The organism is Geodermatophilus chilensis, assembly GCF_002802985.1.
In the GTDB taxonomy this organism is placed as follows: domain Bacteria; phylum Actinomycetota; class Actinomycetes; order Mycobacteriales; family Geodermatophilaceae; genus Geodermatophilus; species Geodermatophilus chilensis.
The window spans coordinates 1-55169 of sequence record NZ_NVPT01000012.1; the positions used below are offsets into that span (position 1 = coordinate 1).

Sequence of the window (55169 nt, forward strand, 5' to 3'; positions counted from 1 at the left end):
GTCCCGCCCTGAGCTGGCGAAGGGTGGGGAGGACGGCGGCCCCCCTGCAGGGTCCCTCCGCGGGCCTGCGAGCGGTGGGGGCAGGGGGGTCCTCTTAGGGTCGGGGGCATGCGTGCGGTGACCATGAGCGGACCCGGTGAACCTGAGGTGCTCGGCTGGGGCGAGGTCCCCGACCCGGTGCTGCGACCCGGCGAGGTGCTCGTCGACGTCGTCGCCACCGCGGTGAACCGGGCCGACCTGCTGCAGCGGGCCGGCTTCTACCCGCCGCCGCCCGGGGCCAGCGAGATCCTCGGCCTGGAGTGCAGCGGCGTGGTCAGCGAGGTCGGCGAGGGCGTGACCGGCTGGTCGGTGGGCGACGAGGTGTGCGCGCTGCTGTCCGGTGGCGGCTACGCCGAGCGGGTCGCCGTCCCGGCCGGCCAGCTGCTGCCCCGCCCGGCCGGCGTGGAGCTGGCCACCGCGGCGGCGCTGCCCGAGGTCGTGTGCACGGTGTGGTCCAACGCGTTCATGCTCGCCGGGCTGCGCCGTGGGGACACGTTCCTGGTGCACGGCGGGTCGAGTGGCATCGGCACCATGGCCATCCAGCTGGCCGCCCGGGCGGGCGCCCGGGTGTTCACCACCGCGGGCACCCAGGCCAAGCTCGACGTCTGCCGCGAGCTCGGCGCCGAGGTGGGCATCAACTACCGCGACGAGGACTTCGTCGAGCGGGTGCTGGAGGAGACCGACGGCGCGGGCGCGGACGTCGTCCTCGACAACATGGGCGCCAAGTACCTGGCCCGCAACGTCGACGTCCTCGCCACCGGGGGGCGGCTGGTCTGCATCGGGATGCAGGGCGGCACCAAGGCCGAGCTCGACCTCGGGAAGCTGATGCGCAAGCGCGCCTCGGTGCACGCGACGACGCTGCGCGCCCGGCCGGCGACCGGGCCCGGCGGCAAGGCCGAGATCGTCGCGGCGGTGCGGCACGACGTGTGGCCCGACGTCGAGCGCGGCGTGGTCCGCCCGATCGTCGACCGGCGGCTGCCGATGTCGCGGGCCGCCGAGGCGCACCGCGTGGTCGACGCCAGCGAGCACGTGGGGAAGGTCCTGCTGGTCAACGGGTGAGCCGTCCCCGCGGCCCCGTCCCGAGGCTCGCCCCGAGCCTGCGAGGGGTGAGGAGGACGGGCGGCCCCCGTCCAGAGGCTCACGCCGAGCGTGCGAGGCGGGAGGGGGACGGGGGTCCTTCTTCAGCGCGGGCGCAGCGCGGCGACCGCGTCGATCAGGTACCCGACCTCCTCGGCCGTGTTGTAGTGCATCAGCCCCAGCTGGACGGCGCCGCCCTCCTCGTTGGCGCCGAGGGCGTCGAACAGCTCCCGGGCCGAGAGGTCGCCGTCCCACGCGCAGATGCCGCGCCGGGACAGCTCGTGGGCCACCTGCCGCGGGCGCATGCCGGCGACGGTGAACGACAGCGCCGGGGTGGTGTGCGGGGCCGAGCCGATCACGTGCACGTGGCGCATCGCCCGCAGCGCCTGGTCCAGCCAGTCGAACAGGCCGCCCTCGTAGGCCGCGACCGCCGTCATCGAGGTGCGCAGCCGGTCCCGCCGGGTGCCGATGGCGTCCTCGCACAGCGACGCGAGGTGCTCGACGGCCGCGGTGACGCCGGCGAGCAGCTCGAAGGCGTACCCGCCGCTCTCGAACCGGTCGGGCACCCGGTCGGGCACCGGCGCCAGCTTCTCCGGCTCCAGCTCCCCGAGCAGCTCGGGGTCGGCCACGACCGCGCCCACGTGGGGGCCGCACCACATGTCGGCGGCGACGGCGAGGAAGTCCGCGCCCAGGGCACGGACGTCGAGCAGGTCGTGGGCGGCGGCGTGCGTCCCGTCGACGAAGACCAGCGCGCCGACCGCGTGCGCCCGCCGGGCGATCGCCGCGACGTCCGGACGGGTGCCGATCGCGGAGCTGGCCGCCGTCACCGCCACCAGCCGGGTGCGGGGGCCGAGCAGCTCGTCGTACTGCCAGTCGGGCAGCTCGCCGGTCTCGATGTCGACCTCGGCCCAGCGCACGGTGACGCCGGTGCGGGCGGCCAGCTCGACCCAGGGCCGCACGTTGGCGTCGTGGTCGAGCCGGCTGAGCACCACCTCGTCGCCGGGCCGCCAGGTACGGGCCAGCGCGCGGGCCAGGGTCCAGGTCAGCCGGGAGGCGTCCGGCCCGAGGACGACGCCGGTGGACACCCCGCCGACCAGGTCGGCGACGGCGGTGCGGGCGCTGGCGAGCAGCCCCTCCGCGCGGGCGGACGCCGGGAAGACCCCGCCGCGGTCGGCCACCGGCACCCGCATCGCCTGCGACACCGCGAGCACGACGTTCTCGGGCACGAGGGCGCCGGCCGACCCGTCCGCGTGCACCAGACCGTCGGAGAGCCCCGGGAACAGGCCCCGGACGCGGGCGACGTCCAGCCGCGCCTCCCCCGGTCCCATGGCCCTCGACCCTAGACGTTGCCCCCGGAGGCCGGAGGCGACCCGGTGCCACCCCGGCAGGCCGCCGCAGCGCCGGGGAGGATGGAGGCATGACCGCACCTGACAACGGCAGTGGACGCCCTCAGCAGGTCGTCGTGGTCGGCCCCGACGGCCGGCCCGTCGGCACGATGCCCGTGCCCGACGCCGGGCCGCTGGGTGGGCGGGGTGACGACGCAGGCGGCGAGGGCGGCGGCAGCATCGGGGACATGGTCGAGCAGCCGGCGAAGGTCATGCGGATCGGCACGATGATCAAGCAGCTGCTCGAGGAGGTCCGGGCCGCGCCCCTGGACGACGCCAGCCGCAACCGGCTGCGCGACATCCACGCGTCCTCGATCCGCGAGCTCGAGCAGGGCCTGGCCCCGGAGCTGCGCGAGGAGCTGGAGCGGATCACGCTCCCGTTCAGCGAGGACGCGACGCCGTCGGACGCCGAGCTGCGCATCGCCCAGGCCCAGCTGGTCGGCTGGCTGGAGGGCGTCTTCCACGGCATCCAGACCGCGTTGTTCGCCCAGCAGATGGCCGCCCGGGCCCAGCTCGAGGAGATGCGCCGCCGCGCGCTGCCCGGCGGCTCGCAGCCGGCCCCGGGCCCGCACCCCGGCGGGGGCCAGTACCTGTGACACTGTCGGCCTACCGGCCGACACCGCGGCCAGGAGCCGTCCCCGGCCTGCGCTGAGCCCATCCGGCCGTTCGCCGGGGACCCTCCGGGCCCCGCTCCTCACGGCCAGTGGGCAGGAATCGTCAGACCAGCGGGAGGTGCTTGACCACCCGGGCCGCGACCCGGCCCACCCGTCGCCAGTCCGAGGGGAGCGCCTGGGCCGGCGTCGTGAGCACCGGCGCCTGCTCGGGCAGCGTGCCGTGGTGCACGGCGGCGGCCCCGGCCGCGTCCAGGCCGATGCCCACGCCCAGCCGGGACTCCCCGGCGGCGGCGTGGGCCAGCGCGGTGGCGTCGTCCGGGCCGGGGACGTCGGTGACGTCCGTGGGCACCCCCTCCTCCTCGACGCCGGCGCAGACCTGCCGCAGCACGGACGCCGGTGCGGCGGGGTGCCGGTACACCAGCACCGCCGGCCGCGGACCGGGCGCGGTCAGCTCGCCGGGCACCTGGCTCCCTCGGCGAGGACGGCGGCGTGCGCCCGCACCAGGCCGGACGCGACCGCGTTGCGCGGCCCCTCGGTGCCCAGCACGTTCCCCGTTCCGCACACCACGCCGTGCGGCGCCAGCGCGTCCGCGATCAGGTCGGGGATCTCGAAGTCCAGCGCCGACCCGCCCAGGAGCACCACGAAGTCGAGCGCGCGGAGGTTCGCCCCCGGCGCCACCTGGCGCAGCGCCCGCAGCGCGTTGACCACGAACACCCGGCGCTTGGCCTCGCGGCGGACCCGCCGGACGTGGTCGAGGCCGTGCCACGTGGGCACCGGGGCGGGGCCGTCCGGGGTCAGCACCACGACCCGGGCGAACACGTGCGGCGGCAGCGGCTGGTCGGAGAACTGCACGGTGCCGTCCTCGTGGCGCACGTGGAAGAAGCTCTCCACCTTGGCCAGCGGGAACCGCTTGACGCTCTCGGCGGTCTCGCGGTCGTCGAGGGCCAGCTCGGAGTCGATGAGCTTGGTGACCAGCTCACCGGCTCCGGCCACGTGCACGGCCGTGCACTCGCCCTCCCGGGTCAGCAGCGCCGCGTCGGTCGAGCCACCGCCCAGGTCGAGGACGGCGACCGGCCGGTCGACACCCGGGGTGGTGAGCGCGCCGCCCACGGCCATCTCGCCCTCGACGCCGCCGATCTCGGCGGCCGCGCCCAGCTGCTCGGACACCAGGTCGGCGACCAGCTGCATGCGGCTGCGGCTGGTCCGCACCATCGCCGCGAGCGCGACCGCGTTCTCCAGCGCCACCTCGCCGGCCAGCCCGCCGCGCACCTCGGCCGGGACGAACGTGTCGACCGCGAGCACGTCGCGGATGGCGATCTCGGACACCGGGACGTCGGGCTGCCCGGCGACGTCCATGACGTCGGCCATCGTGTCCCGGACCTGGGCGAGCATGCCCCCGACGTGGGTCCCCGGCTCACCGTGCGCGTCGTCCAGGGGCTGCACGCGGGCGACGGTGTCCATGATCGCCTCCGCGCCGGCGTCGACGTCCACCCGGAGCGTCTTGCCGGCGCCGCGGAGCACGAGCTCGCCCACGGGGATCCGGCGGTCGGTGACGTCGCCGGTCGGGGTGCGCACCACCACGGCCGAGCGGTTCCCGGTGAGCGCCCGCGCCACCGGGGAGACCTGCCGGGTCTGCGCGGGGTCCAGCTCGAAGACGGTGGCCAGCCCGTAGGAGTTCGACAGCGTCCGGATCGTCCGCCCGGGAGCGGCCACCTCCACGGCGGCCAGCATCCCCAGCGGGACGCGCTCCACCGCCGCGACCTCGTCCACCACGGGGATCGGCCGGTCGAGTCGGTTGGTGACCAGCACCGCGTCGTCCCCGGCCAGGACGGCGGCGACGACGTCCACACCCCGGCGGACGGCGGCGTTCACCGCGGCCGCGACGTCGTCGAAGTCCGCCCCGGCGGGGACGACGCACACCACCGGCTGCCCGGGCGCCTGCTCCGGCAGCGCGCCGACCGGCACGGTGGTGCCGACACCCAGCCCCTCCCCGCCCGGGGTCGCCGGGTTGTGCCCGATCATCGTGGACTCGGTGATGATCGTCTCGGTGATCGTCTCCATGGCCAGGCCGCTGATCACCGGTGTGGCCTCGTTGAGCAGGACGGTGTGCACCTCACCGACGCGCCGTCCGGCCCGCTCCAGGGCGCCCCGGACGGCGGTGAGCGCGCCGGCGGTGTTGTCCGGGGTGCCCTTGACGCCGGTCGTCCTGGTCAGGTCGGTGGCCAGGTACGTGATCGAGCCGTCCGGCCCGATCGAGGCCAGGCAGGCCTCGGTCGTCGAGTTGCCGATGTCCACGCCGACGACGAGCCGCGCCGGCGACCGGCCGGGGTCGACCGTCGTCACCCCAGCCGGCGTGACCCGACCCGCCCGAAGACGGGCTCGACCTCGACCGCCGGGCGGCCGGCCTGGATGCACTCGAACTCCTTGAGGTGCAGCAGCGCCGCCTTGGCCTGCCACCGGGGGCGGGCCATCTGGTCGTTGCGCGTCGGGACGGGCTGCGGCGACTCGCCCTTCGCGTACTGCGCGGCGTTCGAGCCGATCATCCGGAACACCGCCGGATCCAGCAGCGGGGACTGTGGGAACAGCTCCAGGTTGCTCAGCCGCGGCAGGTCCTTCTGGTGGATCATCGTCGTCCCGCGGGACAGGATCCCCACGGCGATGCCCGAGCCGGACAGCTTGGCGCCGCCGTGGGAGATCGCGGCCAGGTCCGCGGTGTCGAACACCTGGATGACGCGCGCGGTGACCCCCTGCTCCTCGATGCCCGCCAGCACCTGGCGCAGCACCTCGGCGTGCGGGACGTCGACGATCGTCTTCGTGAAGTGTCCGGCGAACGCCGGTGACACGGCGATCACGACCTCGTCGGGACGGGTCCCCCGGCCGGCCGGGCCGATCTCGCGGAGGGTGAGCGTGCGCTCCGGCGTCGTGGCAGTGGTCATCGCTCAGCCCACCTCGGTCTCGGGGTTCGTGGCGGAGGTGACGTGGCGCAGCTTCTTGAGCTCCTCCCACCGCTCCCCCGCCAGCCGGTAACCGGTGCCCGGGCCGGCGTAGTCGTTGACGTCGTTGATGGCCGACAGGGGGGTGAAGTCGGCGGTGAGCACCGCCGAGGTCTGCAGCAGGTCGCCCGAGACCCGCTGCCGCAGCACGCTGAGCAGGCTCTCGGCGACGTCGTGGAAGCCGGTCGTCTCCAGGCCCCTGACCAGGTCCAGCCCGGTGATGCCGCGCTCCATGACCGACTGCGCGCCCTTGAGGTCGGAGAGCACGTCGCGCAGCGGGTAGTCGTTCGAGGAGTCGGCGTAGGTGGCCGCCTCCACCTCGTCATCGGTGATCGGCGGCAGGTCCAGGTGGGCGAACAGCGCCTGCAGCGCACGCGCGGCCTTGTTGCGGACCTGCAGGACCTCGGCCTCCCGGACGTGCCGCAGCCCGCCGTCCACCTGCAGGTCGCGCTGGATGGTGTTCCAGTCGTCGTAGTCCTCGGTGTCGAAGTTCGACCCGGCGAACATGTTGTCGGCGTTGGGCACCGCGGAGTAGCCGGAGCAGACGAAGTCGGTGCCGGGCAGCAGCTGGGGCATCAGCCGCGCGGTCCGCCGCATCGACGAGTGCGAGAACGACTGGTCGTTCCCGGAGGCGCACTCCAGGTCGACCATGCTGGCCACCAGGTTCTCCGCGGCGACCGCGCGGATGCCCCCCGGCACGGCCCCCGGGACGCCGATGCAGCTGATCGAGCCGTTCTGCAGTCCCTGCACCCCGGCGCCCTTAGCCATGAGGATGCAGCGGATCTCCAGGTACAGCATGGACTTGCCCTCGGCGTTGCCCATCTGCACCTCCGACCCGGTGCCGGAGGTGAACCGCATCTTGATCCCGCGCGAGGCGTAGGCGGAGGCGAGGAACGCCTTGGACCACGGGGTGTCGTCACCGTCGACGAACACCGATTCGGTGCCGTAGATCGAGATGGTCTCGGCGTAGGCGGTGATGCCCCGCATGCCCAGCTCGAGCTCGGTGGCCTCCTCCAGCGCGCACTGGGTCAGCACACCGCCACGCCCGACCTGCCCACCGACCTGCAGCGCGATGGCCACCAGCGGGGCGTAGCGCACGACCCCCAGGGTGGTCTCGAGCTCGGCGAACCCCCGCAGCGCCCCCTCGGCGGCGTCGACGGCGACCTGCACGGGGTTGTCGCGGGCGCTCGTGGAGTGCCCCTGGTTCGCGGGCGTGCGCCGGGCCCGCATCTTCTGCATCGCCTGCATGATCTCGACGACGTTCATCAGCTTGACGACGTCGAGGATCTTGGCCGGCGTGAGACCACGGGTCACCGCCAGCACCTGCCCGCGGGAGACCCCCGGGTCGATGAGCATCCGCGCGATGTCGACCGACGGGATGGCGGTGCACTCCTCGGCCGACGCCACGTCGATCGCGTGGTTGGCGATGAAGGTGTCCATGAAGTCGAAGTCGGCGCGGGCCTTGCCGTCGAGCTCGACGATGCGGCCGTCCTCCACCCGGACGCTCGGCGCCGGGTCGAAGTCGCTCTCCATCGCGACGAGGCCCTTCTCGGGCCACTCCTCGACGAAGCCGTCGAGGTTGACCGGGCGGCTCTCGAGGACCTCGGTGCGCGTCGAGGTCCGGGGCTTCGTGCTGGTCATGGGCGGGACGTCCCCTCTCGGTCCTGCGGAACGGGTCAGCCGACGTCGGCGGTCGGGCGGGCGAGGAGGTCGCGGCGGGCGTAGACCTCGGCGGCCTCCCGGACCAGAGCGGCACAGACCGGCGCCCCGTACGTCCCCCCGAGGCGGTCGGCCAGCTCGCCGAGCTGCGCCGCCGTGGCGGCGCGCGGGCGCAGCGCGTTGTACATGGCCAGGACCTCGGTGTCGGGGATGGCCGTCATCTCGGCGGCCCGGCGGAAGTTGGCGGCCAGCTGGGGACGGCCACTGGCGTCGGCCAGCTGGGCCTGCAGCTGCAGGGTCTCCGGAGCGATCCGCAGGTCCTCGGCCGACAGCTCGCCGGAGACGACCGCGTCCATCGTGAGGGCCGTGATCGGCTTGCCGGTGGGCGTGCGCAGCAGCTCGGGGTGCTTGATCGACAGGGGGTAGTCCGCAGCGGTCAGCTCGGGAGGCGGCTGGGCGCTCATCGCAGGCTCACTCCTCGGTTGGTCCTCAGATCGTGGCGCCACTGTGGCACGCGCCACGTTGCACCGACGTTGCCTTCCGCGACCGCCGCCGGCGGCCTGGCCGTCCGGGCAGGTGACACCTGCCCGATCGGAGAGGTGTCCGGCCCGGCCGCGTGCGGTTTGCTCCCCGGGCATGGGTGCCTCGCTGACGTACGACTCCGCCCGCCGCGTCCTGGACGCCGGGATCGCCCGCGCCGAGGAGATCGGCCAGCCGATGAACATCGCCGTCGTCGACGACGGCGGACACCTGCTGGCGTTCGGGCGGATGGACGGCGCGATCAAGGCGAGCATCGACATCTCCACCCGCAAGGCGGTGACCTCGATCCTCATGGCCCTGCCCACGGAGGCCCTCACCCCGCTGGTGCAGCCGGGCGCCGAGCTCTACGGGCTCGAGCAGACCGCCGGCGGCCTCGTGACCTTCGGCGGCGGCGTGCCGCTGTACCGAGACGGCGAGATCGTGGGCGCCGTCGGCGTCAGCGCCGGGTCGGTGGAGCAGGACGTCACCGTCGCGACCGCGGCCGCCGCCGCGCTGGAGAGCTGAGGCCGGCCCCTCCGACCTGCCTTGCTGGCCGGACGGACATGCGTGAGGATCCGCAGCAGGCCGGCGCCACCCGCCCGGCGAGGATGCTCGGGGGTGTCATGACCCGCTCTGCCCGCCACCGGCTCCCCTGCACCGGCCCGGACGTCGTCGGCACCGATGCCGCCGCCCACGCCCGGCAGCTCGCCGAGACCTTCGACGCCGTGCTCGGCAGCAGTCCGGTCCGCCAGGCGCCCCGGCCGGTCGTCTCCGCGTCCTGGGAACGCAGCCTCGCGGCCCGCGTCGACCCCGACCGCAGGACGCCGCCGGTGGTGCACGCCCCCGACGAGCTGCGCGACATCCGCTCGGCCCACCCGCTCAACGCCGTCATGCCCCTGGTGCGGAACAGCCTCGTCGGCATCGCCGAGGAGGCGGTGCACCTGGTGCTCGTCACGGACGCCGCGGGCCACGTCCTCTGGCGGGAGGGCGCCGTCGAGCTGCTCGGCCCCGCCGATCGGGTGGGCCTGTTCCCGGGCACCAACTGGAGCGAGGCGGCCATCGGCACCAACGCGATGGGCACCACGCTCGCGGTCGACGCGCCGGTGCAGATCCACTCCGCCGAGCACCTGGTCCGCACCTACCACTCCTGGACCTGTGTGGCCGCGCCGGTGCACGACCCCGACACCGGGGCGGTCCTGGGTGCGGTCGACGTCAGCGGCCCGCTGCGGACCATGCACCCGTCGCTGGCGCAGCTGGTGGCGACCACCGCGCGGCTGGCCGAGACCGAGCTGCGGGTGCGGATGGCCGAGGCCGACCAGCGCTTCCTGCTGCGGAACACGCCGCACCTCACCCACCTGCGGGGCGTGGCCGGCGCGCTCGTCACCCCCACCGGCCGGGTGCTGGCCACCGAGCCCTCCCGCGGGTGGCCCGAACGCGTGGACCTCGACGGGGTGGGCGAGCAGGTCCTGCTGCCCGACGGCCGGGAGGCGCTGGTCGAACCCCTCGCCGAGGGCTACCTGCTCCGGGCCGCGCAGCGCCCCTCCCGGGCGGCCGGCCCCGCGCGCTCGTCGGCGCTGTCGCTCCGGGTCACAGGCAACGGCGCACCGAGTGCGGTGCTCGACGGTCGCGCCGTCCCCCTGCCGCTGCGGGCGGCGGAGATCCTCACCGCCCTCGCCCTGCACCCCGAGGGGCTCACCGGGGAACAGTTGGCCTACCTGCTCTACGGGGACGACGGCAACCAGACGACCGTGCGCGTGCAGGTGCGCCGGCTGCGCTCGCTCATCGGCGCCGACGTGCTGCGCACGCGGCCCTACCGGCTCGTGGGCGCGGTGGACAGCGACTTCGGCTCGGCCCGCCGTGCTCTCCGGGCCGGGGAGGTGGCCACCGCCCTGCGGGCGTGCGCCGGCCCCCTGCTGCCGCGATCGGACGCGACGGAGATCCGGCAGCTGCGCGAGGAGCTGACCGCCGGGCTGCGTGCCGCGGTGCTGGCCGCCCGTGACGTGGGCCTGCTGCACGCGTTCGTGCTGCACCCCCAGGGGCAGGACGACCTGGACGCCCACGACCGCCTGCTCGCCCTGCTGCCGGCCGGGGACCCGCGGGCGGCGGGTGTGGCCCTGCGCGCGGCCCGGCTGCGCGCCGAGTGAGGGGGTCGGCTCCACTCGTCGAGTGGTGAGGTGGCGTGGCTTCAGGGCGCGTGAGACCACGCCAACTCGCCACTCGGCGCCGGACGGGCCATCACAACGCGGAGAGGAAGGCCGCGACGCCGTCGTCCTCGTTGGTGGCGGTCACGTCGGTGGCCGCGGCGAGCAGGTCGGGGTGGGCGTGCGCCATGGCCACGGCCCGGCCGCCGCCCTCGCGCACCCAGTCGAAGGCGGCGATGTCGTTGGGCATGTCGCCGAAGACGACGACGTCCTCGGGACCGATGCCGTGCTCGGCGGCCACCTTCGCGATGCCGGTGGCCTTGGTGACGCCGCGCGCGGAGATCTCGGCCAGGGCGTCGGTGGAGGAGTTGGTGACCGTCGCGGCGTCTCCCACGACCTGCTCCACCAGCGCGACGAACTCGTCGCGGGGCAGCGTCTCGTGGCGGGCCAGCAGCTTGGCCACCGGCGCGGACACCATCTCCTCCAGCGTCGCCACCGCCACGCCGGGCGCGTCGACGTCCCACCGGGGCTGGTAGACCGGCTCGTGACGGAACTCCAGGCCGTACTCGACGGCGAACCAGGTGTCGGGCCGGTGCCGGCGCAGCCCGGCGGTGACCTGCTGCAGCACCGCCGGCTCCAGGGCGTCCTCCTCGAGCACCTCGAAGCCGGCCAGGTCCAGCAGGACGGCGCCGTTGCAGCACACGGCGGTGCCGTACCGCAGCACCTCGCGGATGCGCACCATCCAGCGCGGCGGGCGGCCGGTGGCCAGGACGACCGGCACGCCCTCGGCGCGCCAGCGCTCCAGCTCGGCGACCGTCGCGTCGCTGACGGTGTCGTCGCCGTGCAGCAGCGTGCCGTCCATGTCGCTGGCGATCAGCCGCGGTCTCCAGTCAGACATCGCGCACCCGGTCAGACACCCGGTCGCCTCCCGTCGAGCAGGGCCTCCAGGTAGCGCGCGACGCCGTCGGCGTCGTGCCCGCTGGTGACCAGTGGGGTGGCCGCCCGGACGGCGGGGTGCGCGTTGGCGACCGCGACCGCCCGCCCACCGGCGTCGCGCACCGCCTCGATCATGGGCAGGTCGTTGGGCATGTCGCCGAAGACCAGCACGTCGCCGAAGCCGACGCCGTAGCGCTCGAGCGCGATGGCCAGCCCGGTCGCCTTGGTGATCCCCGGCGGCAGCACCTCGATGAAGCCCAGCCCGGCGTGGGTGACCTCGGCCCGGGCCGGGTCGACCACCTCGCGGGCGCGGGCGAGCAGCTCGTCCTGGCCCAGGGTCGAGGAGCGCAGGAAGACCTTCAGCACCGCCCCGGTGGGCAGCACCTGGTGCCGCGGCAGCAGGTGCGCGGGCTCCGGGTAGGGCCAGTCGAAGCCGTGCTGCACCCGCAGTGGCGAGTGCACCTCGCCCTGCTCGGCGGCGTCCTCCACGGCGAGGATGAGCTCACCGGCGACCGACTCGATCCGCTCGATGACCGCGGTCGCCTGCTCGCGCGGCAGGCCCACCGTGCGCAGCACCTCGTCGCGCTCCAGGTCGACGACGAACCCGCCCTGGGCGAGGACGGCGATGCCCCGCCCGTCGAGCGCGGCACAGACGCTGTCGAACAGCCGCGGACCGCGGCCGGTCACCCCGACCACCGGGATGCCTGCGTCCCAGCAGGCGGTCAGCGCCGTCCGGGTGCGCGCGCTGACCTCGCCGTCGGAGCTGAGCAGCGTGCCGTCGAGGTCGCTGGCGACCAGCTTCGGTCGCCAGGCGCCGAGGTCGCCGAGCTCGACGACGTCGTCCGCCCGGGCGCCGGCGGTGCCGGTGCTGGGCAGCACGCCCGGCCGGTCAGCCGTCATGCGACCGGCGCCGGCGCCACGAGCGTCATGCCGAGGGTGAGGGCCTCGACGCCGCCCAGCCACGGGCGCAGCGCCTTCGGCACGTACACCGACCCGTCGGCGCGCTGGTGCACCTCGAGCAGACAGGCGATGGTGCGGGCGACCGCGCAGAGGGTGCCGTTGAGCGTGGCCGCGGTCCGGTTCTTGCCGTCGGCGTCCCGGTAGCGGGTGTTCAGCCGCCGGGCCTGGAAGGTGGTGCAGTCCGAGGTGCTGGTCAGCTCCCGGTAGGTGCCCTGGCTGGGGAACCACGCCTCGATGTCGTACTTGCGGGCCGCGCTGGTGCCCAGGTCGCCGGCGGCGATGTCGACCACCCGGTAGGGCAGCTCGAGGGCCTGCAGGAACTCCTCCTCCCAGGCCAGCAGCCGCCGGTGCTCCTCGGCGGCCTCCTCGGGCCGGCAGAAGCTGAACATCTCGACCTTGTCGAACCAGTGCACGCGGATGATGCCGCGGGTGTCCTTGCCGTAGGAGCCGGCCTCGCGGCGGAAGCAGGACGACCAGCCGGCGTAGCGCAGCGGCCCGGCGGACAGGTCGAGCACCTCGTTGCTGCGCATCCCCGCCAGGGCGACCTCGGAGGTGCCGACGAGGTAGAGGTCGTCGCGCTCGACCCGGTAGACCTCCTCGTCGTGCTCGCCGAGGAAGCCGGTGCCCTCCATCGCCTCGGGGCGCACCAGCGCCGGGGCGACGACGGGGGTGAACCCGGCCGTGACCGCCTGGCCGATCGCCAGCTGGGCGAGGGCGAACTCGAGCATCGCGCCCGGGCCGGTGAGGAAGTAGAAGCGGGCGCCGGAGACCTTGGCGCCGCGCTCCATGTCGATCGCGCCGAGCGCCTCGCCGATCTCCAGGTGGTCGCGCACCGGGAAGTCGTGGGTGGGCACCTCGCCGACGGTGCGCAGCGTCACCGCGTCGTCCTCACCGCCGGGCGGGACGCCGTCGTGCACCACGTTCGGGATGCGCAGGTGCGCCTCGCGCAGCGCCGCGTCGGCCGCCCGCAGCGCCTCCTCGGCCTCCTTGACCGCGGCGGCGAGGGCGCGGGCCCGCTCGAGGACGGCGGGCCGCTCCTCCGGTGACGCCTTCTTCACCGCCTGCGAGGCCGCCTTCTGCTCGGCACGCAGGTCGTCGGTGCGCTTCACGGCGTCGCGGCGGGAGGCGTCGGCGGCGAGCAGCTCGTCGACCCGGGACTCGTCGGCCCCGCGGGCTCGCTGGCTGGCCTTCACGAGGTCGGGGTGCTCACGCACCAGGCGCAGGTCGATCACTCTGCCCAGTCTGTCATCCTCCGGATGACACCGCGGCCAGGTGCCGTCCCCGACCGACGCCGAGCCCCAGACACCCGCCCCGCTCGGGGAAGCCTCCGGCCCCCCACTCCCAGGGACCGACACCGCGGCCAGGAGCCGTCCCCGACCGACGCCGAGCCCGTCCAGCACGCACGCCACGGGCGGCACTCAGGTGGCCGGTCCACCCGGCCCGACACCGGCGAGCAGCTCGGTGACCGCGGCCCGCACCCGGGAGCGCTCCCGGTCCAGGGTGGCCAGCGCGTCGCCCACGGCGAGGGCGACCGGGTCGACGGTCTCCAGGCTGTGGCAGACCTGCGCCAGCGCGGTCGCGCCCAGCGCCGCGCTGCTGCCCTTGAGCCCGTGCGCGAGCCGGGGCACCGAGCCCTCGTCGTCCACCGACCAGGAGGGCCGGTCGGCGGCGGCCACGATGGCGGTGACCGCGTCGTCGAGGGTGGCGAGGTAGCGGGTGTAGAGGTGCGCGAAGGCCTCGTCGCCGAGGTCGCGCAGGTCCTCGACGGTGTCGGGGTCGAGGACCGCCTCCGGCTCCGGTGCCGGGGCGGCCGGCGCGGGGGACGGCGGCAGGACGACCTCGTCCAGGGTGTCCCGCAGCGTGGCCATCCGGATCGGCTTGGTCAGGAACCCGTCGGCGCCGACCTCGAGGAAGGCCGTGCGGTCTGCGGCGAGCACGCTCGCGGTCACCGCGTAGACCCGCGCCTGTCGACGGCCGCCGTCGCGGTCGAGGAGTTCTCCTACGCCCGCTACACGCGCGGCCGGGAGGTCGGCGTGCTGCTGCTCGGCGGGCTGCTGGAGAACGTCGGCTACCGGCAGGTGCACGCCTGGTTCCAGCTGCGCGGGCTGGTCGCCGCCCTCACGCGCCGCACCCCGGTGTGGACGGCGATGCCGCGCACCGGCTTCACCGAGCCCGAGCCGATCACCGTGGAGCCTGCCGCGGCCACCTGATCCGGCGAGATCGCCGATCTCGCCCGGACGCGGGCCCGCGAGCGTGCGAGATCGCCGATCTCGCCCGGCTCCGCGTGCGGGACAATGGCTGTCATGCGTTTCCTGGGTGGCACCCGACCGGCGACCGACCTGACCTACGCCGACGTCTTCATGGTGCCCAACCACAGCACCGTGGGCTCCCGGCTCGAGGTCGACCTGACCACCCCGGACGGCGTGGGGACGACGATCCCGGTCGTCGTCGCCAACATGACCGCGATCTCCGGCCGGCGGATGGCCGAGACCGTGGCGCGCCGCGGCGGGCTGGCCGTGCTGCCGCAGGACATCCCGGTCGACGTGATCGGCGAGGTCGCCGGCTGGCTCAAGACGCGGCACCCGGTCTACGACACGGCGATCACGCTGTCGCCGACGTCCACCGTGGGCGAGGCGCTGTCCCTGCTCACCAAACGGGCGCACGGCATCGTCGTCGTGGTCTCCGACGCCGGCTCCGTGCTCGGCGTCGTCACCGACGGCGCATGCCGGGGCGTGGACCGCTTCACCCAGCTCGCCGAGGTGATGGTCGACGACCCGCTGACGATCCCCGCCGGCACCGACCTGCCCAAGATCTACGACGTGCTCTCCGACGCGCGCGTCGAGGCGGCCCCGGTGGTCGAGGGCGACCGGCTGGTCGGCGTCATCACCCGCAAGGGGGCGCTGCGCTCCGCGATCTACACACCGGCGGTCAACGCGGCCGGGCAGCTGCTGACGTCCGCCGCCGTCGGCATCAACGGCGACGTCGCGGGCAAGGCGCGCGCCTTGCTCGAGGCGGGCGTCGACGTCCTCGTGGTGGACACCGCGCACGGCCACCAGGAGAAGGCGGTCGAGGCGGTGCGCGCGGCGCGCTCGGTGGCGGGCTCCGTGCCGGTCGTCGCCGGCAACGTGGTGACGGCCGAGGGCACCCGCGACCTGGTCGAGGCGGGGGCGGACGTCGTCAAGGTCGGCGTGGGCCCCGGCGCCATGTGCACCACGCGGATGATGACCGGCGTCGGCCGGCCGCAGTTCTCCGCCGTCGAGGAGTGCGCCGCGGCGGCCCGCTCCCTGGGCAAGCACGTGTGGGCCGACGGCGGCGTGCGGCACTCGCGCGACATCGCCCTGGCCCTGGCCGCCGGTGCGGCCAACGTGATGGTCGGCTCCTGGTTCGCCGGCACCTACGAGTCGGCCGGCGACATCCACGACGACGGCTCGGGTCGGCTGTACAAGGAGTCCTTCGGCATGGCCTCGGCCCGCGCGGTCAAGGCCCGGACGGCGACGCAGTCCGGGTTCGACCGTGCGCGAGCCGGCCTGTTCGAGGAGGGCATCTCGTCGTCCCGGATGTACCTGGACCCGGCGCGGCCAGGCGTCGAGGACCTGATCGACGGGATCGTCGCCGGCGTCCGGTCCTCCTGCACCTACGCCGGGGCGCGCACCGTCGACGAGCTGCACGAGCGCGCGGTGCTGGGGGTGCAGAGCGCGGCGGGCTACGAGGAGGGCCGCCCGCTGCCGACCTCCTGGTGAGGCCGCTCCCCCTCCCCGTGTTCGAGGGCCTGGTCGCCGACGCCCTCGACCAGGTGCCGCCGGAGCTGCTGGCGCTGATGGACAACGTCGTCGTCCTGGTGGAGGACCGCAACGAGGAGGAACCCGACCTGCTCGGCCTCTACGAGGGCCACGCGCTGACCGAGCGCGGCTGGGAGTACGGCGGCGCGCTGCCGGACCGGATCATGGTCTACCGCGAGGCCATCTGCGACATCTGCGCGACCGCCGAGGAGGTCGTCGAGGAGGTCACGATCACGGTGGTGCACGAGATCGCGCACCACTTCGGGATAGACGACGACCGGCTGCACGAGCTCGGCTGGTCCTGAGCGGCGGTTTCCGCGGAAATGGCCGGAAGGGGCCCCGCGTACCGTGATCACCCGTGGCTGACGTCAAGGGCAGCGGACTGCCGATCAAGATGCTGCACGACCGCATCCTGGTGTCGCTGCGCAGGGAGGACGGCGAGCGCCGCTCCAGTGGCGGCATCCTCATCCCGGCGACCGCGCAGGTGGCCAAGCGGCTGGTCTGGGGCGAGGCACGCGGCGTCGGGTCGAGCGTGCGCCAGGTGAAGGTCGGCGACCAGGTGCTCTTCTCCCCCGAGGACCAGCACGAGGTCGAGGTGCACGGCGAGGAGCTGATCATCCTGCGCGAGCGCGACGTGCACGCCGTCGCCGCCGAGCGGATCGAGGAAGCGACCGGCCTCTACCTCTGAGGGGTCGCCCGGGGTGTGCACAGCGCTCAGCCGGGAACGGCCCGGGCGTGGCGCACGATCACGTCGATCATCTGCTCGAGGAACCGGCGGACGACGGCCAGTCGCTGCGGCACGGCACGCGGGACGGCGTCCTGCGGGCGCTGGCCGTCACCGGCGGGGTCATCACCAGCGCCGGGCTGGTCCTGGCGGCGACCTTCGGCGCTGTCGGTGCTGCCGCTGCTGTTCCTCGTCCAGCTGGCGTTCCTGGTCGGCTTCGGCGTCCTGCTCGACACCTTCGTCGTCCGCTCGCTCGTGGTGCCCTCGGCGGTGACGCTGCTGGGCGACCGCACCTGGTGGCCCGGCCGGCTGGCGCGCAGGCAGGAGCCCGAACCCGACCGCGAACTCGAACGGGTGTAGCCGACCCACCGGGGCTCCCGGCCGACTGAGCAGTTGCGGTCGACGACACGGCGGGACACGCCGGGCCGAGCAACACCAACTGCGCACTCGGCCGATCCGGGCGCGCTCACACGCGGCCGGCGCGCACCCGCTCGAGCCAGCCGGCGGCCTCGCGGAACGCCGCGTCGGTCGACACCGGGGTCACCGGCTTGTTCTCCCGGCCGTCGGCGCGCGGGTAGGAGCCCAGGAAGCGCAGGTCGTCGCAGACCCGGTGCAGGCCGGAGAGCGCCTCCCCCACCCGGGCGTCGGCGACGTGCCCCTCGCAGTCGAGGGAGAACGAGTAGACGCCCAGCCGCTCGCGGGTCGGCCGCGACTCGATGCGGGTCAGGCTGATGCCGCGGACGGCGAACTCGCCGAGCAGGTCCAGCAGCGCCCCGGTGCGGTCGCCGACGACGGCGACCAGCGAGGTCTTGTCGTTGCCGGTGGGTTCGGGAAGCGGCCCCGGTGGCGCGACCAGCACGAACCGGGTGACGGCGCCGGGGCGGTCGGCGATGTCCTCGGCCAGCGCGGTGAGCCCGTACCGCTCGGCGGCGATCGGCGGGCAGACCGCGGCGTCGTACTGGCCGGCCGCGACCTGCCGGGCGGCCTCGGCGGTCGAGGTGGCCGGCAGCGGGACGACGCCGGGCAGCAGCCGGGCCAGCGAGCCGGCGGTCTGCGCCAGCGCATGCGGGTGGCTGGCCACCGAGCGGACGTCGGCCGGCGTCGTCCCCGGGCGGGCGGCGAGGACGAAGGAGACCGTCAGGAAGACCTCGCGGGTGATCAGCAGCGGGTCGCCGTCGGCCAGGCCGTCCATGGTGGCCGGCACCGAGCCCTCGACCGAGTTCTCCAGGGGCACGAGCGCGGCGTCGGCGTCCCCCGAGCGGACGGCGGCCAGCGCGGCCGGCACCCCGGCGGCGGGCGTCCGCACACCGCCGTCGGCGCCGACGGCGCTGATCAGGGCCGATTCGGTGAAGGTACCCTCGGGGCCGAGATAGGCGTACCGCGTCGGAGGCGTCCCAGGCACCCGACGAGGGTAGTGCGGCCGGGGACGGGCAGATGCCCCGCCCGGGGGGAACCGCCACGCTGGTCACCGACTCGTGGCCGCACAGCGGCCGGACACCGTCGTGGGAGGACATGCGTGACCCCCGGCCCGGAGCGCCTCATCGAGGGTGACCTCGACGATGCGCTCTGGCGTCTGCTGGCCGCGAGCGACCGCGACGACCCCGCCGCCTTCACCGCCGAGCACGACCGCGCCGCCGCGGCGCTGGACGCCGCGACCGACCCGCGCTGGACCGCCTGGCGGCACGCGCTGGCCGCCCGCCGCGGCCTGGTCGACGGCGACCCCGAGGCCGTCGCGGCCGAGGTGTCGGCCGCCCGCGACGCCCTGGGCAGGTGCCTCCCGTGCGCGCACACCGCGCTGACCCTGGCCCACCTGGCCCACGTGGAGGTGGCCGCCGACCACGCCGACACGGGGATGGTGCTGGCCATCGACGCGAGCCTGCTGGCCGAGGCCGCGGCGACCGACGGCCCCTCCCGCGCCCTGCACCAGGCCCACCTGTGGCTCTCGCTGACCCTGGCCGCCCTCGACCTGGAGGAGCTCGCCGTCGCGCACGCGCTGCAGGGCTCCCGGGTGGCGGACGAGCTGTCCGGGGTGCCCGACCGCTGGCGGCTGCTGCAACTGTGCGCCCAGCAGCACGCCGAGCTGGCGCAGACGCTGCACCGCCGCGGGGAGGCCGAGCGCGCCCGCGAGCTGGCCGGGACGGCGATGGAGTGCGCCGAGGCCGCCCGCGCCCTGGACTGGGAGCCCGAGCCCGACGAGCAGGACCTGCTCGACGTCGCCCAGGCGTGGGCCATGGCCGGTCACGGCGAGGCCGCGGACGCCCTCGGCCCGATGCGCCGGGCGCACAAGCGGGTGCACCGGGACGGCGGGACGTGGTTGCGCGGCTACGCCGACCTGGTGCTCGCCCGGCTGCTGGCCCGGCTGGCCCGCGACCGGTCCGGCGGCGGGCACGACGCCGAGGCGACCGACCTGCTCGTCGACGCCGCCGGGGCCTTCGCCGCCTCCGGCGACCGCCGGCGCTACCGGCAGTGCCTGCTGGAGCTGGGCCAGAACACCGCGGCGATGGGCCGCCCGGCCGAGGCGCTGCACTGGCTGGAGGCCTACCGCGCCGACAGCCGCCGGGCGCACGCCCGCAGCCGGGAGCTGTGGGCGGAGATGTTCGTCCGGCGCAGCCGGCTGCGCGAGGCCGAGCGGCAGACCGCGCACCTGCGCCGGGTCGCGCTGGAGGACCCGCTCACCGGCCTGGGCAACCGGCGCAGCGCCGAGCGCCGGCTGGCCGGCATGCGCGTGGGCGCCGAACCGGTGTCGCTGGCCGTGGTCGACATCGACCGGTTCAAGGCGGTCAACGACGACGCGTCCCACTCGCACGGCGACCAGGTGCTGCGCCGGGTCGCCGACCTGCTGCGCGAGCACTGCCGCACCGGCGACGAGGTGTACCGCTGGGCCGGCGACGAGTTCCTCGTCGTCCTGCCGACGGCGACCGAGCCCCAGGCACTGACCGCCGTCGACCGGCTGCGCGCCGCGGTGGCCGACGCCGACTGGGGCGGCCTGCAGCTGTCCGAGCCGGTGACGGTGAGCATCGGCGTGGCCACCGCCCCGGCAGCCGCGGACGAGCCGCTGGGCTGGCGCTCGCTGTTCGACACCGCCGACCTGCACCTGTTCACCGCCAAGCGCGGCGGGCGCAACCGGGTGCGCGCCCACGGCGGCCGGGGCGTCGGCGAGGGCACCCCGTGACGGCGCGGGCCGGGAGGGACGGCTGTGACGGGAGTGTCTCCGACTCCCGGCGTGCCCCCCGTCCGGTGCTCGACTCCATTGACAGCGACAGGCACAGTGCGCTCGTGCCTCCCGGAGCCCTGCACCACCGGGTGACCGCCGCGCTGTCGAACTGGCAGCTCGACGACGCCGAGGAACTGCTGGCCGACGTCGGCACCGACTCCTCCCCCTACGCGGCGCCCACGCCGCGGGACGGCGGCCTCGCCCGCCCGGCCGACCTGGGCCGGGCCTGGGCCGACACGCTGCGCGCCGAGCTGCTCGTGCGTCGACTGCGGAAGGCCGGCTTCACCCTCGTCGGCGACCCCGTCGAGCCCTCGTCCGGACCGGGCGTGGCGGCCCGGCTGGACCTGCACGCCGGCGTGGCCGAGCTGATCGACGGGCCCCCCGCCTCTGAGGACGGCGACCCGCGCGCCTCGCACGCGGCGCTGGCCATCGCGCTGGTGCGCTCGGCCAAGGCGGCCTTCGACGCCACCGAGGACGAGCTGCAGCGCGCCGCCGGCCTGGCCCGGCACGCCCGCATCGAGCTGCTGTCGCGCCGCATCGACGCGGCCATGGACGAGGCGGTGGAGGCGGCCAGCCTGCTCGGCCCCGCGCTGCCGCCGTCCGCCCTGCTGGTGGAGACGCTGACCACCCTCGCCGGCGTGCTCGCCGACCTGGAGCTGATGCCGCTGGCGCTGGACTACCAGCGGCGGGCGCACCAGACCGCGGTAGCCGCGGCCGCCGTCCCCGGCGCGCTGGGGTGGGTGGGGGACGGCGACCCGGTCGGCGACCCCGACGTCCTCGTCGCCCGCGCGGCCAGCGCCCTGGGCGAGCTGTGCGCCGAGCTCGGCGAGGCGCTGCTCGACGACGGCGACCCCGACGCGGCCGCCCCGCACTTCGCCGATGCCCGCGCGCTGGCCGAGGAGGCGCTGGCGCTGCTGCCGCCGGACTCCGCCGAGGCGGTCGTGGCCGCACAGGTGGTGCACGGCTGGGCGCTGGTCGGCCTGGGCGAGCACGCCGCCGCCGTGGGGCCGCTGCGGGCCGCCGTCCGGACCACCGCCACGGGCGACCGCGCGCTGCACGCGACGGCGCTGCTCGCGCTCGGCCGCGCGCTGCGCCGGCAGGGCGACGGCCGCGGCGCCGACGAGCAGCTGGCCCAGGCCCTCGCCACGGCGACCGAGCACGGCCTGCCGCGGCCGCGCCGGGCCGCGCTGCGCGAGCTGTGCACGCTGCACGCCGAGCTGGACGACGCCGGGCGGGCGCTGCCCTACCTGCAGGCCTACCTGGCCGACGAGCTGGACCGGGTCGACGAGCGGCGCACCCGCTGGGTGGAGCTGTTCGGCCGGCGCAAGAGCCTGCTGGAGACCGAGCGGGCGGCCGGGCAGCTGCGCCGGCAGGCCTACGAGGACCCGCTCACCCACCTGCCCAACCGCCGCTACGCCGAGGCCACCCTCGACGGGCTGCTCGGCAGCGGGGCGGCGCCGGCGCTGGCCGTGGTGGACGTCGACCGGTTCAAGGAGGTCAACGACGCCGTCGGTCACGCCGGCGGGGACGACGTCCTGCGCCGGGTGGCCGAGATCCTCGTGGCCGGGTGCCGCGACACCGACGACGTGTGCCGGTGGGCCGGCGACGAGTTCGTCGTCCTGCTCCCCGAGACCACCGCCGAGCAGGCCGAGTTCGCGCTCGAACGCTGCCGCCGCGCGGTCGCCGAGACCGACTGGGCCGCGCTCGGGATGCCGGTGCCGGTGACCATCAGCGTCGGCATCGCCTCGGCCACCCGCGGCGACGACCGGCGCACCCTGTTCGCCGCTGCCGACGGCGTCCTCTACGACGCCAAGCGCAGCGGCCGCGACCGCGTCGTCCGGCTGTCGGCGGTGACCCAGACCCGGGCCGCGGAGAGCCCCCTGGACGCCTTCTCCGGTCCGGCTGGGACTGCTGTGACGGACGGGTCATCCCGGGACGACACGACCCTCGCCGGCTCCCCGGAGCAGGTCCCGCCGGCCCCTAGGGTCCCTGCCGTGCAGCCTTCCCCGCTGACCGAGCCCACCACCGTGACCAGCGGGTTCGCGCCGTTGCTCGTCGAGCCCGCCGATCCGCCGCTGGGCCTGGGCAGCCCCGCCGAGCCGGCCCTGGCCCCCGCACCGCCCCTCGAGCCGCCCGTCCCGCCGGTCGCGCCGACCCGTGGGGCGCCCGCCGAGCCCGACGTCATCTGGGCGCCCGGCCGCAGCACCGAGCAGGTGCTCGCGCTGGTCCGCGAGGCGCGCCGGCAGTTCCCGGACCGGCCTGCGGTCGTCGTCCGGGCGCCCGCCGAGACGCTCGTCGCCCTGGCCAGCGAGCACGACGCCTACACGACGGTCGACGCCGCCTCGATGTCCGCGGCGGTCGGCCCGCTGCCCGAGCCCGTCGGCAGCATCGGCGTGCTGTGCGGGGTCGGCGGTGACCTCGCGGTGGCCGCGGAGGCCGCCTTCGCCGCGCGCGTCACCGGCACTGCTGTGCTGCGGGTGGACGACGTCGGCGGCAGCCGGTTCCGCGCCGGGCTGCCGGGGAACGCGCTGCCCGAGGACGTCGACTGCCTGGTCGTCGTCGCCGGCCTCGACGCCTCGCTGGCCGGGCTGCTCGGCGTGCTCACCGACGTGCCGATCGTCGCCGTCCCGACGTCGACCGGGCAGCCGGGCTCGTTCGGCGGGTTCAGCGCGCTGCTGACGATGCTGAACTCGGCCGCGCCCGGCGTCGTGGTGAGCAACATCGACAACGGCCACGCCGCCGGCGTCTTCGCCGCCCGCATCGCCCGCAGAGCCCACCGCGGCTGACCCCTCCGCGCCTACGCCCGTCTCGACCGCATGGCCCGGAGTTGCGTCAGGCGGGGTCCGCGGAGAGCCTCGCGTACGAGTCCGAGTCGACGGCGTGCAGGGTGATCCGCCCCGCCTCGTCGTAGTGCAGTCCCCAGCCGTGGGTCTTCGGCAGCGGAGAGGCCCGCAGGCACGCCCGGGGCTGGGCGAAGTACTCCGCCCGCAGCCGCTCGAGCTCCTCCCCGTCGACGTCCGTCCGCCCGCGGACGCCCGGGGACGACGCCAGGAGCACGTCCTCCTGCGTCCACCGCCCGGGCTCCGCGACGAGCATGGCGTACTGGACGCCGGCGACCGTCGGGGTGGCGCCGCGCCCGGGCGGGACCACCCCCGTCCGCGCTCGGCAGTCCTCGGCCACGGAGATGAAGGTGTTCGTGTACCCCACGGACGACTCCCTCCTGTCACTGCGCTCCGGACGCCGCCCACTCGGCCAGGCGCCGCTCCTGCTCCTCGGGGCTGACGTCCTCGACCCTCGTCATGATCGCCCAGCGGTGGCCGAACGGGTCATGGATGGAGGCGAACCGGTCGCCGGTGACGAACGTGGCCGGCTCCTCCCGCACCGTGGCGCCCCGCTCGACGGCGCGGGCGAACACCGCGTCGACGTCGGCGACGTAGACGCAGGTGGAGCTGCTCGCCCGATCCGCCTCCTGCCCGGTCGGGGTGGCCAGACCGTAGGCGTCGTTCGGGTCGCCCAGCTGCAGCCGGCCGAGGCCGAGGTCGAGCTCCGCGTGCACGACCGTGCCGTCGGGGCCGTCCATCCGCTGGACGACGGTGGCGCCGAGGACGGCGGCGTAGAAGCGGATCGCCTCGGCCGCGGGAGAGCAGACCAGGAACGGGGTCAGCGTGGTGTAGCCGTCGGGACGGCCGTTCGTGATCGCCATGTCCCCGAGCCTGCCTAGGCTCCGGCCGTGCCGTCTTGGACGAACGCGACAGGTCCGGCGAGCGGCCTCCTGCGGCCGGCCGAGACCGCCCGGGAGACGGGCCTGCGCCGCGACGCCCCGGTGTCCCCCGCGCTGGCCCCGTTCGTGGAGTGGTACTGGTCGGTGCGGTGGGACCGGACCGGCCGACCGCCGCACCGCTCCGAGGTGCTCAGCCACCCGAGCGTGAACCTGTCGGTGGAGTCCGGCTCCGAGCCGCGCTTCGGGCACGCGCTGCCCGCCGTCCTGGTGCACGGCGTCAGCCCGCGTCGCTTCACCATCGACCTCGTCGGGACCGGCCGGGTGACCGCGGCCAAGTTCCGCCCGGGCGGCTGGGTCGCCTTCGGCGGCCGGCTGCCCGGCCGGGCCACGGCGACGCCGCTGGGCTCCGCGCTCGGCCTCGACGCCGCCCGGCTGCTCGACGCGGTGCTCGCCGAGGAGGACGACGACGCCCGTGCGGGGGTGCTCGACGCGACCCTCGCCCCGCTGGCCCCGGACCCGCCCGCGGCGTACCGGGAGATGCTCGCCCTGCTCGAGCGGATGGCCGCCGACCGGTCGCTGGTCCGCGTCGAGCAGGTGGCGGCGCTGGGTGCGATGAGCGTCCGGTCGCTGCAGCGGCTCTTCGCCGGCTACGTCGGGCTGAGCCCCAAGGCGGTGCTCGCCCGGTACCGCCTGCAGGACGCCGCCGCGACCATCGACGCCGGCGGGGTCGGCGACCTCGCGGGCCTGGCGGCGTCCCTGGGCTGGTTCGACCAGGCGCACTTCAGCCGCGACTTCCGGGCGGTGACGGGCACGACCCCCTCGGCCTACCTGCAACGGGCCCGCGTCAGCTGACCGCCGGCCGGCGCAGGCCCGCCGCCACCACGGGGACGACGGCCACGGCGAGCCCCGCCACCGCGACGACGCCGCCCAGCGCCCACGCCGCGAACACCAGCAACCCGGCCAGCTCGACGCCCAGGCCCGCGACCGAGGTGACCGTCGCCCGGCGAGCGCTGTCGATCCGCTCCTGCAGCCGCGCCTCGGCGACGACCAGCACCGCCAGGTACAGCGCGTAGGCGACGGCCACCAGCGCCAGCGCCGCCGGACCGGGGACGACGGCCACCGCCCCGAGCAGTCCGCCGGACAGGAGGAGCAGCACCGACAGCGCGCGGTCGGGCAGCCGGTCGGCCCGGCCGCCCAGCGCGGCGCCGAGCGCCCCGGCCAGCGTGATGCCCAGGACGGCGGCCGGGACGGCGACGGTCGGCACCCCGCGGTCGCCGGCGAGCACCGGGAAGTACTCCTCCACCGCGTCCAGTCCGCCGACCAGCGCGACCGCGAGCACGGTGACCCGCAGCCCGGGGGCGCGGACCGCCTCGGTGACGCCGCCGCGCAGGGTGTCGAGCAGCGAGTCGCCGTCGGGCTCCCGCGGCGGTTCCGGGAAGCGCAGCGCCAGCGCCGCCCAGGTCAGGCACACGGCCGCGCTGGCCCAGCCCACCAGCGGGTAGCCGCCGAGGGCGTAGAGCACGCCGGCTGCGGCCGCCGTCGGCACCTGGACGAGCAGCTCGGCCGACGTCATCACGCCGTTGACCCGGGCGAAGGAGCCCTCGGCACCCACCTCGGCCAGGCCGTCGTGGACGAGGGCCTCCACGGTGCCGGAGACCAGCGCGCCGGCCACGCCCCAGACGACGAAGCCGGCCAGGAAGCCCCCGAACTGCGGTGCGACGGTCCACACGACGAAGGCGCCCGCCTCCAGGAGGCCGCCCGCGACGAGCGCGCCCCGGCGGGACCACCGGTCGGCCAGCGCCCCCGCCGGCACCTCGGTCAGCAGCGCGGTGACCGACCAGGCGGCGAACAGCAGCGAGACCTCGGCGGCCGAGAGCCCGATGTCGAGGAACAGCAACGCGTAGAGCGGGTAGAGCGGTACCAGCTCGGACAGCGCGGTCCAGCCCACCGCCAGGCGCGCGAGCGGCCGGGCGGCGGGCGGCAGGGGCGTCCTGGCCGGGCGTCAACGGAACGGCACGGCGCGGACGGTAGCGCGGGTCACCCGCGCCCGCAGCCGGGTTCCGGACGCCGCTGGGCTAGGCTCTCCGGCCGAGAAGGGGAGTAGCCCCCCGTCCGCTGGTCGACACGCTGGCGCCTCCGGGTGCCCGGTCAGCGGGCCCACGCTCGGCCGTGGGTGGGCGAGACCTTCGACCGCAGTCGCCCTCGCCGGCAGCTGCCGGTCGGAGGCTGCCCGCATCCGTCCGGCAGTGCCCAGACGGAAGTGAGAACCCGTGTCCCTGACGGTCGTGCTGACCGCCTTCGTGCTCGTCCTGCCGGTGGAGCTCCCGGACAAGACGCTGTTCGCCAGCCTGGTCCTGGCCACCCGCTTCCCGCCGCTGCCGGTGTTCGTCGGCGTCGGGACGGCGTTCGGGCTGCAGGTCGCGATCGCGGTCACCGCCGGCAGCCTCCTCTCGTTGCTGCCCGAGGCGCTGGTCAGCGGGGTGGTCGCGGTCCTGTTCGTGGTCGGCGCGGTCCTGCTGTGGCGCAGCGCGACGGAGGGCCCGGAGGACGCCGCGGACGTGGCGGCCGGCCGGGAGGGGACGTCGTTCCTGCGGGTCGCCACCATCTCATTCGGCGTCCTGTTCGCCGCCGAGTGGGGCGACCTGTCCCAGCTGGCCACCGCGGGGCTGGCCGCGCGCCTGGACGACCCGGTGTCGGTCTTCGCCGGCGCCTGGGCCGCGCTGCTCACCGTCTCGGGGCTGGCCGTCTTCCTCGGCACGAAGCTGGCCGACCGGCTCCCGGTGGCGCTGATCCGCCGGGTGGCCGCGGTGCTCTTCCTCGTCTTCGCCGTCGTCGCCGCGGTCGAGACGGTGCGCACACTCGCCGGCTGACCGTCATGACCCTTACGGGTCGGCATCGACCGGGAGTCCTCAACGACGGCGCCGGTGCTGCCGTCGGTGTCCCTGGTGGCCGTGCGGCCGCCAGGGACACCGAGAAGCGAGGCCCCATCCGTGACCGCAGCCGCCCCGATCGACGACCACCTGGCCGGACGTCGCCGTGCCGCGCAGCTGATGCCCGCGCTGGAGCTCATCACGCAGGTGCCCGGCGAGGAGCTCGACGCCGTCGTGCGGGTCGCCGCCACCGTCACGGGGCTGGCGTACGGGACGGTGAACCTCCTCGACGAGTCGGTCCAGTATCAGCTGTCCTGCCACGGCTTCGTCGGCGGCACGTCCCCTCGCGAGGATGCGCTGTGCGACCTGATGCTCCGGCAGGAGCCGCGGGTGCGGACGTTCTCCGACCTCTCGGTCGAGCCCGGCCTGCAGTACAACCCGTGGGTCGACGGCCGGCGGGGCCAGGTCCGCGCCTACGCCACCGCCCCGCTGGAGCTCGACGGGACGGTCCTGGGCACCCTGTGCGTCTTCGACCCCGAGCCGCACGACCTCGCCGACGAGCAGACCGCGCGGCTGGGCGACCTGGCCACGGTGGTCGTCGGCATCTTCCGCCGGCGCCAGCAGGCCCAGCGGCTGGCCACGCTGGCCACCGAGAGCGAGACGGCCCGCGCCGAGACCGAGGCCGCGCACACGGAGCTGGCCCGCCGCGCCGCGTTCACCCGGGCGCTCCTGGAGGCCTTCCCGGTGGGTGTGGTCGCCACCGACGCCGAGGGCCGGGTGACCACCTTCAACCGGCTGGGCCGGGAGTGGCACGGCGTGGCCGACCGGGACCTTCCGGCCGACCTGCGGGTCGGGGACCTGCCCGCCCTGTTCGGCCTCGTCGACGCCGAGGGCGTGCCGGTCCCCGCCGACGAGCTGGCCCTGGACCGGGCGCTGACCCAGGGGGCTGCGTGCCACGGCGAGCTCACCATCGCCCACCCCGGCCGGCCGGCCCGGGTCGTCACCTCCTCGAGCACACCCGTCCACGACGAGGAGGGCCGGCTGCTCGGCGCCGTCGTCGCGCTCTCCGACGTGACCGCCCAGCGGGAGCTGGAGGCGGCGTTGCGGGCCGCGGCCCTGCACGACCCGCTGACCGGGCTGCCCAACCGCACCCTGCTGGTCGACCGGCTGGAGCTGGCCCTGCGCAACGGGCAGCGCGAGCCGGTGTCGATGGCGGTGCTCTACTGCGACCTCGACGGCTTCAAGCTCGTCAACGACGTCGCCGGGCACGCGGTCGGCGACGAGGTGCTCGTCGAGGCCGCCCGCCGCCTGCGCGCCGTCGTGCGCCCCGCCGACACCGTGGCGCGGATCGGGGGCGACGAGTTCGTCCTCCTGTGCCCCGGGCTCGGCACTGCGGACGTCGCCGACCGGGTCGCCGCCCGCATCACCGAGGCCTTCGGCACGCCCCTGGCCTCCGACGGCGACGCCGAGTACCGGATCGGGGTGAGCATCGGGATCACGCTGTGCACCGAGGTGGACACCCCGGAGACCGCGCTGGCCGCCGCGGACGCCCGGATGTACGAGGCCAAGGCCTCGGCGGCCCCGCAGCCGCGGCCGGCTCGCCGCCGTCCCCCAGCGCTGACGGGCGGCGCCCTGCGCCGTCGACGGAACGGGACCGAGGCCACTGCACGCCCGTGGCGGGGGCACCTGGCCTGGCCCTCCACGGAGAGGCACCGAGGAGGTCACCGTGCCCGTCATCCCCGACCTGCCCTGGACCGCCGAGCACGTCGGTGAGGGGCCGGGCGTCGTCATGGTCACCCACCTGCACCTGCGTCGGCTCCGCGACGTCCCGGCGTTCCTCCGCGACTCGCTGGCCATCCGCGCCCAGGCGGCGGCCGCCCCCGGCGCGCGCTCGCTGTACCTGCGGGCCCAGCCCCTGGCCCGGCACTTCACCACCGTGTCCCGGTGGGACGACCAGGCCGCCGTCGTCGCGTTCGTCCGCACCGACCCGCACCGCGCGGCGATGCGGCGCCGGGGCCCCGAGATGCGGGAGTTCAGCAACCGGTCGCACCCCGGGACCGGCACCGTACCCACGGTGCAGACGGCTGCTGCGCTGTCTGCGTGACCCGCTCCGCCCCGGGCCGTCCCGGTGGCAGCATGGCCCCCGATGGATGCGGCCGTGCAGGTGACCGACCTCGTCAAGCGCTACCCCGGCCGGCCGGTCAACGCCGTCGACGGGATCTCCTTCACGGTGCAGCGTGGTGAGGTCTTCGGCCTGCTCGGCCCCAACGGCGCCGGCAAGACGACGACGATCGGCGTGCTGACCACGCGGGTGCTGCCCACCTCGGGCACCGCCAGCGTCGCCGGGGTGGACGTCGCCACCGACCCGGTCACCGCGCGCAGCCGGCTGTCGGTGGTGCCGCAGCGGTCCAACCTCGACCGTGCGCTGACCGCCCGGCAGAACCTGGTCTTCCACGCCGCGTACCACGGCGTCGGCCGGGCCGAGCGCAACCGCCGGGCCGACGCGCTGCTCGAGCAGCTGGGCCTGGGTAACCGCGGCGGCGACAAGGTCGACGACTACTCCGGCGGGATGGCGCAGCGGCTGCTCATCGCCCGCGCGCTCATGCACGCCCCGCAGGTGGTCTTCCTCGACGAGCCCAGCACCGGGCTGGACCCGCAGGCCCGGCTGTTCGTCTGGGACCGGGTGCGGGAGCTGCGCGAGGGCGGCATCACCGTCGTGATCACCACGCACGACATGGACGAGGCGGCCGCGCTGTCCGACCGGGTCGGGATCATGGACCACGGCCGGCTGCTCGCCCTGGACACTCCCGCGGCGCTCACCCGCTCGCTGCCGGGCAGCGCCACGCTCGACATCGACGTGGAGCGCGCGCCCGAGGACACCGACGACGCGGTGCTCGCGGCCCTCGCCCCGCTGGCCGAGCGCGTGGAGCAGGTCGCCGACGCCTCGGGGCTGCGTGCCCGCCTCTACCTCTCCGGCGACGCCGCGGCGCTGGTCGGCCCGGTGTCGGAGGCGCTCGGCGCGCGGCGCGCGCGGCTGACCGGCGTGCGCATCGGCGAGCCCAGCCTCGAGGACGTCTTCCTCGAACTCACCGGACGGGAGCTGCGATGAGCACGGACACCGCCGTACCGGGCCTGGCCGCCGGGGTCGGCCGCCCCGCCCCGGGCCGGCCGGACGTCGGCCGGGCGTTCCGCGCGCTGCTGTGGCGCGACGTCTTCGTCACCGGCCGCGAACTGGTGCCCTTCCTGCTGCAGGTCGTGCTGCAGCCGGTCTTCCTGCTGTTCGTCTTCGGCAAGGTGCTCGTCGAGCTCGGCTTCGCCACCGCCCAGTACTCCGACGTGCTGCTGCCCGGCGTCATCGCGCTGACGGCCTTCCTGACCGCGCTGCAGAACACCGCCTTCCCGCTGGTCATCGACTTCTCCTTCACCAAGGAGATCGAGGACCGGCTGCTCGCGCCGCTGCCCACCGCGCTGGTCGCGGTCGAGAAGGTGGTGTTCTCCCTGCTGCGGGCGCTGGTCGCCGCCGCGGTGATGTTCCCGATCAGCTGGTGGGTGCTCGGCTCCCTGCCGGTGCAGTGGGGCGACCTGCCGGTGCTGACCGCGTTCCTCGTGCTCGGCTCGCTGGTCGGCGCGGTGATGGGCATGACGCTCGGGACGTTCGTCAAGCCCAACCGGATCAACGTCGTCTTCGCCGTCGTCCTGACCCCGCTGCTGTTCACCGGCTCCACCCAGTTCCCGTGGCAGTCGCTGGACACGCTGCGCTGGTTCCAGGTGGTCTGCGCGCTCAACCCGCTGACCTATGTCAGCGAGGCGCTGCGGGCGGAGATGGCGCCCGACGTGCCGCACCTGCCGCTGGGGCTGTGCGCGCTCGCGCTCACCGGCTTCCTCGTCGTCTTCGGCGTGACCAGCCTGGTCGGCTTCCGCCGCCGCGCCCTCGACTGAAGAAGGACTCCCGCCGTAGGCCGCAGGACCCGGTGAGCGCCACACTGCCGGGTGTTCTCATGCACTGCGGGCGCTACAGGACCCGCAGAGCACGAGGAAGACCGGCAATGCCAGGCGACCAGCTACCGCAGCGTGGGGATCCACTCGGCCAGCGCGCGGCCGATCTCGTGCGGGGAGTCCTCCGGCACGAAGTGCGCGCCGGGCACGGTCACCTCGGTCAGCGCCCTCCACTTGCGCACGAACGCCCGCGGCCGGCCGACCAGGATGGAGCCGGGGTCGGCGTTGAGGAACAGCTTGGGGACGTCGCTGGTGCGCAGCCACTGCCCGTAGCGGGCGACGACGTCGCGGACCTTGGGCGGCACGTTCTCGATCGGCAGCTGCCGCGGCCACTCCAGCGTCGGCCAGCGGTCCGCGGGGTCGGCGAAGGGCTCGCGGTAGCGGGCGTGCGCCTCCGGGCTCAGGCCGCGGGCCACCGAGGCCGGCAGGATGCGCTCGACGAACACGTTCTTCTCCAGCACGGCGGCCTCGCCGTCCGGGCCGCGCATCGTCTGGAAGATGTTCCGCGCGTCGGCCGGCCAGTCGGCCCAGTTCAGCGGGACGACGAGCGCCTCGGTGAACGCCAGGCCGCGGACCGCGCCGGGGTGCCGGTGCGCCCAGTCGAAGCCGAGCGCCGAGCCCCAGTCGTGCAGCACGAAGGTGACCCGCTCGGTGGCGCCGACCTCCTCGAGGAACCGCCCGAGGAAGCCCGCGTGCGCGGAGAACGAGTAGGTGCCGCGCCCGGGGTCGGGCAGCTTGTCGGACTGCCCCATGCCGATCAGGTCCGGCGCCAAGCAGCGACCCAGGTGCTGCACGTGCGGGATGACGTTGCGCCACAGGTAGGACGACGTCGGGTTGCCGTGCAGGAAGACGATCGGGTCGCCCTCCCCCGCCTCGACGTAGGCCATCTGCAGGTTGCCGTCGGCCCGTCGGTCGACGCGCACGCGCTGGCGGGGGAACGGGTCCTCGGGCGAGACGTCGTCGGCTGCCATGCCTGCGATCTTCACCCATCCCCCGGCGCGGCACCGCTCGGGGTGGTGAGACCGGCCGCCTGCCGTGCGGCGGCCTCGATGCGCGCCCGGAACGCCGCCCACTCGTCGGCGCTGCGCTCGGGCAGGTTGCTGTTCGCCGGGCTCATGCCGGCCGACCCGTCGATGAGCTCGCGCACGACGTCGGCGTGCCCGGCGTGCCGGGCGACCTCCACGCCGAGGTGCACGAGGACCGTGTGCAGCGTCGGGTGCCGGCGCTCCTCCCGCCACCAGGGCACCTCGCCGACGGCGTCCAGCGGCAGCGCCCCGACCGTCGCGTCGGCGTGCGCGGCCGAGAACCGGTACAGCTCGACGACGTCGTCCCGGGACTCCTCCGCCGGCACCCACGTGTCGGCGTCCTCCTCGCCGCCGTCCCAGGGGTACCGGCGGCCGGAGGGCCGGCCGAACACGTCGCCGAGGTAGCCCAGCTGCACGTGGGCGACATGCTTGACCAGGCCGAGCAGGTTGGTGCCGGTCGGCGTCACCGGCCGCCGGACGTCGTACTCCCCCAGGCCGTCGAGCTTGGCCAGCAGGTCGGTCCGGCGCTCGCGGAGGTACCCCAGCAGGGCGCTCTTCTCGTCCATGCGGACACCCTGCCGGAGACCACCGACGGGCCGGGCCGGGCCGGGTCAGGGCCGGGCGACGAGCCCCTCGGACAGCAGCCAGTTCAGGGCCACGTCGGCGGGGTCCTCACCGTCGACGTCGACCCGGGCGTTGAGCTGCTGGAGCACGTCGTCGGTGAGCAGCGGGGTGATCTGGGCGAACACGTCGGCGATCCCCGGGTGCTGCTCGAGGGTCTCGGTCAGCACCACCGGGGCGACGTTGTAGGCCGGGAAGAAGGCGCGGTCGTCCGCGAGCACGGTGAGGTCCAGCGCCGGGATGCGCCCGTCGGTCGTGAACACCTCGCCGAAGTTGCAGAGCCCGTTGTCGGTGGCGGTGTAGACCGCGCCGGTGTCCAGGATGCTCACGTTCTCGCGCGGCACGCCCTGCGGGTCACCGAGCGGGATGCCGTAGGCCTCGAGCATCGGCTCGAACCCGTCGCTGCGCGTGGCGAACTCGGACTCGACGCAGAAGGTCCGCTCCTCCACCGGCAGCGCGGCGATGTCGGAGAGGGAGTCGATGCCGCCCAGCTCCGGCACCGCCTCGCTGCGGACGGCGAAGGCGTAGGTGTTGTTCGCCGGCGCGGGCGGCAGCCAGGTCAGGCCGTTGGCGAGGTCGGCGTCCCGCACCGCCTCGTACTGCTCCTGCCGGTCGGGGATCCCCTCCGGCATCCCGAGGTAGTTCAGCCAGCCGGTCCCGGTGTACTCCCACTGCACCTCGACCTCGCCGTCGAGCATCGCGGCCCGCGCCGGCGCCGCCCCGGGGATGCCGCTGCGGTCGGTGACCTCGAACCCGGCGGTCTGCAGGGCGATCACCGCGATCTTGCCGAGGATCAGCGCCTCGGTGAAGTTCTTGGTGCCCACCACGACCTCGGCGCCGTCGGCGTCGGGCAGCGGCGCGATCTGCCCGGGCGCGGCCTGCGGCGTGAAGGTGTTGGCGCTCTCCAGGCCGCAGCCGCTCAGGGCGAGGGAGGCCACCAGGGCGACGGCGGGGAGTCGCAGTCTCATGTCAGAGCCCCTTCGGTCGGGCGACGTGCTCGACGACGCGGCCCAGCCAGTCCACGGCGAGGGCCAGCAGTGCCACAAGCACCGCCCCGCTGACCAGCAGCGAGTCCAGTGACAGCGTGATGCCGGTGTTGATCAGGACGCCCAGCCCGCCACCGTCGATGAAGGTGGCCAGGGTCGCCGTGCCCACGAGCAGCACCAACGCGGTCCGCACCCCGGCCAGGACGACCGGGACGGCGAGCGGCAGCTCCACGCGGAACAGGACGGCGGCGGCGCTCATGCCCATGCCGCGACCGGCCTCGACCAGACGGGGGTCCACGCCCTGGATGCCGACCATCGTGTTGCGCAGCACGGGCAGGGCCGCGTAGACGACCAGCGCGACCACCGTCGTCCCGAAGCCGAAGCCCAGCCAGGTGGCCAGCAGGACGAACAGGCCGATCGCCGGCGCCGCCTGGCCGGTGTTGGCGATCCCGCTGATCAGCGGGCTGAACCGGCGCAGCGGCCGCCGGGTGAGGGCGATGCCCAGCGGCACCGCGATGAGCAGCACGATCACGGCGGAGGCGACGGTCAGCAGCAGGTGCTCGCGGATGCCGGTCCACAGCGCCGTCCAGCCCAGCTGCCGGGCCTCGGTCTCGGTCAGCGTGGCGTTGGCCCGCCACAGCACGAAGGCGAGCACGCCGACGGCGACCAGCAGCGGCTGGGTCGCCAGGGCGCGCCAGTCGCCGCGGCCGGCGCCGGCCGTCGTCTCGTCGGCCCGCCGGGTCACCGACTCCGGGGCGCCCAGCGACGAGCTCTCGGTGGCGGCCGTCATCCCGCCACCTCCGCACGGGAGCGCTGGATCGCCGCCATCACGCTCTCCACCATGAGCACCCCGGCCAGGGCCTCCCGCCGTCCGGTGACGACCACCCCGCCCTGGCTGGCGGCCAGCATGGTGTCCAGCGCGTCGTTGAGCGTGGACCGCAGGTCCACGACGGGCAGCCGCTCGTCCACGGCGGCCGGCACGGTCGTCGTCCGGGTGAGCTCGGCCAGCGTCGGCCAGCTGATCGGCCGTCCCCGTTCGTCGAGGACGACGACGAAGTCGTGCCCCGCCGAGCGCACCGCCGCGACGGCCTGCGCGGAGTCGGTGCCGACGACCGCCGTCGTGACCTGCCGCAGCTCCACGTCGCCCACCCGGGTCAGCGTGAGCTGCTTGAGCGTGGCGCCCGCGCCGACGAAGTCCGCGACGTACTCCTCCGCCGGGTTGGCGAGGATCGCCTCGGGGGTGTCGTACTGGACCACCCGGGCCCCGACGTCGAAGACGACGATGCGGTCGCCTAGCTTCACCGCCTCGTCGAAGTCGTGGGTGACGAAGACGATCGTCTTGCCCAGCTCCTCCTGGATGCGCAGCAGCTCGTCCTGCAGCCGCAGGCGGGTGACCGGGTCGACGGCGCCGAACGGCTCGTCCATCAGCAGCACCGGCGGGTCGGCGGCCAGCGCGCGGGCGACGCCGACGCGCTGCTGCTGCCCGCCGGAGAGCTCGCGCGGGTAGCGGTCGCGGTAGACGGCCGGGTCGAGGCCGACCAGGTCCAGGAGCTCGTCGACCCGCGTCGCCGTGCGCCGCTTGTCCCAGCCGAGCATCCGCGGGACCAGGGCGACGTTGGTGCCGACGGTCATGTGCGGGAACAGGCCGCCGGCCTGGATGACGTAGCCGATCCGGCGGCGCAGCCGGTCGGGGTCCTGGTCGGTGACGTCCTCGTCGCCCAGATGGATCCGCCCGCTGGTCGGCTCGATGAGCCGGTTGAGCATCTTGAGCAGGGTGGTCTTCCCGCAGCCGGAGGGGCCGACGAACATGACGGTCTCCCCGGCGGGGATCTCCAGGCTCACGTCGTCCACGGCCGGCCGGTCCTGCCCGGGGTAGCGCTTGGTCACGCCGTCCAGGCGGATCGAGACCCCGCTGACCCGGCGGTCGGGCGGAGTGGCGGTGGCAGGTGTCGTCGTCTCAGACACGGATCCCCCTGGGGGTGGTGAGGCGACCGGTCAGCACGAGCAGCAGGTCGAGGACGAGGGCCAGCAGGACGATCGCGATCGTCCCGACCAGCGTGGAGTTGAGGGCGTTGGCGCCGCCCAGCCGGGAGAGGCCGGAGAAGATCAGGCCACCCAGCCCCGGACCGAGCACGTACGCGGCGATCGCCGCGATGCCCATGACCATCTGGGTGGACACCCGGATGCCGGCCAGGACGACCGGCAGGCCAGGGGCAGCTCGACGCGCAGCAGCACGGCGAGGCGGCTCATGCCGATGCCGCGGGCGGACTCGACCAGCGTGCGGTCGACCCCGGCCAGGCCCACGACGGCGTTGCGGAGCACCGGCAGGGCCGCGTAGAAGGTGACCGCGATGACCGCCGGGGTGATCCCGAAGCCGAAGGGAGCCAGCAGGATGCCCAGCAGCGCGAACGCCGGGATGGTCAACCCCACGGCGGACACACCGTTGGCCAGCGCCGTGGCGGCCGGGCTGCGGTAGACCAGCACGGCCAGCCCCACGGCGAGCAGCGAGCCGAGCAGCACGCACTGCACGACCAGGCTCACGTGCTGGAAGGCCTGGAAGGCGATGAGCCCGCGGCGCTCGACCACGTAGTCCCACATGCGGCGGTACCTCTCCGTGCCCCGGTGGTCACGCGGGGCCCTCGTCGTCGTTCGTCGTCCGGCTGCGGCCCCACGGCCGCCGCCCGTCGCACGACCGCCGGGCACTGCCCCGCCGGTGGCGTGTACGCCGTCGCTCGACGTTGCCACAGGTCCGGGCCGGTGGCGACCCGGGGCCCGTCGCGATGCTGTGCCACATCGCCGCAGGTCAGCGCGCCGGGGAACGCGACCGGGTGACCGTCCCCACCCGTTCGCTTGACCCTGACGCGACGTCAAGCTGTGCACTCGTGCCCGTCAGGAGGGAGGACACCCGTGACCGTGGGCGAGGTCGCGGCGCTGGCCGGTGTGACGGTCCGCACGCTGCACCACTACGACCGGATCGGGCTGCTGTCGCCGTCCGGCCGGACGGCGGCGGGCTACCGACGGTACGCGCCGGCGGACCTGGACCGGCTGCACCGGGTGCTGGTCTACCGCGAGCTCGGGTTCCCCCTCGAGGAGGTCGCGACCCTGCTCGACGACCCCGCCGCCGACCCGGCCGAGCACCTGCGCCACCAGCACCGGCTGCTGCTCGACCGGCTGGAGCGGACGCGGGCGATGGTCGCGGCCGTCGAGAAGGAGATGGAGGCACGGCACATGGGGATCTCGCTGACCCCGGAGGAGCGCTTCGAGCTGTTCGGGGACTGGCTGCCCGAGGAGTACGAGGCCGAGGCGGAGGAGCGCTGGGGCGACACCGAGGCGTGGGCGCAGTCCCAGCGGCGCACCCGCAGCTACACCAAGGAGGACTGGGTCCGGATCAAGGACGAGGGGGAGGACGTCGAGCGCCGCTTCGCCGAGGCCATGCGGGCCGGCGTCCCGGCCGACTCGGGGGAGCAGGCGATGGACGTCACGGAGGAGCACCGGCAGCAGATCAGCCGGAACTTCTACGATTGCCCGCCCGAGATGCACGCCGGCCTGGGCCGGATGTACCTCGAGGACGAACGCTTCACCGCCCACTACGAGCGGATCGCGCCGGGCCTGGCGCAGTACGTGAGCACCGCCGTCCAGGCCAACGCCGCCCGCCAGGCCGGCTGACCGGCGAGGCCCACCCGCGATCAGTGTGCGCGGATGCGCAGTTCGGCACGACGGAACTGCGCATCCGCGCCCACCGTCGGGCGGCTCCGGGACGACGTCCACCGGGTCCGAGCTGCCGCGGCCGTCAGCGGAGAGCGCCGGCACTCACGGAACGGAGCGGCGCCGGAACCCGGCGCAACGGTGGGCTGCACCACCGGTCATCCTGCTCGCGTGGGAACCCTGTGGGTGCTGCTGCACCGGCCCGCCGTGCAGCGCGGGGTGCGGGCGGCGATCGCGGCGGCGCTGGCCTGGCAGGTGGCCGTCCTGCTCCCACCGCTGCTGAGCGAGTACGCCTACTACGCCCCCCTGGGCGCGGTCATCGCGGTGCACCCGACGATCGCCGACTCGGCCAGCGCCGCCTGGCGCAGCGTGCTGGCCATCCTCACCGGCTTCGCGCTGGCCGTGGCCCTCTACGAGCTCACCCGGGCGGTGCCGAACGCCCTCAGCATCGCGCTGATCGTCGCCGCGGCGATCGCCGTCGAGCAGTGGCGGCTGTGGCGCGAGCAGGCCAGCTGGGTCAGCTTCGCCGCCGTCCTCATGATCACCGTCGGCCTCGACGACCCCGAGACCTACGTGCTGCGCTACGCGGGGCTGACGCTGCTGGGCGCGGCGATCGGCGTGCTGGTCACCACGGTGCTCTTCCCGCCCATGCAGCTCACCCGGGCCGTCGAGCAGATCGCCGCCGCCCGCTCGCTGCTCGCCGCGCACCTCGACGAGATCGCCGCGACCCTGCGCGAGGGCCTGGTGCCCGACCCCGCCGAGTGGGCCGGTCGGGCCGCGGCCCTCGACCGCACGCTGGACCGGATGCGCGCCGCCGAGGCGCAGGTGGAGCGGGCGCGCCGGGCCAATCCGCGGGCGCGGCGCTGGCAGGGCCGGGCCGCCGGCATCCGCGAGGAGTCCCGCGCGCTCGACCGCGTCGCCGTCCTCGTCGACGACCTCACCTCGCTGGTCGTCGAGTTCCAGCCGCACCGGCGCGGTGTCGACCGGGTCGAGGCCGGCACCGGCTGGGTGCTCGCCGATGCGCTGACCGGGCTGGCCGGCGTCGTTCGGACGCCGCACCACAGCACCGACGGGACGACGCCGGACCGCCGCGACGAGCGGATCGCCGCCGCCGAGGCCGCGCTGGACCGGCTGGTCGGCTTGCTGCGCACCGCCCGGCCCGCCGACGAGGACGGCTTCCTCGCCCTGGGCGCGGTGGCGGTCGGTGTGCGCCGGGGGCTCACCGCCCTCGGCGCGCACCGCAGGCAGCCACAGCCGGCCTGAAGGCCGCTACAGCTCCGCGGCCAGCACCTGCTCGGCCACCGGGACGGCGCGCTCGCGGTCGGCGGGCACCAGACCGGTGCGCACCCGGCGGTCGAGCAGGTCGACGACGGTCCGCGCGCCCTCGGCCCGGACGGCGAAGCGCAGCTCCCCCACCGTCTCCGGGCGGCCCTCGACCACCGGCTCGGACCCCAGTACGGCGACCGCCGGCGCCTCGGTGCCGTAGCGCGCGACCAGCCGGGCCGGGGCCTCGACGCGGTCCAGCGCCACGCGCGGCGCCGCGCCGACCAGCGGCAGCCGGGCGGTGCACGACCGCGGTCCGGCGAGGCCGAGCCGGGCGACCACCGCGTCGACGGCCTCCTCGGCCATGGCCCGGTAGGTGGTCAGCTTGCCGCCGACGACGGTGAGGACCGGTCCGTCCCACCGCAGCAGGTGCTTCCGGGACAGGTCCGCGGTGGCGCCGTCCGGGCCGGTGCCGGCCGTCTGGGGCAGCGCCAGCGGCCGCAGCCCCGCGTAGCTGCCCATGACGTCCGCGCGGGTCAGCGGCTCGGCGAGCACCCGGTTCACCGTGTCCAGCAGCTGCTGCACCTCGGCGTCCGAGGGCACCGGGTCCCCGTCGGGGACCGGGCCCGGGCACCGGCTCGTCGGTCAGCCCCAGGTACACGAGCCCAGCGGGCTGTGGCAGCGCGAAGACGCAGCGCGAGCGCGATCCGGGCAGCGGCACGGTCAGCGCCGCCGACGGCGACCCGAGCCGGGCGGCGGGCACGACCAGGTGCGACCCGCGGGACGGCGAGAGGCGGATGCCCGGCGCCAGCCGCTGCGCCCACACCCCGGTCGCGTTGACCACCACCCGCGCCCGGAGGGTCAGCGCCTCACCGCCGTCCAGCTCCGCGTGCACGTCGGCGCCGTCCACCGCGCGCACCGCCGCCCCGGTCACGACCCGCGCGCCGAAGGCGGCCGCGGTCCGGGCCAGGGCGACCACGAGCCGGACGTCGTCGGTCAGCTGCCCGTCCCAGAAGACGACCCCGCCGCGGCAGCCGCGCACACCCGGCGTCATCCGGGTCACCCCGGCGGCGTCGACCCGTCGGGTCGCCGGCAGCGAGCCGCGGCCGCCGGGCACCGAGGCGCGGACGGCGTCCCCGAGCCGCCCGCCCAGCTCGGCCAGCGCGGTGACGTCGCGACCGACGGCGTCGGGCACCAGGAAGGGCAGCGGGCGGACCAGGTGCGGCGCGGTCGCGCCCATGAGGACGGCGCGCTCGCGGGCGCTCTCCCGCGCCAGCCCGAGCTCGCCGTGCGCCAGGTAGCGCAGCCCGCCGTGCACCAGCTTCGAGGACCACCGGCTGGTGCCGGCTGCGAGGTCGGCCCGCTCCAGCAGGACGACGGAGAGTCCGCGGGCGGCCGCGTCGAGGGCCGCGCCGGCGCCGGTCACGCCGCCGCCGGCCACCACGACGTCGACGGCCGCACCGGCTACCGCGTCGAGGTCGGCGGCCCGCCGGGCCGGGGACAAGGCGGCGGGTCCGGGGCCGGGCACCGGCAGACTGTAGCCGTGCCCGAGCAGCCCGAACTGACCATCCAGGGCTGGGGCCCGGCCGCCGGCCCCCGCGACGCGACGGTGACCCGCGGGGCCGACGGCGGCCCCGGCTCCCTGGAGCTCACCGCCTTCCCCGACGTCGCCGAGGTGCTGCCCAAGGCCGCCCGCCGCCACCTGTCCCGCGAGCTGGGCTGGACGCCGCGGCGCACGCCGCCGGTGCCGGTCACCGACATCCGGCTGGCGCCCTCCCGGCTGGCCGAGGACTGCCGGCTGCGCCTGGTGGAGCTGCTCGGCGAGGAGCACGTCAGCACCGACCGGGAGGCGCGGCTGCGGCACGCCGGCGGCAAGAGCTACCTGGACCTGCTCCGCCGCCGGGAGGGCGACGCCTCCGACGCCCCGGACGCCGTCGTCCGGCCCGGCAGCACCGGGGAGACCGCCGCGCTGCTGGCGCTGTGCAGCGAGCTCGGCGTGGTCGTGGTGCCCTTCGGCGGCGGCACGAGCGTCGTCGGCGGGCTGTCGGGCGTCGACCCCGACGACCGGCCCTCGATCACGGTCGACCTGGGCCGGATGGCCTCGGTGCAGGCTCTCGACGTCGCGTCGTCCCTGGTCACGGTGGGTCCGGGCGTGCGCGGGCCGGCGCTGGAGGAGCACCTGGGCCGGCACGGGCTGACCCTCGGCCACCTGCCGCAGAGCTGGGAGTTCGCGACCCTGGGCGGCTACGCGGCGACCCGCTCGGCGGGCCAGGCCTCCACCGGGATCGGCCGCTTCGACGACCTGGTGGCGGGGCTGACGCTGACCACGCCGTCCGGGGTGCTCGAGCTCGGCTCCCCGCCGGCGTCGGCGGCCGGTCCGGACCTGCTCGGCCTGGCGCTCGGCTCGGAGGGCGCGCTGGGCATCATCACCGAGCTGAGGCTGCGCGTGCGGCCCGAGCCGCGGGCGCGGCACTACGAGGGCTGGTCGTTCCGCAGCTGGGAGGCGGGGCTGGCCGGGCTGCAGCGGCTGGCGCGGCACGAGCTGCTGCCCGACGTGGTCCGGCTGTCCGACCCGGACGAGAGCCGCGCGAACCTGCTGAACGCATCGGGCGCCGGCGCGTCGGTGCTGCGCGGCTCGCTGCGGCTGCGCGGGCGGGCCGCGGGCTGCCTGCTGGTCGTCGGCTGGGAGGGGCTGCCGGCCAGCGTGCGCGCCCGGCGGCGGGCGGCCTCCTCGGTGCTGCGCGGGGCCGGGGCGGTGCGGCTGGGCACGCGCGTCGGGGAGTCCTGGCGGCGGCACCGGTACACCGCGCCCTACACCCCGCGACAGCCTGCTGGACGCCGGGCTGCTGGTCGAGACGCTGGAGACGGCGGCCACCTGGACGGCGCTGCCCACCGTGTACGACGCCGTCCGCGGGGCGCTGCGCACGTCGCTGGGCCGGCGCGGGAAGCAGCCGCTGGTGCTGAGCCACGTCTCGCACGCCTACCCGACCGGCGCCTCCCTGTACGTCACCGTGCTCGCCGACCGGGACGACGCGCTGCCCATCCAGCAGTGGCTCTCGGCCAAGCGCGCCGCGACCGACGCGCTGCTGGCCGCCGGCGGCACGCTCACCCACCACCACGCCGTCGGGGCCGACCACCGTCCCTGGCTGGAGCGCGAGGTCGGCCCGCTGGGCGTGGAGGTGCTGCGCGCGGTCAAGCAGCGGCTCGACCCGCAGGGGATCTGCAACCCCGGCGTCCTGCTGCCCGACTAGGACGGCTCGCCCCTGCAGCCTCTCCCCCTGCCCACAGTGCGGGGCAGGGGGAGAGGCTGCGGAGGACGACACCCTCCATCCGGGAACCTCAGCCCCTGCTCACAGGTGTGAGCAGGGGCTGACCTCCCGGTAGGCACATGCGGTGGCTGAGTCCCAGCGCCGCGGGGACGGGGTCAGGGCAGCTGCACCGTCGTCGTCACCCGCGCCAGGCTCGGCCGCGGCGACACCGACCCGAACCCGAAGGTGACCGGCGGGCGCACCGCGGCCAACGCGCCCAGCGGCTCGCCGTCCCACGAGGCGTCGAGGGACGTGACCGCGTGCAGGTCCTGGACGCCGTACCACTCGGTGCGGCCGTTGCCGGCCGACCCGGTGGTGCGCAGGCCGGTGAGCAGCCGGGCCGGGCGGTCCAGCAGGCCGGCCCACGCCGGGGTGCGGGCCAGCGGTGGCGGGACGGCGCGCAGCAGCCACCCCAGCGGCGGACGGCGGCCGGTCGTGACCCGCAGCCGCAGCGGGCCGGCGTCGACCGCCCAGGTCCGCGGGTCCGGCCGCTGCACGCGCACCGGGACCAGCCGGACCTCGTCGAAGGTGTAGGTGGCGGCGATGAAGTCCGCGGCCTCCCGGGTCGGGGCGAGCAGCAGCCGGGCGCCGTCCGGCCGCTGCACCATCACGTCGGACAGCGGCCCCAGCGGCGAGGTCGGCCAGTGCCCGACGACGGCGCGGGTGCCCGACGCGGTGCCGGCCCCGAGGATCCAGCCGTCGAACCGCAGCCGCTGCGGCATCGGCGTCAGAGGGTGGTGGCGCGGCCGCCGTCCACCGGGATGACCGCGCCGGTGACGTAGGCGCCGGCCCGGCTGGCCAGGTAGACCGCGACGCCGGCCATGTCATCAGGCCGGCCGATGCGGCCCAGCGGGGACGACGCGGCGATCTCGTCGCCGTGGGCCGCGAGCGTGGCGGCCATCATCTTCGACTCGAACGGCCCCGGGGCGACGGCGTTGACGGTGATCCGCTTCGGCCCGAGCTCCTTGGCCAGCACCCGGGTGAGGTGGTGCACCCCGGCCTTGCTGGCCGAGTACGAGTAGGTCGGCAGGGACGGCGCGTGCAACCCGTCGATGCTGCCGACGTTGACCACGCGGGCCGGGTCGTCGTCGGTGCCCGCGGCCTCGAGCAGCGGCAGGAAGGCGCGGGTGAGGAAGAACGGCGCCTTGAGGTTCAGGTCGAGCACCTTGTCCCAGGCCGACGCGGGGAAGGTGGCGAACGGCTCCCCCCAGGTCGCGCCGGCGTTGTTCACCAGCACGTGCAGCCGCTCCTCGCTGCGGCCGACCTCCTCGGCCAGCCGCAGGCACCCGGCCTCGGTGGAGACGTCGGCAGGGATGGACGCCACCCTCCCGAACTGCGACAGCTCGGCGGCCGCCGCCTCGCCCGCGTCGGGCTTGCGCGAGGAGACGTACACGGACGCCCCGGCCTGCAGCAGCCCGCGGGCCATCATCAGGCCGATGCCGCGGGTGCCACCGGTGACGACGGCGACCTTCCCGGTGAGGTCGAACAGGTGCACGGGCGGGCTCCTCCGCGTCGTGGGGACGTCGTCGGCCCCCGGCCAGGGCACCGTATCCAGCGGCCGGGAGGCCTCCTGTGCCAGCCTCGGCGCATGACCGCACTCGCCGCCCGGGGCCTCGATCGCCTTCCGCGCGCGAAAGGCGAACTGGGGGCGGACAGCGAGGTCGGGCCGCTGCGGACGGTGCTGCTGCACCGGCCGGGCCCGGAGCTGCGGCGGCTGACCCCGCGCAACAACGACCAGCTGCTCTTCGACGGCGTGCCCTGGGTGCGTCGCGCGCAGGAGGAGCACGACGCGTTCGCCGCCGAGCTCACCGCGCGCGGCGTGGAGGTGCTGTACCTGGACCGTCTGCTGGCCGAGGCGCTCGCCGTCCCCGCGGCCCGCGTCGAGCTGGTCGCCGCCGCCGTCGACGACCCGCGGCTGGGCGCGACGCTCAAGCGGACCACGGCCGCGCACCTGGCCGACCTCTCCCCCGAGGACCTCGCCCGCGCGCTGGTTGCCGGGGTTGCGCACGACGAGCTGCCCGGCGCGCGCGGCCTGTCCTGGGCGCTGATGGGGCGCGGCGACTTCGTCGTCCCCCCGCTGCCCAACCTGCTGTTCACCCGCGACTCGTCGGTGTGGGTGGGCGACCAGGTCGCGGTGACCTCGCTGACGATGCCCGCGCGGCACCGGGAGAGCACCATCACCGCCGCCGTGTACGCCCACCACCCGCGCTTCGCCGGCGCCGAGCAGCTCTACGACGCCTCGCTGGAGCACCTCGAGGGCGGCGACGTGCTGCTGCTGGCGCCGGGGGTGGTCGCCGTCGGCGTCGGCGAGCGGACGACGCCCGGCGGCGCGGAGCGGCTGGCCCGCCGCGTCTTCGCCCGCGGGCTGGCGCACACGGTGCTCGTCGTCCCGATCGCCCAGCAGCGGGCGACCATGCACCTGGACACCGTCGCCACGATGGTCGACGTCGACGCCATGGTCATGTACCCGGCCGTCGCCGACTCGCTGGTGGCCTGGACGGTCACCGCCGGGGAGGGCGAGGCCGAACGGATGGCCGACGACACCACCGACCTTGTCGTCCGCGGCCCGGCGCCGTTCCTCGAGGCCGCGGCCGCCGCCATGGGCATCGACCGGCTGCGGGTCATCGACACCGGCCTCGACCCGGTCACCGCCGAGCGCGAGCAGTGGGACGACGGCAACAACACCCTCGCGGTGGCCCCGCGCCTGGCGGTGGCCTACGAGCGCAACACCGTCACCAACGCCGCGCTCGAGGCGGCCGGCATCGAGGTGGTGCAGATCGCCGGCTCCGAGCTCGGCAGCGGCCGCGGCGGACCGAGGTGCATGTCCTGCCCCGTCCGCCGCGACCCGCTGTAGCGGCGTTTTCCGCGGAAATGGCCGTTACAGGCCCTGGGCGAGGCGGTGGTAGGCCGCGCCCCAGCGCAGCTCCTTCGCCAGCGAGCGGCGCGTGGTGTCGGCGTCGATGAGCACCAGCTCGGTCGCGAAGACCTCGGCCAGGTCGGTCAGCTCGTCGGCACCGATCGCGGTCGACAGCACCGTGTGGTGTGGGCCGCCGGCGGTCAGCCAGCCCTCGGTCGCCGTCTCGAAGTCCGGCCGGGGCTGCCACACCGCGCGGGCCACCGGCAGGTTCGGCAGCGGCTCGTCGGGCTCGACGACGTCCACCTCGTTGGCGACCCAGCGGAACCGGTCACCCAGGTCGCACCAGCCGACGACGACGCCCTCCCCCGGGGCCGCGGTGAACACCAGCCGGGCCGGGTCCTCGCGGCCGCCGATCGACAGCGGGTGCACCTCGACGCGCGGCCGGTCGCCGGCGATGGTCGGGCAGACCTCGAGCATGTGCGCCCCGAGGATCTTCGGCGTCCCGGTGAGGTCGTAGGTGTAGTCCTCCATGAAGGAGGTGCCGCCGGGCAGCCCGGCCGCGGCGACCTTGAGGGTGCGCAGCAGCGCCGCGGTCTTCCAGTCGCCTTCGCCGCCGAAGCCGTAGCCGTCGGCCATCAGTCGCTGGACGGCGAGACCGGGGAGCTGGCGCAGGCCGCCGAGGTCCTCGAAGTTGGTGGTGAACGCGGTGAAGCCGCCGTCCTCAAGGAAGCCGCGCAGCGCCGCCTCGAGGCGGGCCTGGTAGCGCACCGCCTCGTGCCGCGGCGCCCCCGGCCGGCAGTCGTCGGCGAACTCGTACAGGTCGCCGTACTCCTCGACGAGGGCGTCGACGGCCTTGTCCTCCACGGCGTCCACCACGGCGACCAGGTCGTTGACGCCCCAGGTGTTCACCGACATGCCGAAGCGGATCTCGGCCTCGACCTTGTCGCCCTCGGTCACCGCGACGTTGCGCATGTTGTCGCCGAAGCGGGCCAGCCGCAGCGACCGCGCCGCGGCCGCCGCCGTGGCCGCGCGCGCCCACGAGCCGACCCGCGAGCGCACCCGCGGGTTCGACACGTGCCCGACGACCGTCGTCCGCGGCATGCGCAGCCGGGTCAGCACGAACCCGTACTCGCGGTCGCCGTGCGCGGCCTGGTTGAGGTTCATGAAGTCCATGTCGATCGTCGCCCACGGCAGGGCGGCGTCGGCCTGGGTGTGCAGGTGCAGCAGCGGCTTGCGCAGCGCATCGAGCCCGCTGATCCACATCTTCGCCGGGGAGAAGGTGTGCATCCAGGTGACGACGCCGACGCAGGCCGGGTCCTCGTTGGCCTCGCCCATCGCCCGCCGGATGGCGGCGGCGTCGGTGAGCACCGGCTTCCACACCACCCGGACCGGCACCTCGGCGGCCTCGTCCAGGGCCTGCGCCACGCGCTGCGACTGCGACGCGACCTGCTGCAGGGTCTCCTCGCCGTACAGCCCCTGGCTGCCGGTCAGGAACCAGACCTCGTGCCCCTCGAACGGGTCGTCGACCACGGCGGGACCTCTCCTCACTGTCCGTAGACGTTCTGGTAGCGGGCGTACAGCGAGTCGATGTCCGACTGCGCGATGGGCAGGGGCTCGCCGAGCTGGCGGGACAGGTGCACCGTGCGGGCGACGTCCTCGGTCATGACCGCGGCCTTGACCGCCGCCTTCGCCGACGGGCCGATGGTGAAGACGCCGTGGTTCTGCATGAGCACCGCGGGCGAGCGCGAGTCGCGCAGCGTCTCGACGATCCCGCGGCCGATCGAGTCGTCGCCGATGAGCGCGAACGGGCCGACCGGGATCGGGCCGCCGAACTCGTCGGCCATCGCGGTGAGCACGCACGGGACGGGCTCGGCCCGCGCCGCCCAGGCGGTGGCGTACGGGCTGTGCGTGTGCACCTGGCCGTTCACCTCGGGCATGTGCCGGTAGACGTAGGCGTGTGCGTCGGTGTCGCTGGAGGGCCGCTTCACCCCGTCGACGGCGTTCCCGTCGAGGTCGCAGACCGTGATGCCCTCCCAGGTCAGCTCGTCGTAGAGGACGCCGCTGCCCTTGATGACGAACAGGTCCTCGCCGGGCACCCGCTCCGACACGTTGCCCGAGGTCCAGGTGACCAGCTGGTTGCGGGTCAGCTCGGCGTGCAGCGCGGCGACGTGCGCGCGCTGCGCCCGGTGGGTGCCCCGCTCGGTGCGGGGCTCGGTGACGGTCATGCGGATTGCTCCTCGGTCAGCGCGGCGGACGTGGTCTCGACGTCGTGGCCCTCCGCGGCGCCCGGATGGCCCGTGCGCTGCACCGCGGCCCGGCGGAGGGCGCGCAGCCGGTGCAGCACGTCGTTGCCCCCGCGGCCGAAGTGGTCGTGCAGCGCGAGGTACTCGGCGTACAGGGCGTCGTAGGCGTCGGCCCGCTGCTCGTCGGGCACGTACACGTTGCGGCGCACCTTGCCCATCGCCCGGGCGGCGGTCGTGACGTCGGGGTGGGCCCCGGCGGCGACCGCGGCGTAGATCGCCGAGCCCAGGGCCGGTCCCTGCTGCGAGTCGATCACCGACAGCGGACGACGGCAGACGTCGGCGTAGACCTGCATGAGGAAGGTGTTCTTCGGCAGGCCACCGGCGACGACGAACTCGGTCACCGGCACGCCGGCGGACTCGAACGCCTCGATGATGGTCCGCGTGCCGAAGGCGGTGGCCTCCAGCAGCGCCCGGTAGGTGTCCTCCGGCCGGGTCGCGAGCGTCTGCCCGAGGACGACCCCGGAGAGCTCGGCGTCGACCAGCACCGACCGGTTGCCCCCGTGCCAGTCCAGCGCGACCAGGCCGTGCTCGCCGACCTCCTGGGCCGCGGCGAGCTCGGTGAGGTGCTCGTGCAGGCCGATGCCCTTCGCCTCGGCGGCGTCCCGGTAGGACGCCGGTACCCCGTACTCGACGAACCAGCCGAAGATGTCGCCGACGGCGCTCTGCCCGGCCTCGTAGCCGTACAGCCCCGGCACGATCCCGCCCTCGACGACCCCGCACATCCCGGGGACGTCGGCGAGCCGGTCGCTGGGCATGACGTGGCAGGTCGAGGTGCCCATCACCGCGAGCATCTGCCCGGGCTCGGTGGCCTGCGCGGCCGGTGCGGTGACGTGCGCGTCCACGTTGCCGACGGCGACCGCGATCCCCGCCGGCAGGCCGGTCCAGGCCGCGGCCTCGGCGGTCAGCCCGCCGGCCCGCTCCCCGAGCTGGCCGATCGGGTGCTCGAGCTTGTCCTCGACGAAGGTCTCGAACGCCGGGTTCAGCGCGGCCAGGTAGTCCCGCGACGGGTAGTGCCCGTCCTGGTAGATGCCCTTGTAGCCGGCGGTGCAGGCGTTGCGCAGGTAGGTGCCGCAGAGCTGCCAGATGATCCAGTCGGCCGCCTCGACCCAGCGCTCGGTGGCGGCGTAGACCTCCGGGTCCTCCTCGAGCAGCTGCAGCGCCTTGGCGAACTCCCACTCGCTGGAGATCTTCCCGCCGTACCGGGACAGCCAGGTCTCGCCGCGCTCCTCGGCGAGGGCGTTGATCCGGTCGGCGTGCGGCTGGGCGGCGTGGTGCTTCCACAGCTTGGGGTGGGCGTGCCGGCGGTCGGCGAACTGCGGCAGGTCGCACAGCGGGGTGCCGTCGGCGGTGGTGGGCAGGACCGTGCACGCGGTGAAGTCCGTGCCGATGCCCACGACCGACGCCGGGTCGACCCCGCTGGCGGCCAGCGCCTCGGGCACCGCGGTCTTCAGGACCTGCACCCAGTCGCCGGGCATCTGCAGCGCCCAGTCCGGCGGCAGCTGCTCGCCGGTGGCCGGCAGGGTGCGCTCGACGACGGCGTGCTCGTACGGGTGGACGGCGCTGGCCAGCTCTGCGCCGTCCGAGACCCGGACGACGACGGCGCGACCCGACAGCGTCCCGAAGTCGACCCCGACGACGTGGGTGTCGGCGGGTCCAGCGGTGTCCGGCATCGGTTCCTCCTGCGCCCGGCGGCCGCGACGACGGCCGGACGGCCGCGTCGCCGCCGGGATGTTAGCGCTAACAGGGGCAGGCGTCACAGCCCGGCGGGCGTCCGCCCCACGGGGACCGGGCCGCTGCTGGCACGGGCCAGCAGCACCGGGGGGACCGGCTGCAGGTGCAGCTCGCGCCCGGCCAGCCGGGCGAGCACGAGCTCCACGGCCCGGCGGCCGAGCTCGGCGAAGTCCTGCCGCACGGTCGTCAGCGGCGGGGTGAGGTACGGCGCCTCGGGCAGGTCGTCGAAGCCGACGACGCTGACGTCCCACGGCGCCTCGAGGCCCTCCTCGTGCAGCGCCGCGAGCAGGCCCAGGGCCATCTGGTCGTTGGCCACGAAGACCGCGGTGATGTCCTCGCCGGCGCGCTTGCGGGCGGCGAGCCGGCGGCCGGCCTCGTAGCCCGAGGGCGGCGTCCAGTCGCCGTGCAGGCACACCGGGACGGGGGCGCCCGCGGCGGTCAGCTCGGCGCGCCAGCCCTCGTCCCGGTCGCGGGCCTCCTTGGAGTCGGCGGGGCCGGTGACGTGGTGGACGGTGCGGTGGCCGAGGTCGAGCAGGTGCCGGGTGGCCAGCCGGGCGCCGGCGACCTGGTCGACGCCGACCGCGGGCGCCTCCAGCGCCCCGCCGCTCTGCACGGTCACCAGCGGCAGCGGCGTGTGCACCTGGTGCAGCGCCTCGACCGCGTCGTCGTAGGTGGCCAGCGCCAGGACGGCGTCCACCGACTGGGCCATGAAGCGGTCGACGGCGTCGCGCATCGCCTCGGCGGTGGCCTCGTCGAGCACGGTGACGCTGAGCGAGTACCCGGCCGCCCGTGCGGCCCGCTCCAGGCCGACGAGGGTCTGCCCGGGGCCGTACTGGTTGATGTTCACGGTGACGAAGCCAAGGGTCCGCGTGGAACCGGTGACCAGCGCCCGGGCGGCGCTGTTGGGCCGGTAGCCCAGCTCGCGGATGGCCCGCTCGACCCGCTCCCGGGTGTGTGGTGCGACGTTGCGGTGTCCGTTGATGACCCGGGACACCGTCTGGTGCGAGACGCCGGCGCGAGCCGCGACGTCCGACATGACCAGCGCTCGGGTCGCCCCCTCGGGCTCCACCGTCACCCCTCTCCGTCGAGGAGCCGGCCCGCGTGTGGCCGCCTCGGTCGGGCCCTGCCGGGTGGCCCCGCGGGAGTTCCGCGGGGCCGCCCGAGGGCGTCAGCGGGACGCGCCGGCGCGCCGCTTGTTGTAGACGTCGAAGGCCACGGCCAGCAGCAGCACCAGGCCCTTGACCACCGACTGGATCGACTGGTCGACGCCCATGAGCTGCATGCCGTTGCTCATGACGGCCATGATCAGACCGCCGACCATGGCGCCGACCACCGTGCCGACACCGCCGGTGACGGCCGCACCGCCGATGAAGGCGGCGGCGATGGCGTCGAGCTCGAACATGTTGCCCGCACCCGGCTGGGCGCCGTTGGACCGGGACGAGAAGACGACGCCGGCGATCGCGGCCAGGAAGCCCATGTTGACGAAGATCCAGAAGTTGACCGCCCGGACCTTGACGCCCGACAGCGTCGCCGCCGCCAGGTTGCCGCCGATCGCGTAGACCTGCCGGCCGAAGACCGTCCGCTTGGTGATGACCCCGTACACGAGGATGAGCACGGCCAGGATGATCAGCACGATCGGCAGACCACGGGCGTGGGCCAGCTGCCAGGCGAACGCCATGACGACGGCCCCCACGAGCACGATCTTGGTGACGAAGAGCGGGAACGACTCGACCGGCTGCTGGTACCTGATCCGCGCGATGCGGCTGCGGTACTGGCTCATCGCGTACCCGGCGACGGCGATGCCACCGATGAGCAGGGTGAACGCGTCGTACCCGTCGCCACCGATGAGGCCGTTGAGGAAGCCGCTGGCGATCTCGCCGTACGCCGGCGGGAACGGCGAGAGCGAGATGTTGTCGAGCACCTGCAGCGTCAGACCGCGGAACAACAGCATGCCGGCGAGGGTCACGATGAACGCGGGGATGCCGACGTAGGCGACCCAAAAGCCGTGCCAGGCACCGATGGCGAGGCCGGTCGCGAGGGCCGCGAGCACGCCCACCCACCACGGCATGCCCTGCCGGATGACCAGCACCGCCGAGACCGCGCCGGTGAGCGCCACCACCGACCCCACGGAGAGGTCGATGTGCCCGGCGATGATCACGATGACCATGCCGATGGCCAGGATCAGGATGTAGCTGTACTGCAGGACGATGTTGGTGACGTTGCCCGGGGAGAGCAGGGTGCCGTCGGTCAGGACGGCGAACAGCGCCACGATCGCGACGAAGGCGACGTAGATGCCGCTCTGCCGCAGGTTGCTCGTCAGCAGCTGGCGGACGTTGCTCGTCCCGGTGTGCAGCGCGACGGCGGGGGCGACGTCCTTGGGGGCCGTCGCCGTCTGGGCTTCGGGCTCCGACGACGGAGGCACGGTCCTGGTCATGCCGCGAGCTCCTTCTCCTTGGTCATGAGCTCCATCAGGTTCTCCTGGGTCGCCTGGCCGACGGGCATCTCTCCGGTGATGCGACCCGCCGACAGGGTGTAGATGCGATCGCAGATGCCGAGCAGCTCGGGCAGCTCGGAGGAGATGACGAGCACCGCCTTACCGGCGGCGACCAGCCGGTTGATGATCGTGTAGATCTCGTACTTCGCGCCCACGTCGATGCCGCGGGTTGGCTCGTCGAGGATGAGCACCTCGGGGTCGGTGTACAGCCACTTCGACAGCACCACCTTCTGCTGGTTGCCACCGGAGAGCTTGCCGACGACCGAGGCGACGCTGGGCGCCTTGATGTTCATGTCCCTGCGGTAGCCCTCGGCGACCTTGATCTCCTCGTTGCCGTTGACGAAGCCGTTGCTCGCGAGCTTCCCCAGGGCCGCGGCGGAGACGTTGCGCCGGATGTCCTCGATGAGGTTCAGGCCGTAGTGCTTGCGGTCCTCGGTGGCGTAGGCGATCCCGACGTCGATCGCCTCGGCGACGTTGCGCGGCTTGACCTCCTTGCCGTGCACGTACATGCGGCCGGTGATGTTCCGGCCGTAGGCGCGCCCGAAGATGCTCATCGCCAGCTCGGTGCGCCCGGCGCCCATGAGGCCGGCGATCCCGACGACCTCCCCGGCGCGGACGGTGAGGCTGGCCCCGTCGACGATCTTGCGCTCCTGGGTCGGGTGCCAGACGGTCCAGTCCTCGACCCGCAGCACCTCCTCGCCGGGGTGCGACTCGCGCTCGGGGTAGTAGCTCTCCAGGTCCCGGCCGACCATCCCGCGGATGATCCGCTCCTGGGTGACCTCGCCGGCGTGCAGGCTCAGCGTCTCGACGGTCTTGCCGTCGCGGATGACCGTGACGTTGTCGGAGACGGCGGTGATCTCGTTGAGCTTGTGCGAGATCATGATGCAGGTGATGCCGCGGTCCCGGAGGCGGCGCAGCAGGTCCAGCAGGTGCGCGGAGTCGTTGTCGTTCAGCGCGGCGGTGGGCTCGTCGAGGATCAGCAGGCGCACGTCCTTGGACAGCGCCTTGGCGATCTCCACCAGCTGCTGCTTGCCGACGCCGAGCTGACCCACGGGGGTCACCGGGTTCTCGTCCAGCCCGACCGAGCGCAGCAGCTCGCCGGCCTCGGCGTTGGCCTTGTTCCAGTCGATGACGCCGAAGCGGCCGCGCCGCTCGTTGCCCAGGAAGATGTTCTCGGCGATCGACAGGTACGGGACCAGCGCGAGCTCCTGGTGGATGATCACGATGCCCACGTGCTCGCTGTCGCGGATGCCGGAGAAGCGGACCGGCTGGCCGTCGAAGACGATCTCGCCCTCGTAGCTCCCCGTGGGGTAGACGCCGGAGAGGACCTTCATCAGCGTCGACTTCCCGGCGCCGTTCTCCCCGCAGATGGCATGGATCTCGCCTCGGCGGACCGCCAGGTTGACGTCCTCCAGGGCCTTGACGCCGGGGAAGGTCTTGGTGATGCCGCGCATCTCCAGGATGTGGTCGTCCATGGGACCTCGTCGTCGGTGTCGTCGGCGCCTCGTCACAGGGCACAGGGCGCGCCGCGGATGGTGGAGAGAGTGTGGCCCACCCCCACGGGGTGGGCCAGATCGCGCGGGACGTGGTCCCGGCTGGTGCCGGCCGGGCCCGTCAGCGTCGCTGCCGGGCCCGGCCGGGCTCAGGGGCGGGAGGTCAGTCCGCCTGGCCGCTGGCGACCTCTTCGGCCGTCCAGTAGCCGGAGTCGATCAGCACGGACTGGATGTCGTCCGCGAAGACCGTCTCGACCGGGAGCAGGTAGGACGGGACGACCTTGACGCCGTTGTCGTACGTCTCGGTGTCGTTCGCCTCGGGCTCGTTGCCCTCGGCGAAGGCCGACGCGGCGGCGACGGCCTGCTCGGCCAGCAGACGGGTGTCCTTGAAGATCGTGGAGCTCTGGACCCCGTCCTGGATCAGCTTGACCGAGGCGATCTCGGCGTCCTGACCGGTCACGACCGCCATCGGCTGCGGCTGGGCGTCCAGCGTCGGGCCGTAGCCGGCGTTCTGCAGCGCGGTGATGATGCCGCGGGACAGGCCGTCGTACGGCGAGAGGACGCCGTCGACCCGGGAGCCGTCGTTGTAGGCGGAGGTCAGCAGGTCCTCCATCCGCCGCTGGGCGGTCTCCTGCTGCCAGCGCAGGATGGCGGCCTGCTCGATGCTCGTCTGGCCCGACTTGACGACCAGGGTGCCGTCGTCGATCAGCGGCTGCAGGACCGACATCGCGCCGTCCCAGAAGAAGAACGCGTTGTTGTCGTCCAGGGAGCCGGCGAACAGCTCGACGTTGAACGGACCGGTCGCGGTGCCGGGCGAGCCGTCCTCGTTGCGCAGGCCCAGGCCGGTCAGCAGGGCGTTGCCCTGCGCCTCACCGACGGCGAAGTTGTCGAACGTGACGTAGAAGTCGACGTTCTCGGTGTCGCGGATCAGGCGGTCGTAGGAGACGACCGGGATGTTGTTCGCCGCCGCGTTCTCCAGCTGGCCGGAGAGGGCGGTGCCGTCGATCGCCGCGACGACGAGGATGTCGGCACCCTCGGTGATCATCTGGTCGATCTGCTGCGACTGGGTGGGGATGTCGTCGTTGGCGTACTGCAGGTCGACGGTGTAACCCTCCGCCTCCAGCTGCTCCTGGACGTTGTTGCCGTCGGCGATCCACCGCTCCGAGGTCTGGGTCGGCATCGAGACACCGATCGTCAGGTCCTCCGTGTCGCCACCGGCACCGGCACCGCCACTGCCACCGGCACCCTCGCCGCCACAGGCCGCCAGGGTCAGCGCCATGCCGGCGCTGAGGGCGGCGAAGCCGAGCCTCTTGCTCACGTGATCTCCTTCTCGAGAACTCTGCGCGCTGTCGACCCGGCGCAGGCCCGCCATCGCGAGCGATAAGAGTGTGAGCGCTAACAACCCGTTGCCGTCAACCCCTGTTCGCCACACCGGCGTCACGGTCTCGTAACGCTCACCTGGGAGTGCGTCCGCCCCACCGACGGGTGTCGGCGAACGGTGAGATCACGGCTACGCGCCGTCGACACATGGGGCGCCCACAGCGCAGCGGCCCGGCGGACGGACGTCCGCCGGGCCGGGTCGCCGCTGCGGCGATTTCCGCGGAAATCGCCGCAGCGGGGTCAGCGCAGGGTGATCTGGCGGGAGAGCAGGCCGGCGCGGGCGCGGCGCTCGTCGGCGGTCAGCGGGGCGGTCGCGGCCAGCGCCTCCTCCAGGCGCCCCTGGAAGGCCGTGGCGGCGTCGGTCCAGTCGGCGGCCGGGGTGCCGGCGGGCAGGTCCCACACCGGCACCAGCAGGCCGTGCGCCCGGAAGGCGCCGGCGTAGCGGGTGCCCTCGCCCAGCAGGATCTCGCCCGAGGCGCGCAGCCGGGCCAGCGCGTCGAGCAGTTGCTCCTCCGGCTCGGGGCGCACCCAGCGCAGGTGCGCCCGCTCGGTGCCGGGCCGCACCCAGTAGGCGGCGCCGAGGCCGGGCAGCAGCTCGGTGGGCAGGATCGCCGCGTTGGCCTGCTCGAGCCCGGCCCGCGCCGCGGCGCCGGCCTCGACACCCTCGAGCCAGAAGCCGAAGTCCTCGTGCACGGTCACCTCGAGCGGCGCCGTGGTGTCGACCAGCTCCTGCAGCCGCGGACCGGCCGAGCCCGCACCGCCGAGCGGGCCCGGGTCCACCGGCGCACCGGCCGGGGCCTCGAGCGCGGCGGCCAGCGCCGTCCCGAGGTCGCGGCTGACGTCGTCGGAGGAGCCCTGGAGCTGGACGCCGAGCAGGATCTCGCCGTTGGCGCGGACCAGCGCCGGGGCCCCGCCGGGCAGCACGCTGGCGAGGGTGACGTCGCGGCCGTCCGCCGTCCGCAGTGGCGCGGTCGCGGCCGGCACCAGCTCGCGCAGCGCGACCCAGTGCTCCTCGCCGGGCAGCCCCTCGAACGGCCGGGTCACCGGCGGGGCGTAGCCCGAGCCGTGGCAGTGCTTGTACCGGCGGCCCGAGCCGCACGGACAGGGCGCCTTGGGGTTGGCGCCACCGTCGGCGGCAGGGGCAGCGGGACGCTTGCGGGTCGCGGAGCGGGCCATGGCCCCAGGCTAGGCGGCCCCCGTCCAGGGGCTCGCGCCGAGCGTGCGAGGCGTGAGGAGGACGGGGTCCTTCTACTGGCGGTGCACACCGACCCCGTCCTCGTCTTCTTCACACAACTTAAGCTGACGCACACACCTAACGAGTATAACTAGGCATCGACCGTGTAAAGCAAAAAAAACATACAATAATAACACAGCAA

Annotated in this window: 53 protein-coding genes and 2 pseudogenes; 22 read left to right on the forward strand and 33 right to left on the reverse strand. The window is 74.8% G+C overall.

Annotated features, from left to right (window positions below; translation table 11 throughout):
- The first annotated feature begins 108 nt into the window (after positions 1–108).
- Positions 109–1098: an NAD(P)H-quinone oxidoreductase gene (locus CNO22_RS03325; protein WP_100497940.1), complete on the forward strand. Its 990-nt coding sequence runs from the start codon at positions 109–111 to the stop codon at positions 1096–1098.
- Between the two features lie 122 nt (positions 1099–1220).
- Here CNO22_RS03325 and CNO22_RS03330 read toward each other — a convergent pair whose 3' ends face one another.
- Positions 1221–2444, reverse strand: coding sequence for a cysteine desulfurase-like protein (locus CNO22_RS03330; RefSeq protein WP_100497941.1), 1224 nt, complete (start codon positions 2442–2444; stop codon positions 1221–1223).
- Between the two features lie 89 nt (positions 2445–2533).
- Between CNO22_RS03330 and CNO22_RS03335 the strand changes: the two genes are divergently transcribed.
- A complete protein-coding gene (locus CNO22_RS03335; RefSeq protein WP_100497942.1) occupies positions 2534–3097 on the forward strand; it encodes a bacterial proteasome activator family protein in 564 nt (187 codons plus the stop codon).
- 121 nt (positions 3098–3218) lie between these two features.
- On the opposite strand, the gene CNO22_RS03340 is transcribed toward CNO22_RS03335, so the two are convergent.
- From CNO22_RS03340 to CNO22_RS03360, 5 genes are read right to left on the reverse strand one after another with little or no spacing between them, the layout of a single operon-like run.
- Positions 3219–3578 carry a glycerol dehydratase reactivase beta/small subunit family protein gene (locus CNO22_RS03340; protein ID WP_100497943.1) on the reverse strand — a complete coding sequence of 120 codons (360 nt, stop codon included), beginning with the start codon at positions 3576–3578 and terminating at the stop codon, positions 3219–3221.
- Positions 3563–5458: a diol dehydratase reactivase subunit alpha gene (locus tag CNO22_RS03345; protein WP_100497944.1), complete on the reverse strand. Its 1896-nt coding sequence runs from the start codon at positions 5456–5458 to the stop codon at positions 3563–3565. The genes CNO22_RS03340 and CNO22_RS03345 overlap by 16 nt, the downstream gene beginning before the upstream one ends.
- The gene (locus tag CNO22_RS03350; protein ID WP_100497945.1) at positions 5455–6051 is read right to left on the reverse strand and encodes a propanediol/glycerol family dehydratase medium subunit; all 597 of its coding nucleotides are present in this window, start codon (positions 6049–6051) and stop codon (positions 5455–5457) included. The genes CNO22_RS03345 and CNO22_RS03350 overlap by 4 nt, the downstream gene beginning before the upstream one ends.
- A 3-nt stretch (positions 6052–6054) precedes the next feature.
- On the reverse strand, positions 6055–7749 hold the full coding sequence (locus CNO22_RS03355) for a propanediol/glycerol family dehydratase large subunit (RefSeq protein WP_100497946.1): 1695 nt from the start codon (positions 7747–7749) through the stop codon (positions 6055–6057).
- 35 nt (positions 7750–7784) lie between these two features.
- Entirely contained in the window at positions 7785–8231 is a 447-nt protein-coding gene (locus CNO22_RS03360) for a diol dehydratase small subunit (RefSeq protein WP_100497947.1), read from the reverse strand.
- A 172-nt stretch (positions 8232–8403) separates the two neighbouring features.
- Between CNO22_RS03360 and CNO22_RS03365 the strand changes: the two genes are divergently transcribed.
- The gene (locus tag CNO22_RS03365; RefSeq protein WP_100497948.1) at positions 8404–8811 is read left to right on the forward strand and encodes a GlcG/HbpS family heme-binding protein; all 408 of its coding nucleotides are present in this window, start codon (positions 8404–8406) and stop codon (positions 8809–8811) included.
- A gap of 98 nt (positions 8812–8909) precedes the next feature.
- A complete protein-coding gene (locus CNO22_RS03370) occupies positions 8910–10430 on the forward strand; it encodes a GAF domain-containing protein (RefSeq protein WP_100497980.1) in 1521 nt (506 codons plus the stop codon).
- A 91-nt stretch (positions 10431–10521) separates the two neighbouring features.
- Here the strand turns inward: CNO22_RS03370 and CNO22_RS03375 are convergent, their stop codons facing one another.
- The 4 genes from CNO22_RS03375 to CNO22_RS03390 all read right to left on the reverse strand — a co-directional run bounded on the left by CNO22_RS03375 (position 10522) and on the right by CNO22_RS03390 (position 14272).
- A complete protein-coding gene (locus tag CNO22_RS03375; protein WP_100497949.1) occupies positions 10522–11325 on the reverse strand; it encodes a Cof-type HAD-IIB family hydrolase in 804 nt (267 codons plus the stop codon).
- Between the two features lie 11 nt (positions 11326–11336).
- Positions 11337–12263 (reverse strand): HAD family hydrolase, encoded by a 927-nt coding sequence (locus tag CNO22_RS03380; protein WP_100497950.1) that lies wholly within the window; start codon positions 12261–12263, stop codon positions 11337–11339.
- Complete coding sequence (gene serS, locus CNO22_RS03385) at positions 12260–13555, reverse strand: serine--tRNA ligase (protein WP_100497951.1); 1296 nt, start codon at positions 13553–13555, stop codon at positions 12260–12262. Before serS ends, CNO22_RS03380 begins: the two co-directional genes overlap by 4 nt.
- 186 nt (positions 13556–13741) lie before the next feature.
- Positions 13742–14272, reverse strand: coding sequence for a response regulator (locus tag CNO22_RS03390; protein ID WP_100497952.1), 531 nt, complete (start codon positions 14270–14272; stop codon positions 13742–13744).
- An 84-nt stretch (positions 14273–14356) separates the two neighbouring features.
- On the opposite strand from CNO22_RS03390, the gene CNO22_RS27440 reads away from it, so the two are divergent.
- The 5 genes from CNO22_RS27440 (at position 14357) to CNO22_RS28770 (ending at position 17186) form a co-directional block, all read left to right on the forward strand.
- Positions 14357–14533, forward strand: coding sequence for a hypothetical protein (locus CNO22_RS27440; RefSeq protein ID WP_157936782.1), 177 nt, complete (start codon positions 14357–14359; stop codon positions 14531–14533).
- Positions 14534–14626: 93 nt separating this feature from the next.
- Positions 14627–16063, forward strand: coding sequence for a GuaB1 family IMP dehydrogenase-related protein (locus CNO22_RS03395; RefSeq protein WP_100497953.1), 1437 nt, complete (start codon positions 14627–14629; stop codon positions 16061–16063).
- The gene (locus tag CNO22_RS03400) at positions 16060–16407 is read left to right on the forward strand and encodes a metallopeptidase family protein (protein WP_100497954.1); all 348 of its coding nucleotides are present in this window, start codon (positions 16060–16062) and stop codon (positions 16405–16407) included. Before CNO22_RS03395 ends, CNO22_RS03400 begins: the two co-directional genes overlap by 4 nt.
- Positions 16408–16460: 53 nt before the next feature.
- Positions 16461–16790 (forward strand): GroES family chaperonin, encoded by a 330-nt coding sequence (locus CNO22_RS03405; protein ID WP_232806755.1) that lies wholly within the window; start codon positions 16461–16463, stop codon positions 16788–16790.
- Between the two features lie 207 nt (positions 16791–16997).
- Positions 16998–17186 (forward strand): MMPL family transporter, encoded by a 189-nt coding sequence (locus tag CNO22_RS28770; protein WP_232806756.1) that lies wholly within the window; start codon positions 16998–17000, stop codon positions 17184–17186.
- A 106-nt stretch (positions 17187–17292) separates the two neighbouring features.
- Here the strand turns inward: CNO22_RS28770 and pheA are convergent, their stop codons facing one another.
- Positions 17293–18228, reverse strand: coding sequence for a prephenate dehydratase (pheA, locus tag CNO22_RS03415; RefSeq protein WP_100497955.1), 936 nt, complete (start codon positions 18226–18228; stop codon positions 17293–17295).
- Positions 18229–18342: 114 nt separating this feature from the next.
- On the opposite strand from pheA, the gene CNO22_RS03420 reads away from it, so the two are divergent.
- Together CNO22_RS03420 and CNO22_RS03425 are read left to right on the forward strand one after the other, a co-directional pair.
- On the forward strand, positions 18343–19998 hold the full coding sequence (locus tag CNO22_RS03420; RefSeq protein WP_100497956.1) for a GGDEF domain-containing protein: 1656 nt from the start codon (positions 18343–18345) through the stop codon (positions 19996–19998).
- Between the two features lie 104 nt (positions 19999–20102).
- On the forward strand, positions 20103–22826 hold the full coding sequence (locus tag CNO22_RS03425; RefSeq protein ID WP_232806757.1) for a diguanylate cyclase domain-containing protein: 2724 nt from the start codon (positions 20103–20105) through the stop codon (positions 22824–22826).
- Positions 22827–22872: 46 nt separating this feature from the next.
- Here CNO22_RS03425 and CNO22_RS03430 read toward each other — a convergent pair whose 3' ends face one another.
- Both CNO22_RS03430 and CNO22_RS03435 read right to left on the reverse strand, forming a co-directional pair.
- Complete coding sequence (locus CNO22_RS03430) at positions 22873–23247, reverse strand: DUF6157 family protein (RefSeq protein ID WP_100497958.1); 375 nt, start codon at positions 23245–23247, stop codon at positions 22873–22875.
- Positions 23248–23263: 16 nt separating this feature from the next.
- Positions 23264–23743, reverse strand: coding sequence for a VOC family protein (locus CNO22_RS03435; protein ID WP_100497959.1), 480 nt, complete (start codon positions 23741–23743; stop codon positions 23264–23266).
- A 27-nt stretch (positions 23744–23770) separates the two neighbouring features.
- Between CNO22_RS03435 and CNO22_RS03440 the strand changes: the two genes are divergently transcribed.
- Complete coding sequence (locus tag CNO22_RS03440; RefSeq protein WP_100497960.1) at positions 23771–24613, forward strand: helix-turn-helix domain-containing protein; 843 nt, start codon at positions 23771–23773, stop codon at positions 24611–24613.
- On the opposite strand, the gene CNO22_RS03445 is transcribed toward CNO22_RS03440, so the two are convergent.
- Complete coding sequence (locus CNO22_RS03445) at positions 24606–25709, reverse strand: MFS transporter (RefSeq protein WP_100497961.1); 1104 nt, start codon at positions 25707–25709, stop codon at positions 24606–24608. The two genes, CNO22_RS03440 and CNO22_RS03445, sit on opposite strands and share 8 nt — an antisense overlap.
- A gap of 322 nt (positions 25710–26031) precedes the next feature.
- Here CNO22_RS03445 and CNO22_RS03450 point away from each other — a divergent pair, with 322 nt between their 5' ends.
- From CNO22_RS03450 to CNO22_RS03470, 5 genes are all read left to right on the forward strand, one after another.
- Positions 26032–26631: a TMEM165/GDT1 family protein gene (locus tag CNO22_RS03450; RefSeq protein ID WP_100497962.1), complete on the forward strand. Its 600-nt coding sequence runs from the start codon at positions 26032–26034 to the stop codon at positions 26629–26631.
- Positions 26632–26751: 120 nt separating this feature from the next.
- Positions 26752–28404 (forward strand): sensor domain-containing diguanylate cyclase, encoded by a 1653-nt coding sequence (locus CNO22_RS28775; protein WP_100497963.1) that lies wholly within the window; start codon positions 26752–26754, stop codon positions 28402–28404.
- Positions 28358–28735: an antibiotic biosynthesis monooxygenase gene (locus tag CNO22_RS03460; RefSeq protein ID WP_100497964.1), complete on the forward strand. Its 378-nt coding sequence runs from the start codon at positions 28358–28360 to the stop codon at positions 28733–28735. Before CNO22_RS28775 ends, CNO22_RS03460 begins: the two co-directional genes overlap by 47 nt.
- Before the next feature lie 42 nt (positions 28736–28777).
- Complete coding sequence (locus tag CNO22_RS03465; protein ID WP_100497965.1) at positions 28778–29740, forward strand: ABC transporter ATP-binding protein; 963 nt, start codon at positions 28778–28780, stop codon at positions 29738–29740.
- A complete protein-coding gene (locus tag CNO22_RS03470) occupies positions 29737–30570 on the forward strand; it encodes an ABC transporter permease (RefSeq protein ID WP_198588074.1) in 834 nt (277 codons plus the stop codon). The genes CNO22_RS03465 and CNO22_RS03470 overlap by 4 nt, the downstream gene beginning before the upstream one ends.
- Positions 30571–30692: 122 nt before the next feature.
- Here CNO22_RS03470 and CNO22_RS03475 read toward each other — a convergent pair whose 3' ends face one another.
- The 7 genes from CNO22_RS03475 to CNO22_RS03500 are packed head-to-tail and all read right to left on the reverse strand — an operon-like array spanning position 30693 to position 35857.
- Positions 30693–31598 (reverse strand): haloalkane dehalogenase, encoded by a 906-nt coding sequence (locus tag CNO22_RS03475; protein WP_100497983.1) that lies wholly within the window; start codon positions 31596–31598, stop codon positions 30693–30695.
- A gap of 11 nt (positions 31599–31609) precedes the next feature.
- Complete coding sequence (locus CNO22_RS03480; RefSeq protein WP_100497966.1) at positions 31610–32218, reverse strand: DinB family protein; 609 nt, start codon at positions 32216–32218, stop codon at positions 31610–31612.
- A gap of 45 nt (positions 32219–32263) precedes the next feature.
- Positions 32264–33241 carry a glycine betaine ABC transporter substrate-binding protein gene (locus CNO22_RS03485; protein WP_100497967.1) on the reverse strand — a complete coding sequence of 326 codons (978 nt, stop codon included), beginning with the start codon at positions 33239–33241 and terminating at the stop codon, positions 32264–32266.
- 1 nt (position 33242) lies between these two features.
- Positions 33243–34049 carry an ABC transporter permease gene (locus tag CNO22_RS03490; RefSeq protein ID WP_100497968.1) on the reverse strand — a complete coding sequence of 269 codons (807 nt, stop codon included), beginning with the start codon at positions 34047–34049 and terminating at the stop codon, positions 33243–33245.
- A complete protein-coding gene (locus tag CNO22_RS03495; protein ID WP_100497969.1) occupies positions 34046–35224 on the reverse strand; it encodes an ABC transporter ATP-binding protein in 1179 nt (392 codons plus the stop codon). Before CNO22_RS03495 ends, CNO22_RS03490 begins: the two co-directional genes overlap by 4 nt.
- A complete protein-coding gene (locus tag CNO22_RS28780) occupies positions 35217–35420 on the reverse strand; it encodes a hypothetical protein (protein WP_232806758.1) in 204 nt (67 codons plus the stop codon). The genes CNO22_RS03495 and CNO22_RS28780 overlap by 8 nt, the downstream gene beginning before the upstream one ends.
- Positions 35366–35857, reverse strand: coding sequence for an ABC transporter permease (locus tag CNO22_RS03500; RefSeq protein ID WP_232806759.1), 492 nt, complete (start codon positions 35855–35857; stop codon positions 35366–35368). The genes CNO22_RS28780 and CNO22_RS03500 overlap by 55 nt, the downstream gene beginning before the upstream one ends.
- A gap of 309 nt (positions 35858–36166) precedes the next feature.
- Here CNO22_RS03500 and CNO22_RS03505 point away from each other — a divergent pair, with 309 nt between their 5' ends.
- Positions 36167–36925: a MerR family transcriptional regulator gene (locus tag CNO22_RS03505; RefSeq protein WP_100497970.1), complete on the forward strand. Its 759-nt coding sequence runs from the start codon at positions 36167–36169 to the stop codon at positions 36923–36925.
- A 210-nt stretch (positions 36926–37135) separates the two neighbouring features.
- A complete protein-coding gene (locus CNO22_RS03510) occupies positions 37136–38227 on the forward strand; it encodes an aromatic acid exporter family protein (protein WP_157936783.1) in 1092 nt (363 codons plus the stop codon).
- Positions 38228–38233: 6 nt separating this feature from the next.
- Here CNO22_RS03510 and CNO22_RS28785 read toward each other — a convergent pair whose 3' ends face one another.
- Entirely contained in the window at positions 38234–38830 is a 597-nt protein-coding gene (locus CNO22_RS28785) for a glycerol-3-phosphate dehydrogenase C-terminal domain-containing protein (protein ID WP_232806760.1), read from the reverse strand.
- Positions 38831–38900: 70 nt separating this feature from the next.
- Positions 38901–40091, reverse strand: a pseudogene (locus CNO22_RS29930) (FAD-dependent oxidoreductase); the annotation flags it as partial.
- On the opposite strand from CNO22_RS29930, the pseudogene CNO22_RS28795 reads away from it, so the two are divergent.
- Positions 40035–40508 (forward strand): annotated as a pseudogene (locus CNO22_RS28795) (FAD-binding oxidoreductase); the annotation flags it as partial. The pseudogenes CNO22_RS29930 and CNO22_RS28795 sit on opposite strands and share 57 nt — an antisense overlap.
- A 577-nt stretch (positions 40509–41085) precedes the next feature.
- Positions 41086–41478 carry an FAD-binding oxidoreductase gene (locus CNO22_RS28800; RefSeq protein WP_232806762.1) on the forward strand — a complete coding sequence of 131 codons (393 nt, stop codon included), beginning with the start codon at positions 41086–41088 and terminating at the stop codon, positions 41476–41478.
- A gap of 173 nt (positions 41479–41651) precedes the next feature.
- Here CNO22_RS28800 and CNO22_RS03525 read toward each other — a convergent pair whose 3' ends face one another.
- A complete protein-coding gene (locus CNO22_RS03525; protein ID WP_100497972.1) occupies positions 41652–42257 on the reverse strand; it encodes a hypothetical protein in 606 nt (201 codons plus the stop codon).
- A 5-nt stretch (positions 42258–42262) separates the two neighbouring features.
- Positions 42263–43030, reverse strand: a complete 768-nt coding sequence (locus tag CNO22_RS03530; RefSeq protein WP_100497973.1) for an SDR family oxidoreductase — start codon at positions 43028–43030, stop codon at positions 42263–42265.
- 93 nt (positions 43031–43123) lie between these two features.
- Here CNO22_RS03530 and CNO22_RS03535 point away from each other — a divergent pair, with 93 nt between their 5' ends.
- Entirely contained in the window at positions 43124–44389 is a 1266-nt protein-coding gene (locus tag CNO22_RS03535) for an arginine deiminase (RefSeq protein ID WP_198588075.1), read from the forward strand.
- A gap of 24 nt (positions 44390–44413) precedes the next feature.
- On the opposite strand, the gene araA is transcribed toward CNO22_RS03535, so the two are convergent.
- The 8 genes from araA to CNO22_RS03575 form a co-directional block, all read right to left on the reverse strand.
- The gene (gene araA / locus CNO22_RS03540) at positions 44414–45922 is read right to left on the reverse strand and encodes an L-arabinose isomerase (protein ID WP_100497974.1); all 1509 of its coding nucleotides are present in this window, start codon (positions 45920–45922) and stop codon (positions 44414–44416) included.
- Between the two features lie 14 nt (positions 45923–45936).
- Positions 45937–46617: an L-ribulose-5-phosphate 4-epimerase gene (locus tag CNO22_RS03545; RefSeq protein ID WP_100497975.1), complete on the reverse strand. Its 681-nt coding sequence runs from the start codon at positions 46615–46617 to the stop codon at positions 45937–45939.
- Entirely contained in the window at positions 46614–48365 is a 1752-nt protein-coding gene (gene araB, locus CNO22_RS03550) for a ribulokinase (RefSeq protein ID WP_100497976.1), read from the reverse strand. The genes CNO22_RS03545 and araB overlap by 4 nt, the downstream gene beginning before the upstream one ends.
- 83 nt (positions 48366–48448) lie before the next feature.
- Entirely contained in the window at positions 48449–49501 is a 1053-nt protein-coding gene (locus tag CNO22_RS03555) for a LacI family DNA-binding transcriptional regulator (RefSeq protein ID WP_232806761.1), read from the reverse strand.
- A gap of 93 nt (positions 49502–49594) precedes the next feature.
- Complete coding sequence (mmsB, locus tag CNO22_RS03560; RefSeq protein ID WP_100497977.1) at positions 49595–50860, reverse strand: multiple monosaccharide ABC transporter permease; 1266 nt, start codon at positions 50858–50860, stop codon at positions 49595–49597.
- A complete protein-coding gene (gene mmsA / locus CNO22_RS03565; RefSeq protein WP_100497978.1) occupies positions 50857–52395 on the reverse strand; it encodes a multiple monosaccharide ABC transporter ATP-binding protein in 1539 nt (512 codons plus the stop codon). Before mmsA ends, mmsB begins: the two co-directional genes overlap by 4 nt.
- A gap of 181 nt (positions 52396–52576) precedes the next feature.
- Positions 52577–53731 (reverse strand): multiple monosaccharide ABC transporter substrate-binding protein, encoded by a 1155-nt coding sequence (gene chvE / locus CNO22_RS03570; RefSeq protein ID WP_198588076.1) that lies wholly within the window; start codon positions 53729–53731, stop codon positions 52577–52579.
- A gap of 302 nt (positions 53732–54033) precedes the next feature.
- Entirely contained in the window at positions 54034–54969 is a 936-nt protein-coding gene (locus tag CNO22_RS03575) for a DUF5926 family protein (protein WP_100497979.1), read from the reverse strand.
- Between the last annotated feature and the right edge of the window lie 200 nt (positions 54970–55169).

Excerpts from the sequence above, each read along its gene's own strand:
- CNO22_RS03470 (WP_198588074.1), top strand. The coding sequence starts at position 29,737 with ATGAGCACGGACACCGCCGTACCGGGCCTGGCCGCCGGGGTCGGCCGC.
- CNO22_RS03375 (WP_100497949.1), bottom strand. The coding sequence starts at position 11,325 with ATGTCTGACTGGAGACCGCGGCTGATCGCCAGCGACATGGACGGCACG.
- CNO22_RS03395 (WP_100497953.1), top strand. The coding sequence starts at position 14,627 with ATGCGTTTCCTGGGTGGCACCCGACCGGCGACCGACCTGACCTACGCC.
- CNO22_RS03350 (WP_100497945.1), bottom strand. The coding sequence starts at position 6,051 with ATGACCACTGCCACGACGCCGGAGCGCACGCTCACCCTCCGCGAGATC.
- CNO22_RS03435 (WP_100497959.1), bottom strand. The coding sequence starts at position 23,743 with ATGGCGATCACGAACGGCCGTCCCGACGGCTACACCACGCTGACCCCG.
- CNO22_RS03525 (WP_100497972.1), bottom strand. The coding sequence starts at position 42,257 with ATGCCGCAGCGGCTGCGGTTCGACGGCTGGATCCTCGGGGCCGGCACC.
- CNO22_RS28780 (WP_232806758.1), bottom strand. The coding sequence starts at position 35,420 with ATGGGCATCGCGGCGATCGCCGCGTACGTGCTCGGTCCGGGGCTGGGT.
- CNO22_RS03485 (WP_100497967.1), bottom strand. The coding sequence starts at position 33,241 with ATGAGACTGCGACTCCCCGCCGTCGCCCTGGTGGCCTCCCTCGCCCTG.
- araB (WP_100497976.1), bottom strand. The coding sequence starts at position 48,365 with ATGCCGGACACCGCTGGACCCGCCGACACCCACGTCGTCGGGGTCGAC.
- mmsA (WP_100497978.1), bottom strand. The coding sequence starts at position 52,395 with ATGGACGACCACATCCTGGAGATGCGCGGCATCACCAAGACCTTCCCC.
- CNO22_RS03535 (WP_198588075.1), top strand. The coding sequence starts at position 43,124 with ATGACCGCACTCGCCGCCCGGGGCCTCGATCGCCTTCCGCGCGCGAAA.
- CNO22_RS03325 (WP_100497940.1), top strand. The coding sequence starts at position 109 with ATGCGTGCGGTGACCATGAGCGGACCCGGTGAACCTGAGGTGCTCGGC.
- CNO22_RS03370 (WP_100497980.1), top strand. The coding sequence starts at position 8,910 with ATGACCCGCTCTGCCCGCCACCGGCTCCCCTGCACCGGCCCGGACGTC.
- CNO22_RS03545 (WP_100497975.1), bottom strand. The coding sequence starts at position 46,617 with ATGACCGTCACCGAGCCCCGCACCGAGCGGGGCACCCACCGGGCGCAG.
- CNO22_RS03330 (WP_100497941.1), bottom strand. The coding sequence starts at position 2,444 with ATGGGACCGGGGGAGGCGCGGCTGGACGTCGCCCGCGTCCGGGGCCTG.
- CNO22_RS03490 (WP_100497968.1), bottom strand. The coding sequence starts at position 34,049 with ATGACGGCCGCCACCGAGAGCTCGTCGCTGGGCGCCCCGGAGTCGGTG.
- CNO22_RS03500 (WP_232806759.1), bottom strand. The coding sequence starts at position 35,857 with ATGTGGGACTACGTGGTCGAGCGCCGCGGGCTCATCGCCTTCCAGGCC.
- CNO22_RS03465 (WP_100497965.1), top strand. The coding sequence starts at position 28,778 with ATGGATGCGGCCGTGCAGGTGACCGACCTCGTCAAGCGCTACCCCGGC.
- CNO22_RS03475 (WP_100497983.1), bottom strand. The coding sequence starts at position 31,598 with ATGGCAGCCGACGACGTCTCGCCCGAGGACCCGTTCCCCCGCCAGCGC.
- mmsB (WP_100497977.1), bottom strand. The coding sequence starts at position 50,860 with ATGACCAGGACCGTGCCTCCGTCGTCGGAGCCCGAAGCCCAGACGGCG.
- CNO22_RS03380 (WP_100497950.1), bottom strand. The coding sequence starts at position 12,263 with ATGACGGCTGACCGGCCGGGCGTGCTGCCCAGCACCGGCACCGCCGGC.
- CNO22_RS03335 (WP_100497942.1), top strand. The coding sequence starts at position 2,534 with ATGACCGCACCTGACAACGGCAGTGGACGCCCTCAGCAGGTCGTCGTG.
- CNO22_RS03480 (WP_100497966.1), bottom strand. The coding sequence starts at position 32,218 with ATGGACGAGAAGAGCGCCCTGCTGGGGTACCTCCGCGAGCGCCGGACC.
- CNO22_RS03365 (WP_100497948.1), top strand. The coding sequence starts at position 8,404 with ATGGGTGCCTCGCTGACGTACGACTCCGCCCGCCGCGTCCTGGACGCC.
- CNO22_RS03360 (WP_100497947.1), bottom strand. The coding sequence starts at position 8,231 with ATGAGCGCCCAGCCGCCTCCCGAGCTGACCGCTGCGGACTACCCCCTG.
- CNO22_RS03355 (WP_100497946.1), bottom strand. The coding sequence starts at position 7,749 with ATGACCAGCACGAAGCCCCGGACCTCGACGCGCACCGAGGTCCTCGAG.
- CNO22_RS03575 (WP_100497979.1), bottom strand. The coding sequence starts at position 54,969 with ATGGCCCGCTCCGCGACCCGCAAGCGTCCCGCTGCCCCTGCCGCCGAC.